The sequence below is a fragment of the Streptomyces sp. NPDC002092 genome, assembly GCF_053593775.1.
Genome location: NZ_JBSFDG010000017.1, coordinates 1 through 55,483 on the forward strand (window position 1 = coordinate 1; position 55,483 = coordinate 55,483).

Annotated in this window: 52 protein-coding genes, 1 rRNA gene, 5 pseudogenes and 1 riboswitch (1 of these 59 cut by a window edge); of the genes and pseudogenes, 35 read left to right on the forward strand and 23 right to left on the reverse strand. The window is 69.8% G+C overall.

The annotated features are described in order from the left end of the window. From rrf to ACWCRD_RS33550, 11 genes are all read left to right on the forward strand, one after another. Positions 1-95, forward strand: a 5S ribosomal RNA gene (gene rrf, locus ACWCRD_RS33500); the annotation flags it as partial. Positions 96-203: 108 nt separating this feature from the next. Further along, complete coding sequence (locus tag ACWCRD_RS33505; protein ID WP_123963785.1) at positions 204-812, forward strand: CDP-alcohol phosphatidyltransferase family protein; 609 nt, start codon at positions 204-206, stop codon at positions 810-812. A 115-nt stretch (positions 813-927) separates the two neighbouring features. Beyond that, entirely contained in the window at positions 928-3,423 is a 2,496-nt protein-coding gene (locus ACWCRD_RS33510; protein WP_390700295.1) for a sugar phosphate nucleotidyltransferase, read from the forward strand. A 106-nt stretch (positions 3,424-3,529) separates the two neighbouring features. Continuing rightward, complete coding sequence (locus ACWCRD_RS33515) at positions 3,530-4,435, forward strand: DUF881 domain-containing protein (RefSeq protein WP_450969507.1); 906 nt, start codon at positions 3,530-3,532, stop codon at positions 4,433-4,435. Further along, positions 4,432-4,764, forward strand: coding sequence for a small basic family protein (locus ACWCRD_RS33520; protein ID WP_003988855.1), 333 nt, complete (start codon positions 4,432-4,434; stop codon positions 4,762-4,764). The genes ACWCRD_RS33515 and ACWCRD_RS33520 overlap by 4 nt, the downstream gene beginning before the upstream one ends. A gap of 5 nt (positions 4,765-4,769) precedes the next feature. Then, complete coding sequence (locus ACWCRD_RS33525; RefSeq protein ID WP_450969508.1) at positions 4,770-5,624, forward strand: DUF881 domain-containing protein; 855 nt, start codon at positions 4,770-4,772, stop codon at positions 5,622-5,624. Between the two features lie 61 nt (positions 5,625-5,685). Further along, on the forward strand, positions 5,686-6,591 hold the full coding sequence (locus ACWCRD_RS33530; RefSeq protein ID WP_123963781.1) for an FHA domain-containing protein: 906 nt from the start codon (positions 5,686-5,688) through the stop codon (positions 6,589-6,591). A 44-nt stretch (positions 6,592-6,635) separates the two neighbouring features. Continuing rightward, complete coding sequence (gene ftsR / locus ACWCRD_RS33535) at positions 6,636-7,373, forward strand: transcriptional regulator FtsR (protein ID WP_450969509.1); 738 nt, start codon at positions 6,636-6,638, stop codon at positions 7,371-7,373. Positions 7,374-7,458: 85 nt separating this feature from the next. Continuing rightward, positions 7,459-7,932: a bifunctional nuclease family protein gene (locus ACWCRD_RS33540; RefSeq protein ID WP_004002801.1), complete on the forward strand. Its 474-nt coding sequence runs from the start codon at positions 7,459-7,461 to the stop codon at positions 7,930-7,932. A 203-nt stretch (positions 7,933-8,135) separates the two neighbouring features. Further along, complete coding sequence (locus ACWCRD_RS33545) at positions 8,136-8,819, forward strand: MerR family transcriptional regulator (protein WP_450969510.1); 684 nt, start codon at positions 8,136-8,138, stop codon at positions 8,817-8,819. A gap of 79 nt (positions 8,820-8,898) precedes the next feature. Beyond that, a complete protein-coding gene (locus ACWCRD_RS33550; protein ID WP_450969511.1) occupies positions 8,899-10,263 on the forward strand; it encodes a DNA polymerase IV in 1,365 nt (454 codons plus the stop codon). Positions 10,264-10,314: 51 nt separating this feature from the next. On the opposite strand, the gene ACWCRD_RS33555 is transcribed toward ACWCRD_RS33550, so the two are convergent. Beyond that, complete coding sequence (locus tag ACWCRD_RS33555; RefSeq protein WP_450969512.1) at positions 10,315-10,692, reverse strand: PRC-barrel domain-containing protein; 378 nt, start codon at positions 10,690-10,692, stop codon at positions 10,315-10,317. 113 nt (positions 10,693-10,805) lie between these two features. Beyond that, positions 10,806-10,901, forward strand: a riboswitch (glycine riboswitch). 176 nt (positions 10,902-11,077) lie between these two features. Here ACWCRD_RS33555 and gcvP point away from each other — a divergent pair. Beyond that, positions 11,078-13,963 (forward strand): aminomethyl-transferring glycine dehydrogenase, encoded by a 2,886-nt coding sequence (gcvP, locus tag ACWCRD_RS33560; protein ID WP_450969513.1) that lies wholly within the window; start codon positions 11,078-11,080, stop codon positions 13,961-13,963. 47 nt (positions 13,964-14,010) lie between these two features. On the opposite strand, the gene ACWCRD_RS33565 is transcribed toward gcvP, so the two are convergent. Both ACWCRD_RS33565 and ACWCRD_RS33570 read right to left on the reverse strand, forming a co-directional pair. Then, positions 14,011-14,430, reverse strand: a complete 420-nt coding sequence (locus tag ACWCRD_RS33565; RefSeq protein WP_450969664.1) for a TOBE domain-containing protein — start codon at positions 14,428-14,430, stop codon at positions 14,011-14,013. 199 nt (positions 14,431-14,629) lie between these two features. Further along, positions 14,630-15,025, reverse strand: a complete 396-nt coding sequence (locus ACWCRD_RS33570) for a TOBE domain-containing protein (RefSeq protein ID WP_123963776.1) — start codon at positions 15,023-15,025, stop codon at positions 14,630-14,632. Between the two features lie 31 nt (positions 15,026-15,056). On the opposite strand from ACWCRD_RS33570, the gene ACWCRD_RS33575 reads away from it, so the two are divergent. Further along, complete coding sequence (locus ACWCRD_RS33575; RefSeq protein ID WP_450969514.1) at positions 15,057-15,518, forward strand: hypothetical protein; 462 nt, start codon at positions 15,057-15,059, stop codon at positions 15,516-15,518. A 163-nt stretch (positions 15,519-15,681) separates the two neighbouring features. Here ACWCRD_RS33575 and ACWCRD_RS33580 read toward each other — a convergent pair whose 3' ends face one another. Beyond that, positions 15,682-17,631, reverse strand: a complete 1,950-nt coding sequence (locus ACWCRD_RS33580; protein WP_450969515.1) for an amino acid transporter — start codon at positions 17,629-17,631, stop codon at positions 15,682-15,684. 297 nt (positions 17,632-17,928) lie between these two features. Further along, entirely contained in the window at positions 17,929-19,539 is a 1,611-nt protein-coding gene (locus ACWCRD_RS33585; RefSeq protein WP_450969516.1) for a Na+/H+ antiporter, read from the reverse strand. Between the two features lie 303 nt (positions 19,540-19,842). Here ACWCRD_RS33585 and ACWCRD_RS33590 point away from each other — a divergent pair, with 303 nt between their 5' ends. Next, positions 19,843-21,924, forward strand: a complete 2,082-nt coding sequence (locus ACWCRD_RS33590) for an NAD-binding protein (RefSeq protein ID WP_450969517.1) — start codon at positions 19,843-19,845, stop codon at positions 21,922-21,924. Here the strand turns inward: ACWCRD_RS33590 and ACWCRD_RS33595 are convergent. Continuing rightward, positions 21,814-22,167, reverse strand: coding sequence for a hypothetical protein (locus ACWCRD_RS33595; RefSeq protein ID WP_450969518.1), 354 nt, complete (start codon positions 22,165-22,167; stop codon positions 21,814-21,816). The genes ACWCRD_RS33590 and ACWCRD_RS33595 overlap by 111 nt on opposite strands. Positions 22,168-22,223: 56 nt before the next feature. Between ACWCRD_RS33595 and ACWCRD_RS33600 the strand changes: the two are divergent. Then, positions 22,224-22,754, forward strand: a pseudogene (locus ACWCRD_RS33600) (potassium-transporting ATPase subunit KdpA); the annotation flags it as partial. A 2-nt stretch (positions 22,755-22,756) separates the two neighbouring features. Then, positions 22,757-23,068 (forward strand): annotated as a pseudogene (locus ACWCRD_RS33605) (potassium-transporting ATPase subunit C); the annotation flags it as partial. 17 nt (positions 23,069-23,085) lie between these two features. Here the strand turns inward: ACWCRD_RS33605 and acs are convergent. Beyond that, the gene (acs, locus tag ACWCRD_RS33610) at positions 23,086-25,077 is read right to left on the reverse strand and encodes an acetate--CoA ligase (RefSeq protein ID WP_450969519.1); all 1,992 of its coding nucleotides are present in this window, start codon (positions 25,075-25,077) and stop codon (positions 23,086-23,088) included. Then, a complete protein-coding gene (locus ACWCRD_RS33615) occupies positions 25,074-25,724 on the reverse strand; it encodes an acetate uptake transporter (RefSeq protein ID WP_450969520.1) in 651 nt (216 codons plus the stop codon). Before ACWCRD_RS33615 ends, acs begins: the two co-directional genes overlap by 4 nt. Before the next feature lie 372 nt (positions 25,725-26,096). Between ACWCRD_RS33615 and ACWCRD_RS33620 the strand changes: the two genes are divergently transcribed. Genes ACWCRD_RS33620 through ACWCRD_RS33635 form a run of 4 tightly spaced genes read left to right on the forward strand, consistent with a single transcriptional unit; the run spans position 26,097 to position 30,338 of the window. Continuing rightward, positions 26,097-27,392: an extracellular solute-binding protein gene (locus tag ACWCRD_RS33620; protein WP_450969521.1), complete on the forward strand. Its 1,296-nt coding sequence runs from the start codon at positions 26,097-26,099 to the stop codon at positions 27,390-27,392. Positions 27,393-27,407: 15 nt separating this feature from the next. After that, positions 27,408-28,415, forward strand: a complete 1,008-nt coding sequence (locus ACWCRD_RS33625) for a carbohydrate ABC transporter permease (protein ID WP_450969522.1) — start codon at positions 27,408-27,410, stop codon at positions 28,413-28,415. 53 nt (positions 28,416-28,468) lie between these two features. Next, entirely contained in the window at positions 28,469-29,233 is a 765-nt protein-coding gene (locus tag ACWCRD_RS33630; RefSeq protein WP_450969665.1) for a carbohydrate ABC transporter permease, read from the forward strand. Positions 29,234-29,285: 52 nt separating this feature from the next. Continuing rightward, a complete protein-coding gene (locus tag ACWCRD_RS33635) occupies positions 29,286-30,338 on the forward strand; it encodes an endo-1,4-beta-xylanase (RefSeq protein ID WP_450969523.1) in 1,053 nt (350 codons plus the stop codon). Between the two features lie 58 nt (positions 30,339-30,396). On the opposite strand, the gene ACWCRD_RS33640 is transcribed toward ACWCRD_RS33635, so the two are convergent. From ACWCRD_RS33640 to ACWCRD_RS33650, 3 genes are all read right to left on the reverse strand, one after another. Next, a complete protein-coding gene (locus tag ACWCRD_RS33640) occupies positions 30,397-31,443 on the reverse strand; it encodes a LacI family DNA-binding transcriptional regulator (RefSeq protein ID WP_450969524.1) in 1,047 nt (348 codons plus the stop codon). A 141-nt stretch (positions 31,444-31,584) separates the two neighbouring features. Continuing rightward, positions 31,585-31,791, reverse strand: a complete 207-nt coding sequence (locus ACWCRD_RS33645; RefSeq protein ID WP_115913979.1) for a DUF5999 family protein — start codon at positions 31,789-31,791, stop codon at positions 31,585-31,587. A gap of 389 nt (positions 31,792-32,180) precedes the next feature. Next, a complete protein-coding gene (locus ACWCRD_RS33650) occupies positions 32,181-32,765 on the reverse strand; it encodes a hypothetical protein (protein ID WP_344399170.1) in 585 nt (194 codons plus the stop codon). Positions 32,766-33,318: 553 nt separating this feature from the next. On the opposite strand from ACWCRD_RS33650, the gene ACWCRD_RS33655 reads away from it, so the two are divergent. Continuing rightward, positions 33,319-34,836, forward strand: coding sequence for a glutamate-cysteine ligase family protein (locus ACWCRD_RS33655; protein WP_450969525.1), 1,518 nt, complete (start codon positions 33,319-33,321; stop codon positions 34,834-34,836). A 380-nt stretch (positions 34,837-35,216) separates the two neighbouring features. On the opposite strand, the gene ACWCRD_RS33660 is transcribed toward ACWCRD_RS33655, so the two are convergent. Continuing rightward, positions 35,217-35,393, reverse strand: a complete 177-nt coding sequence (locus ACWCRD_RS33660) for a hypothetical protein (protein WP_450969526.1) — start codon at positions 35,391-35,393, stop codon at positions 35,217-35,219. A 103-nt stretch (positions 35,394-35,496) separates the two neighbouring features. Here ACWCRD_RS33660 and ACWCRD_RS33665 point away from each other — a divergent pair, with 103 nt between their 5' ends. Further along, positions 35,497-36,297 (forward strand): CPBP family intramembrane glutamic endopeptidase, encoded by an 801-nt coding sequence (locus tag ACWCRD_RS33665; RefSeq protein ID WP_450969527.1) that lies wholly within the window; start codon positions 35,497-35,499, stop codon positions 36,295-36,297. 19 nt (positions 36,298-36,316) lie between these two features. Here the strand turns inward: ACWCRD_RS33665 and ACWCRD_RS33670 are convergent, their stop codons facing one another. Continuing rightward, positions 36,317-37,126, reverse strand: coding sequence for a PhzF family phenazine biosynthesis protein (locus ACWCRD_RS33670; RefSeq protein ID WP_450969528.1), 810 nt, complete (start codon positions 37,124-37,126; stop codon positions 36,317-36,319). Between the two features lie 144 nt (positions 37,127-37,270). Here ACWCRD_RS33670 and ACWCRD_RS33675 point away from each other — a divergent pair, with 144 nt between their 5' ends. Together ACWCRD_RS33675 and ACWCRD_RS33680 are read left to right on the forward strand one after the other, a co-directional pair. Further along, positions 37,271-38,056 (forward strand): cyclase family protein, encoded by a 786-nt coding sequence (locus tag ACWCRD_RS33675; protein ID WP_450969529.1) that lies wholly within the window; start codon positions 37,271-37,273, stop codon positions 38,054-38,056. Continuing rightward, complete coding sequence (locus tag ACWCRD_RS33680; RefSeq protein WP_450969530.1) at positions 38,053-39,693, forward strand: thiamine pyrophosphate-binding protein; 1,641 nt, start codon at positions 38,053-38,055, stop codon at positions 39,691-39,693. Before ACWCRD_RS33675 ends, ACWCRD_RS33680 begins: the two co-directional genes overlap by 4 nt. A gap of 51 nt (positions 39,694-39,744) precedes the next feature. Here ACWCRD_RS33680 and ACWCRD_RS33685 read toward each other — a convergent pair whose 3' ends face one another. Then, complete coding sequence (locus ACWCRD_RS33685) at positions 39,745-40,641, reverse strand: aminoglycoside phosphotransferase family protein (RefSeq protein ID WP_450969531.1); 897 nt, start codon at positions 40,639-40,641, stop codon at positions 39,745-39,747. Between the two features lie 144 nt (positions 40,642-40,785). Here ACWCRD_RS33685 and ACWCRD_RS33690 point away from each other — a divergent pair, with 144 nt between their 5' ends. Further along, positions 40,786-41,421, forward strand: a complete 636-nt coding sequence (locus ACWCRD_RS33690) for a PadR family transcriptional regulator (protein ID WP_344399177.1) — start codon at positions 40,786-40,788, stop codon at positions 41,419-41,421. A gap of 65 nt (positions 41,422-41,486) precedes the next feature. On the opposite strand, the gene ACWCRD_RS33695 is transcribed toward ACWCRD_RS33690, so the two are convergent. Both ACWCRD_RS33695 and ACWCRD_RS33700 read right to left on the reverse strand, forming a co-directional pair. Further along, on the reverse strand, positions 41,487-41,915 hold the full coding sequence (locus ACWCRD_RS33695) for a type II toxin-antitoxin system Rv0910 family toxin (protein ID WP_450969532.1): 429 nt from the start codon (positions 41,913-41,915) through the stop codon (positions 41,487-41,489). Between the two features lie 117 nt (positions 41,916-42,032). Continuing rightward, positions 42,033-42,221: a hypothetical protein gene (locus tag ACWCRD_RS33700; protein ID WP_450969673.1), complete on the reverse strand. Its 189-nt coding sequence runs from the start codon at positions 42,219-42,221 to the stop codon at positions 42,033-42,035. Positions 42,222-42,419: 198 nt separating this feature from the next. Between ACWCRD_RS33700 and ACWCRD_RS33705 the strand changes: the two genes are divergently transcribed. The 3 genes and pseudogenes from ACWCRD_RS33705 (at position 42,420) to ACWCRD_RS33715 (ending at position 45,131) form a co-directional block, all read left to right on the forward strand. Further along, positions 42,420-42,965: a Clp protease N-terminal domain-containing protein gene (locus ACWCRD_RS33705; RefSeq protein ID WP_450969533.1), complete on the forward strand. Its 546-nt coding sequence runs from the start codon at positions 42,420-42,422 to the stop codon at positions 42,963-42,965. 52 nt (positions 42,966-43,017) lie between these two features. After that, positions 43,018-44,017, forward strand: a pseudogene (locus ACWCRD_RS33710) (EamA family transporter). A 169-nt stretch (positions 44,018-44,186) separates the two neighbouring features. After that, positions 44,187-45,131, forward strand: a complete 945-nt coding sequence (locus tag ACWCRD_RS33715) for a DMT family transporter (RefSeq protein WP_450969534.1) — start codon at positions 44,187-44,189, stop codon at positions 45,129-45,131. Between the two features lie 9 nt (positions 45,132-45,140). Here ACWCRD_RS33715 and ACWCRD_RS33720 read toward each other — a convergent pair whose 3' ends face one another. Continuing rightward, positions 45,141-45,839, reverse strand: a complete 699-nt coding sequence (locus tag ACWCRD_RS33720) for a pyridoxamine 5'-phosphate oxidase family protein (protein WP_450969535.1) — start codon at positions 45,837-45,839, stop codon at positions 45,141-45,143. A gap of 23 nt (positions 45,840-45,862) precedes the next feature. Between ACWCRD_RS33720 and ACWCRD_RS33725 the strand changes: the two genes are divergently transcribed. After that, positions 45,863-47,194 (forward strand): aminotransferase class I/II-fold pyridoxal phosphate-dependent enzyme, encoded by a 1,332-nt coding sequence (locus ACWCRD_RS33725; RefSeq protein WP_450969536.1) that lies wholly within the window; start codon positions 45,863-45,865, stop codon positions 47,192-47,194. A gap of 36 nt (positions 47,195-47,230) precedes the next feature. Here the strand turns inward: ACWCRD_RS33725 and ACWCRD_RS33730 are convergent, their stop codons facing one another. Further along, a complete protein-coding gene (locus ACWCRD_RS33730; protein ID WP_450969537.1) occupies positions 47,231-48,220 on the reverse strand; it encodes a DMT family transporter in 990 nt (329 codons plus the stop codon). Between the two features lie 74 nt (positions 48,221-48,294). Here ACWCRD_RS33730 and ACWCRD_RS33735 point away from each other — a divergent pair, with 74 nt between their 5' ends. Next, positions 48,295-49,197: a LysR family transcriptional regulator gene (locus ACWCRD_RS33735; RefSeq protein WP_450969538.1), complete on the forward strand. Its 903-nt coding sequence runs from the start codon at positions 48,295-48,297 to the stop codon at positions 49,195-49,197. On the opposite strand, the gene ACWCRD_RS33740 is transcribed toward ACWCRD_RS33735, so the two are convergent. Continuing rightward, positions 49,194-49,661, reverse strand: a complete 468-nt coding sequence (locus ACWCRD_RS33740) for a pyridoxamine 5'-phosphate oxidase family protein (RefSeq protein WP_450969539.1) — start codon at positions 49,659-49,661, stop codon at positions 49,194-49,196. The genes ACWCRD_RS33735 and ACWCRD_RS33740 overlap by 4 nt on opposite strands. A gap of 157 nt (positions 49,662-49,818) precedes the next feature. Between ACWCRD_RS33740 and ACWCRD_RS33745 the strand changes: the two genes are divergently transcribed. After that, positions 49,819-50,475 (forward strand): cysteine hydrolase, encoded by a 657-nt coding sequence (locus ACWCRD_RS33745; protein ID WP_450969540.1) that lies wholly within the window; start codon positions 49,819-49,821, stop codon positions 50,473-50,475. Here ACWCRD_RS33745 and ACWCRD_RS33750 read toward each other — a convergent pair. Further along, positions 50,462-50,944 carry a Rieske (2Fe-2S) protein gene (locus ACWCRD_RS33750; RefSeq protein ID WP_450969541.1) on the reverse strand — a complete coding sequence of 161 codons (483 nt, stop codon included), beginning with the start codon at positions 50,942-50,944 and terminating at the stop codon, positions 50,462-50,464. The two genes, ACWCRD_RS33745 and ACWCRD_RS33750, sit on opposite strands and share 14 nt — an antisense overlap. Positions 50,945-51,099: 155 nt before the next feature. Here ACWCRD_RS33750 and ACWCRD_RS33755 point away from each other — a divergent pair. Beyond that, positions 51,100-51,202, forward strand: a pseudogene (locus ACWCRD_RS33755) (HipA family kinase); the annotation flags it as partial. Between the two features lie 183 nt (positions 51,203-51,385). Here ACWCRD_RS33755 and ACWCRD_RS33760 read toward each other — a convergent pair. Beyond that, positions 51,386-51,554 (reverse strand): annotated as a pseudogene (locus ACWCRD_RS33760) (transposase family protein); the annotation flags it as partial. A gap of 234 nt (positions 51,555-51,788) precedes the next feature. Here ACWCRD_RS33760 and ACWCRD_RS33765 point away from each other — a divergent pair. Continuing rightward, positions 51,789-51,992 carry a cold-shock protein gene (locus ACWCRD_RS33765; RefSeq protein ID WP_014670069.1) on the forward strand — a complete coding sequence of 68 codons (204 nt, stop codon included), beginning with the start codon at positions 51,789-51,791 and terminating at the stop codon, positions 51,990-51,992. Between the two features lie 238 nt (positions 51,993-52,230). Continuing rightward, on the forward strand, positions 52,231-53,028 hold the full coding sequence (locus tag ACWCRD_RS33770) for a DUF4241 domain-containing protein (protein ID WP_450969666.1): 798 nt from the start codon (positions 52,231-52,233) through the stop codon (positions 53,026-53,028). Positions 53,029-53,172: 144 nt separating this feature from the next. Here the strand turns inward: ACWCRD_RS33770 and ACWCRD_RS33775 are convergent, their stop codons facing one another. Together ACWCRD_RS33775 and ACWCRD_RS33780 are read right to left on the reverse strand one after the other, a co-directional pair. After that, on the reverse strand, positions 53,173-53,913 hold the full coding sequence (locus ACWCRD_RS33775) for a transposase (protein WP_450969542.1): 741 nt from the start codon (positions 53,911-53,913) through the stop codon (positions 53,173-53,175). A gap of 181 nt (positions 53,914-54,094) precedes the next feature. Further along, complete coding sequence (locus ACWCRD_RS33780; protein WP_450969667.1) at positions 54,095-54,664, reverse strand: TetR/AcrR family transcriptional regulator; 570 nt, start codon at positions 54,662-54,664, stop codon at positions 54,095-54,097. 96 nt (positions 54,665-54,760) lie between these two features. Between ACWCRD_RS33780 and ACWCRD_RS33785 the strand changes: the two genes are divergently transcribed. Beyond that, a protein-coding gene (locus ACWCRD_RS33785; RefSeq protein WP_450969543.1) for an MDR family MFS transporter crosses the window boundary here: on the forward strand, positions 54,761-55,483 show its start. Its footprint extends 750 nt past the window's final position; 723 of the gene's 1,473 nt are visible here — the first part of the coding sequence; its start codon is at positions 54,761-54,763; the stop codon falls past the right edge of the window.

The following is a 55,483-nucleotide window of genomic DNA, read 5'->3' on the forward strand; positions in this document are numbered from 1 at the left end:
AAACGCCCGGTTACATTCCGAACCCGGAAGCTAAGCCTTACAGCGCCGATGGTACTGCAGGGGGGACCCTGTGGGAGAGTAGGACGCCGCCGAACTCCTTTTAGAGCTCTGGCTCTTGGGCAACAGCCCAAGAGCCAGAGCTTTTTTGCGTTGAGGTAAGGTCAGGGGGCATCGTTGGCACGTTTCCCACAGGAGGCCCCCGGGTGGAGGTCCAGGAGACCCGCGTCCAGACGGACCGGGTCCTCACCATCCCCAACATCCTCAGCATGGCGCGTCTCGTCGGCGTGCCGGTCTTTCTGTGGCTGATCCTCAGGCCTGAGTTCGGGGGCCCCAAGAGTGACACGTGGGCGCTGCTGGTGCTGGCTCTGAGCGGAGTCAGTGACTACCTCGACGGCAAGCTCGCGCGGCGTTGGAACCAGATCAGCAGCCTCGGCCGGCTGCTCGACCCCGCCGCCGACCGGCTCTACATTCTCTCGACGCTGGTCGGCCTCACCTGGCGCGAGATTCTGCCGTTCTGGTTGACCGCTGTACTTCTGGCGCGCGAGCTCGTCCTGCTGGTGATGGTGGGCATCCTCCGGCGGCATGGCTATCCGCCGCCGCAGGTGAACTTCCTGGGGAAGGCGGCCACCTTCAACCTGATGTACGCCTTCCCCTTGCTCCTGCTCAGTGACGGAACTGGATGGATCTCGTCACTCGCTGCTATTTTCGGATGGGCGTTCGCTGGATGGGGTACAACGCTCTACTGGTGGGCAGGAGTCCTCTACGTGGTACAAGTCCGTCGCCTCGTCCGCGCGGACGCCATGGCCGATTGAACTCGCCGATTGCTGCGGCCGTAGTGCCTGGATGGCCCTCGGCGAAAAAGTGCGGGACAATCTGGGCGGGTGAAGTCGGCTAGACCGTCGTCTTTTTGAGGAGGACGCTTCCGACATGAAGGCCGTCGTGATGGCCGGAGGTGAAGGCACACGCCTTCGCCCCATGACCTCAAGCATGCCCAAGCCGCTCCTGCCCGTGGCCAACCGCCCGATCATGGAGCATGTGCTACGGCTGCTCAAAAGGCATGGGCTGAACGAGACCGTCGTAACTGTCCAGTTCCTGGCCTCATTGGTCAAGAACTACTTCGGTGACGGCGAAGAGCTCGGAATGGAGCTCTCCTATGCCAACGAGGAGAAGCCACTCGGTACCGCAGGAAGCGTCAAGAACGCCGAAGAGGCGTTGAAGGACGATGCCTTCCTCGTCATCTCCGGTGATGCCCTGACCGACTTCGACCTCACCGAGCTGATCAATTTCCACAAGGAAAAGGGTGCGCTCGTCACTGTCTGCCTGACGCGTGTGCCGAACCCGCTGGAATTCGGCATCACGATCGTCGACGAAGAAGGAAAGGTCGAGCGCTTCCTCGAGAAGCCCACCTGGGGCCAGGTCTTCTCCGACACGGTGAACACGGGCATCTACGTGATGGAGCCCGAAGTCTTCGACTATGTCGAGCCCGATGTGCCCGTGGACTGGTCCGGGGATGTCTTCCCGCAGCTGATGAAGGAAGGCAAGCCGATCTACGGCTATGTCGCGGAGGGGTACTGGGAGGACGTCGGTACTCACGAGAGCTATGTGAAGGCGCAGGCCGACGTTCTGGAGGGCAGGGTCGACGTCGAGATCGACGGCTTCGAGATGTCCCCCGGGGTGTGGGTGGCCGAGGGTGCCGAGGTGCATCCCGACGCCGTGCTGCGCGGCCCGCTCTACATCGGCGACTACGCCAAGGTCGAATCAGGCGCCGAAATTCGTGAGCACACCGTCGTCGGCTCGAACGTCGTGGTGAAGAGCGGTGCGTTTCTGCACAAGGCCGTTGTGCACGACAACGTGTACGTGGGGCAGCACAGCAATCTGCGTGGCTGCGTCGTCGGAAAGAACACCGACATCATGCGGGCCGCTCGGATCGAGGACGGTGCGGTCATCGGCGATGAGTGCCTCATCGGTGAAGAATCGATCGTGCAAGGCAATGTGCGGGTCTACCCGTTCAAGACCATCGAGGCCGGCGCCTTCGTCAACACCTCGGTCATCTGGGAGTCCAGGGGCCAGGCGCATCTGTTCGGTGCTCGCGGGGTGTCCGGCATCCTGAACGTGGAGATCACGCCCGAACTCGCCGTGCGCCTGGCCGGCGCCTATGCGACGACGCTCAAGAAGGGCTCCACCGTCACGACCGCCCGTGACCACTCCCGTGGCGCCCGTGCGCTGAAGAGGGCGGTCATCTCCGCCCTGCAGGCCAGCGCCATCGACGTACGGGACCTGGAGAACGTACCGCTGCCCGTCGCCCGGCAGCAGACGGCGCGGGGCAGCGCCGGCGGGATCATGATCCGAACCACGCCCGGGGTGCCGGACTCCGTGGACATCATGTTCTTCGACGGAAACGGCGCCGATCTCTCGCAGGGCAGCCAGCGAAAGCTGGACCGGGTGTTCGCGCGGCAGGAGTACCGGCGTGCGTTCCCCGGGGAGATCGGCGACCTGCACTTCCCCGCCAGCGTCTTCGACTCGTACACCGGCTCGCTGTTGCGCAATGTCGACACGACCGGGATCACCGAGTCCGGACTGAAGGTCGTCGTCGACGCGTCGAACGGCAGCGCCGGGCTTGTCCTGCCCAGCCTGCTGGGCAAGCTCGGTGTGGACTCGCTGACCATCAACCCCGGGCTCGACGAGTCGCGGCCCACGGAGTCCGCCGATGTGCGGCGGTCGGGGCTGGTGCGGCTCGGTGAGATCGTCGCGTCGTCGCGGGCTGCCTTCGGAGTGCGGTTCGACCCGGTTGGCGAGCGGTTGTCGCTGGTTGACGAGAAGGGGCGGATCGTCGAGGACGACCGGGCGCTGCTCGTCATGCTGGATCTGGTGGCCGCGGAGCGGCGCAGTGGGCGGGTGGCGCTGCCGGTGACCACGACGAGGATCGCCGAGCAAGTTGCGGCGTACCACGGGACACAGGTCGAGTGGACGACGACCTCGCCCGACGACCTGACGAGGGTCGGCGGCGACGACTCGACCATCTTCGGCGGTGACGGCAAGGGCGGCTTCATCGTCCCGGAGTTCAGCAGCGTCTTCGACGGTACGGCGGCCTTCGTACGCTTGATCGGGCTGGTGGCGCGGACGCAGCTCACCCTCAGCCAGATCGATGCCCGGATTCCGCGGGCACACGTCCTCAAGCGGGATCTTGCGACTCCCTGGGCCGTCAAGGGCCTTGTGATGCGACGTGTGGTCGAGGCGGCCGGAGACCGCTTCGTGGACACCACCGACGGTGTGCGGGTCGTGGAGACGGACGGGCGCTGGGTCATGGTGCTGCCCGACCCGGCCGAAGCGGTCACCCACCTGTGGGCTGAGGGGCCGGACGACGCCTCCGCGCAGGCCCTGCTCGACGAGTGGTCGGCAGTCGTGGACAGCGCCGGCCGCTGAAAAACGCAGCACACGCGCGTGCCGGACAGGTGTCCCCAAGGGGCCCGTCCGGCACGCCGGTGGGGCCATTCGGAGGTAGTGGCCGCGACATGCGACGATGTGCGGCATGCCGCAGCAGCCCCCCGTTCGGAGCACACCCACGCGACCCTCGCGTCCGGACGCTTCCATGTCGCTGCTCACCAATGTCATGGACCACAGCCTGGACGACGGGTACGCCGAGGCGGCCGCCAGGAAGAAGGCCGCGGGCGACGGCGCTCTGCCGAAGACCCTTCGGGCCAGGCTCGGCCTGGCCGCGGGTCTGGTGCTCGCGGCCCTCGTCGTGACCGTTGGAGCGGCGCAGGCTCGGGTGGCGGCTCCCGTCGTCGCCAAGGAGCGCGAGGAACTGATCAACCGCATCGACCGGGAGACCACGGCGGCGGACAAGCTGGAAGGCTCCGTCGACAAGCTGCGCGACGAGGTGAGTGCGCGCCAGCGGGAGGCTCTCAAGAAGAGCGGCAGTGGAGATCAGTCGGAGCTGGTGGGGATTTTGTCGGGTGCCGTCGAAGTGCACGGTCCCGGCGTGAAACTGGTCGTGAACGACGCCAAGGAAGCAACCAGCGGCGGCAACGGCAATCCGCGCGAGACCACGGACTTCTCCGACACCGGTCGAGTGCGGGACCGCGACATGCAGCGTGTGGTCAACGGGCTGTGGGAGTCGGGGGCCGAGGCCGTTTCGATCAATGGGCAGCGGCTGACGGCGCTTTCGGCGATCAGGGCCGCCGGGGACGCGATACTGGTCGACAACAAGCCGCTGGTTCCTCCCTATACGGTGCTGGCCGTGGGGAACGGCAAGCAGCTGAGCAGCAGGTTCCAGAACAGCGCCGACGGGCTGTATCTGCACGCCCTGCAGGAGACCTACGGCATCCGGACCAGCATCTCCGTGGAAGGCGACCTCCGGCTGCCTGCCGCACCGAGTGTGATCGTACGTACAGCACAGCCGACAACCGAGAAGACTGAGAAGGGCACATCGTGATCGCCGTACTGGGCCTCGTAGTGGGAGTCGTGGCCGGCCTGTTGGTCCGGCCTGAGGTTCCGGCGGTCGTCGAGCCTTACCTGCCGATCGCCGTCGTCGCGGCGCTCGACGCCGTCTTCGGTGGTCTGCGTGCCATGCTCGACGGCATCTTCGACGACAAGGTCTTCGTGGTGTCGTTCCTGTCCAATGTGGTCGTTGCCGCGTTGATCGTGTTCCTGGGCGACAAGTTGGGTGTGGGTGCCCAGCTGTCCACCGGTGTCGTCGTGGTCCTCGGGATCCGCATCTTCTCGAACGCCGCGGCGATCCGCCGGCACGTGTTCCGGGCGTGAGGCCGATGAGCGACAACGAAGAGACGCCGGAGAACAGGCTGCGCAAGGAACTTCCGGAGGAGGTCCCCGCGACGGAGCCCGATGTGACGGCGGCAGCTCCCGAGGAGAAGCAGCCCTCTGAGGAGAAGCAGCCCTCTCTCACCGGGCGGCAGCGGCTGGTGCAGGGCCTCTGGCCGCCGCGCCTCACTCGCGCCCAACTCATCGTCGCCGTCCTGCTGTTCGGCCTCGGCTTCGGCCTGGCCGTCCAGGTGGCCTCGAACAGCAACAGCGACAGCGCGCTGCGCGGCGCGCGTCAGGAAGATCTCGTTCGCATCCTGGATGAACTCGACGACCGTACCCAGCGTCTTGAGGACGAGAAGCAGGGACTGGAGAAACAGCGCGACGAGCTGGAGAACAGCTCCAACCAGGCCGAGGAGGCCCGAAAGCAGACCGTCGAGAAGGAGAAGCAACTCGGCATTCTGGCGGGCACGGTGGCCGCGCAGGGGCCCGGCATCACGATGACCATCGAGGACACGAAGGGGACGGTCCAGGCGGACATGCTGCTCGACGCGATCCAGGAGCTGCGTGCGGCCGGGGCGGAGGCGATCCAGGTGAACGACGTACGTGTCGTCGCCAACACCTACCTCACCGACTCGGGCAAGAGCGTGAGCGTCGACGGGAACAAGATCAACGCTCCCTTTCGTTTCAAGGTCATCGGCAAGCCGGCGGACCTCGAACCGGCGCTCAACATCCCTGGAGGCGTGGTGCAGACTCTTGAGAAGGAGCAGGCCACCGTTGCCGTCGATCGGTCGAACAAGATCATTGTGGACGCGTTGCGAGCTGCGAAGCGGCCTGACTACGCTCGGTCGTCCTCGCCGTGAACGGGCGGTGCATGGCGGACGTCCGGCGGGGGCATGAGGTTGCGGGGGGTCGGCGCACCGAATGGGTGGTGCGTGGTGGAAACTGTCTGGTGGATACGGACGTTGTGAGGATGTCCGGGTCGGCCGGTGTATGCAATCAGGGTTCGTCCTGCCCCACGGGCGGGTCTGTTTCGGTCAAGGGGAATCGCCCGTGAAGTTGTTTGCGAAGTTGTTCGGCAAGAGCGCGCGAGAGGGTAGCGACAACGCGACCGCTCGTCATCGCGCACAGCCCGATGCGGAGGGTCAGCGCCCACTGTTCCGGGACCAGGTCCCTGGGCCGGGTGGTGACATTCCCGGAGGTCAGGGCGCGCCGTCTGTTGACCCTGCGCAGTCCGGCGGCATAGGTTTCGGGCAACCGTCAACCTCAAGTACGGGTGGAGGGTTTTCCCCTATGTCGGCCCTGGTGTGTACGAGGTGCGGTAACCGCAACGCGGAGAACAGCCGCTTCTGCTCCAACTGTGGCGCGCCCCTGCGGGCCGGCGGCGCGGCCGAGCGGCCGTCCGAGACGACGTCGACGATCTCGATTTCCGGCATCGAGGCCTACGACGCCGAGGTCACCGGTCAGACGCAGATGCCGGCGCTCTCTCCCGAGGCACAGGCGGCCGTCGACGCGCTGCCGCTGGGCTCCGCGCTTCTGGTCGTGCGCCGCGGGCCGAACTCGGGCAGCCGCTTCCTGCTGGACGGGGACCTGACCACTGCCGGCCGTCATCCGCAGAGCGACATCTTCCTGGACGACGTGACGGTCTCGCGCCGGCACGTGGAGTTCCGCCGTGGTGCGGACGGCTCGTTCACGGTGGCCGACGTGGGCAGTCTGAACGGCACATACGTCAACCGCGAGCGGATCGACCAGGTCGCTCTGAACAACGGTGACGAGGTGCAGATCGGAAAGTACCGGCTGGTCTTCTACGCAAGCCAGCGGGGCTACTGACCCTTCCCCCAGACCCCGTCCGGGGGGACCCCAAGGGAATGTCCATGCTTCGAACACCGAGCGGCGGTGCCGGACACGGCACCGCCGACACGGACAGCGGTCTGATGAGCATCGGCACGGTGCTGAACGTGCTGCGCGACGAGTTCCCCGAAGTCACCATCTCCAAGATCCGTTTCCTGGAGTCGGAGGGGCTCATCGAGCCGCAGCGCACCCCGTCGGGGTATCGCAAGTTCAGCGCGGACGACGTCGAGCGCCTCGGCCAGGTGCTGAGGATGCAGCGGGACCACTATCTGCCCCTCAAGGTGATCCGGGAGCATCTGGACGCCATGGAGCGCGGTGAGGCGGCCCCGCTGCCCGTGGTGGGACGCCAGCGGGACGGCGAGTCCCTCCTCGAGGCGCCCGAGGGGCCCACCGCGGCTCGGATCGGGCGGGACGAGCTGCTCGCGGCCGCCGGGATCGGCGAGCAGGAACTCGAGGAGTGGGAGTCGTACGGCCTGGTGGCGCCGCTGCCGGACGGGGCGTACGACGCGGAGACGGTTACCGTGGCGTCGCTCGTCGTGGAGCTCGGGCAGTCCGGGATCGAACCGCGGCACCTCAGGGCCATGAAGGCCGCCGCCGAGCGTGAGGCCGGGCTGGTGGACCAGGTGGTGGCCCCGCTGAAGCGCCACCGTAATCCGCAGACCAGGGCGCATGCCGAGGCGCGTACGAAGGAGCTGGCGGCGCTCACGGTGAAGCTGCACGCCGCCCTCGTGCAGATCGCGCTCGGTGTGCGACTGCCCTGAGTCCGGCGGGTTCGGGGAGGCCGGATCGGCCCCCCGTTCTCGGCTCGACTACCCAAACGTCCCGGGCAGGTCCTAGGGTTGCTGTGTGAACGAGCTCGATGTCGTAGGTGTCCGGGTCGAAATGCCCTCCAACCAACCGATCGTGCTCCTGCGTGAAGTGGGAGGCGACCGTTACCTCCCCATCTGGATCGGGCCGGGGGAGGCGACTGCCATTGCCTTCGCCCAGCAGGGCATGGCCCCCGCACGACCGCTGACCCACGACCTGTTCAAGGACGTGCTGGAGGCCGTCGGTCAGGAGCTGACCGAAGTGCGCATCACGGATCTGCGGGAGGGCGTCTTCTACGCGGAGCTGGTCTTCGCCAGCGGGGTCGAAGTCAGCGCCCGTCCGTCCGACGCCATAGCGCTGGCCCTGCGCACCGGAACGCCGATCTACGGCAGCGACGGTGTGCTCGACGACGCAGGCATCGCGATTCCGGATGAGCAGGAGGACGAGGTGGAGAAGTTCCGCGAGTTCCTCGACCAGATCTCGCCGGAGGACTTCGGGACAAGCAGCCAGTGAGTCTCAGACGCCGACAAGTGCCAACGGCGAGTGAGAGCGTCCTGCGGCCCCCTTCGAGCGCATTCGGCTAGCCTTTCCCCGCGGTGGGGTGCGGGAAACCACTCTTAGGGTGATTATCACTCGGCGTGCCGAGTGTGGCGATCGTTGACGCACCCCTGGTGACTGCCTACCGTCGAGATGGCAGGTCAAGGACGGAGGTCGGCGTGAGAAGCAGCGGCGACGGTACGGCTGGGGGTGGCCCCGGACGCAGTCTCGGGGAGAGCGGTCCGTACCCTCCCCCAAGCTCTCAACTTCGTTCGAGTTGGGGGGACCCCCATCCCGGCAGCGCGGCCGATCACGCTCCGCAGCGACCGGCGGCCGTGCCGAGCAGCGGAGGGGCGGCGTCCATGGCGTCCGAGGAGATCGGCTATCGCGGTCCGACGGCCTGTGCGGCCGCCGGCATCACCTATCGGCAACTGGACTACTGGGCCCGTACCGGGCTCGTCGAGCCCAGCGTGCGGCCCGCCTACGGGTCGGGCACGCAGCGTCTGTACAGCTTCCGGGACGTCGTCGTCCTGAAGATCGTCAAGCGGTTCCTGGACACCGGTGTGTCGTTGCAGAACATCCGTACCGCGGTGGTGCACCTGCGGGAGCGGGGCTTCCGGGACCTTGAGCGCATGACGCTGATGAGCGACGGGGCCACGGTCTACGAGTGCACCTCGCCCGACGAGGTCCATGCGCTGCTCCAGGGCGGCCAGGGGATCTTCGGGATCGCCGTCGGTGTGGTGTGGCGGGACGTCGACAGCGCGCTCTCGCAGCTGCACGGCGAGCGGATCGACACCGGTGAGACCCTGGTCGGGCACAATCCGGCGGACGAGCTGGCACGGCGGCGGAACCGGGCGGTCTGACCGCGTTCTCTGCGGCTTCTGAGAGCCCTTCGGCGGTCGTAGGGCGGCATTGTCAGTGGCGTAGGGCAGCATCGGAGATGTGAGAAACGCGCCCACCATCCTGCATCTCGACATGGATGCCTTCTACGCCTCGGCGGAGCAGGCATCCAAGCCGAGTCTGCGAGGGAAGGCCGTGATCGTGGGTGGGCTCGGGCCGCGCGGGGTGGTCGCCACCGCTTCGTACGAGGCACGGGTCTTCGGGGTGCGGTCGGCCATGCCGATGGCGCAGGCGCGGCGGCTGGCACCGAACGCCGCGTATCTGGTGCCGCGCTTCGGGTTCTACCGGTCGATCAGCGAGCAGGTCATGGGCCTGCTGCACTCGCTGTCGCCTCTGGTGGAGCCCCTGAGCCTGGATGAGGCCTTCGTGGACCTGGAGGCCGGGGAGGCGGCCTGGGACGCGGCGTCGGCGCGGCTGGTGGGGGAGAAGCTGCGCGCCGACATACGGGCGGACACGGGGCTCACCGGGTCCGTGGGCCTCGCCGCCTGCAAGATGCTCGCGAAGATCGCCTCCGAGGAGGCCAAGCCGAACGGGCTGGTGCTGGTCGAGCCCGGGACCGAGCGGGCCAAGCTCGGACCGATGTCGGTGCGGATGCTGCCGGGGGTGGGGCCGGCCACGGGGGACCATCTGCGGCGGGCCGGCATCACCACGGTCGACGAGATCGCCGAGGCCGGTGAGGACGAGCTCGTCCGGCTGCTGGGAAAGGCCCATGGACACGCGTTGTACGCCATGGCGCTGGCGCACGACGACCGGCCCGTGGTGGCCGAGCGGGAGGCCAAGTCGGTATCGGTCGAGGACACGTACGACGTGGACATCCACGACCGGGTGAGGGTGGGGCTGGAGGTGCAGCGGCTGGCCGACCGGTGTGTGCGGCGGCTGCGAGGTGCGGGTCTTTCGGGGCGGACCATCGTGCTGAAGGTGCGGCGCTACGACTTCTCGACGCTGACTCGTTCCGAGACGCTGCGCGGGCCCACGGACGATCCGGCGGTGGTGCGGGAGGCTGCCGCCCGGCTGCTGGACTCGGTGGACACGACAGGGGGTGTGCGGTTGCTGGGGGTCGGGGTGAGCGGGCTGGCCGACTACACGCAGGAGGATCTGTTCGCGCAGGCCGCGGGGGACGGCGCGGAACATCTGGCGGACGAAGCGGACGAGGAGCCCGCCGAGGAGCAGAAGGTGGTTGTCGAACGGCGGTGGCCGGCCGGGCACGATGTGCGGCATGCCGAGTTCGGGCACGGGTGGGTGCAGGGAAGCGGGCTCGGGCGGGTGACCGTGCGGTTCGAGACGCCGGATTCGGAGCCCGGGCGGGTGCGGACGTTTCGCACCGATGATCCTGAGCTGGAGCCGGCGGACCCGTTGCCGTTGGTGGCGGCGAGACCCGGAGCCTCCGTGCACGAAGTCGGCGCCTGACGGGGGAGGGCGCTGGTCCGCGCGGGGGCCGGGGCGATCCAGGCGACGGGCCTAGGCGTCCGCGTCCTCCGTGCCCGCGAGCTTGCCGAAGTCATGGTCCGGGAAGGGGGACGGAGCGGGGAGGTCCAGGCCGTAGTGGTGGTAGAGCTGAAGCTCCTGTTCGGGGGAGAGGTGGCGGCCGACGCCGAAGTCGGGGGCGTCCTTGATGAGGGACCGGTCGAAGGGGACGTGGAGGGTGCCTTCGATCAGTTCGCTGGGTTCCAGGGGGACGAATGCGTCCCGGGAGAACAGGCCGGTGCGTATGGCCGCCCACTCCGGCACGCCGGTCGCGTCGTCGAGGTAGACCTCGTCGATGGTGCCGAGCTTGGTGCCGTTGCGGTCGAACGCCTTGCGGCCGATCAGGTTGCGCGGATCGATGTCGGTCTGCACGGGCCCTCCACTTGGTCGCAACTCATCCGTAAGCACTACAAAAGAGCAGATTGGTGATGGCGGCCACTCGAACGATCGGATGGTGTGCTCGCTGGTAGGCTGACAGCGGCTGCTGACCCCGTGCGGGAGAGTCCTCCAGACATCATCGGAGGCGCCGAAGGAGCAAATCCTCCCCGGAATCTCTCAGGCCCACGTACCGCGCGGACGAGGTCACTCTGGAAAGCAGGGCGGGTGTCGATGGCTTCCGCTCTCACCGACGGTGAAAGCCGGGCGCCCTCGGGTGTCCCGGTGAAGCTCTCAGGTTGAGATGACAGAGGGGGAGGCCGTCCGGGTACCCGTGCCGTGGTGCCCCTCGAAGGTCGTGTCAGACCAGGAGGCCTCCGCAATGACCGCCCATCGCATTCCGCTCTCCGAGCTCGAACAGGGAATCCCGTTCGAGCAGCGCCATATCGGGCCTGATCACGAGGCGCGGGCCAAGATGCTCGCACATGTCGGATATGGCTCGCTGGACGAGCTGACCGCCGCCGCGGTGCCGGATGTGATCAAGAACTCGGATGCGCTGGAGCTCCCGGGTGCGCGTACCGAGGCCGAGGTGCTGGCCGAGCTGCGGTCGCTCGCCGACCGGAACCAGGTGCTCGACTCCATGATCGGGCTCGGGTACTACGGGACCTTCACTCCGCCCGTCATCCTGCGCAATGTGATGGAGAACCCGGCCTGGTACACGGCCTACACGCCCTACCAGCCCGAGATCTCCCAGGGGCGGCTCGAGGCCCTGCTCAATTTCCAGACCATGGTCGCCGACCTGACCGGGCTGCCCACCTCCGGTGCCTCGCTGCTCGACGAGGGGACGGCCGCCGCCGAGGCGATGGCGCTGTCCCGGCGCATGGGCAGGAACAAGAAGGGCCTGTTCCTGATCGACGCGGACGTGCTGCCGCAGACCATCGCCGTGATCGAGACCCGTGCCGAGCCGACGGGTGTGGAGGTCGTGGTCGCCGACCTCGGCGACGGCATTCCGGCCGAGGTCGCCGGGCGGGAGATCAACGGCGTACTCGTCCAGTACCCCGGCGCCTCCGGCGTCGTACGCGACATCAAGCCGCTCATCGACCAGGCGCACGAGCTCGGTGCGCTCGTCACTGTCGCCGCCGACCTGCTGGCGCTGACGCTGCTGAAGTCGCCCGGGGAGCTCGGCGCGGACATCGCGGTCGGGACCACCCAGCGCTTCGGTGTGCCGATGGGCTTCGGCGGGCCGCACGCGGGCTACATGGCGGTGCACGAGAAGTTCGCGCGCAGCCTGCCCGGCCGGCTGGTGGGCGTCTCCGTGGATGCCGACGGGCACAAGGCCTACCGGCTCGCGCTGCAGACGCGGGAGCAGCACATCCGGCGGGAGAAGGCCACCAGCAACATCTGCACGGCCCAGGTGCTGCTCGCCGTCATGGCGGGGATGTACGCCGTGTACCACGGCCCTGAGGGGCTCAAGGCGATCGCGCGGCGCACCCACCGGTACGCCACCATCCTTGCCGCGGGCCTTCAGGCCGGTGGGGTCGAGGTCGTGCACGGCTCCTACTTCGACACGCTCACCGTGCGGGTGCCGGGCCGCGCCGCCGAGGTGCTGGCCTCCGCTCGTGAGAACGGAGTCAACCTTCACCTGGTCGACGCCGACCACGTGTCGATCGCCTGCGACGAGACCACCGCACGGGCCCAACTGGGCGCCGTGTGGACCGCGTTCGGGGTCGAGGGCGACATCGAGGCGCTGGACGCGGCGACCGAGGACTGCCTGCCCGCAGGACTGCTGCGCACCGACGACTACCTCACCCACCCGGTCTTCCAGGAGCACCGCTCCGAGACCGCGATGCTGCGCTACCTGCGCAGGCTCGCCGACCGTGACTACGCGCTCGACCGGGGCATGATCCCGCTGGGCTCCTGCACCATGAAGCTCAACGCGACCACCGAGATGGAGCCGGTCACCTGGCCCGAGTTCGGGCAGCTGCACCCCTTCGCGCCGGCCCAGCAGGCGCAGGGCTACCTCACCCTCATCCGTGAGCTGGAGGAGCGGCTCGCCGAGGTCACCGGGTACGACAAGGTGTCCCTGCAGCCCAACGCCGGATCGCAGGGCGAGCTGGCCGGACTGCTCGCCGTACGCGGATATCACCGGGCCAACGGGGACGAACAGCGGACCGTGTGTCTGATTCCGTCGTCCGCGCACGGTACGAACGCCGCCAGCGCAGTGATGGCCGGGATGAAGGTCGTCGTCGTGAAGACCGCCGAGGACGGCGAGATCGACATCGAGGACCTGCGGGCGAAGATCGAGCAGTACCGCGACGAGCTGTCGGTGCTGATGATCACGTACCCCTCCACGCACGGTGTGTTCGAGGAGCATGTCGCCGACATCTGCGCGCAGGTGCACGAGGCCGGCGGGCAGGTGTACGTCGACGGCGCCAACCTCAACGCCCTTGTGGGGCTCGCCAAGCCGGGGCACTTCGGCGGTGACGTCTCGCACCTCAACCTGCACAAGACCTTCTGCATCCCGCACGGCGGCGGCGGGCCGGGCGTCGGACCGGTCGGTGTGCGGGCGCACCTGGCGCCGTATCTGCCGAACCACCCGATGCAGCCGGCCGCAGGACCGGCGACGGGCGTCGGGCCGATCTCCGCGGCTCCCTGGGGCTCCGCGGGCATCCTGCCGATCTCGTGGGCGTACGTCCGGCTCATGGGCGGCGAGGGGCTGAAGCGGGCCACGCAGGTGGCCGTGCTGAGCGCCAACTACATCGCCAAGCGGCTGGAGCCGCACTACCCCGTGCTCTACACCGGCCCGGGCGGGCTGGTCGCGCACGAGTGCATCATCGATCTGCGGCCGCTGACCAAGGCGACCGGTGTGAGCGTCGACGACGTGGCCAAGCGGCTCATCGACTACGGCTTCCACGCGCCGACGATGTCGTTCCCGGTGGCCGGCACGCTGATGATCGAGCCGACCGAGTCCGAGGATCTGATCGAGCTGGACCGGTTCTGCGAGGCGATGATCGCCATCCGTGCGGAGATCGAGAAGGTCGGGGCGGGCGAGTGGCCGGCCGAGGACAACCCGCTGAGGGGTGCGCCGCACACCGCGGCCGCGCTCGGTGGGGACTGGGAGCACGCGTATTCGCGTGAGGAGGCCGTCTTCCCGGCCGGGGTGTCGGCCGCCGACAAGTACTGGCCGCCGGTGCGCCGGATCGACCAGGCCTTCGGTGACCGGAACCTGGTGTGCTCGTGCCCGCCGCTGGACGCGTACGACGACTGAGGCAGTGGTCGTGGAGGAGGGCCCCGCTGCGGCGGGGCCCTTTCCCGTTACGCCGTCGCGAGTGAGATCTCCGTCGACTTGATCAGGGCCACGACGGGTGTGCCGGCGGTCAGGGCGAGGTCCGTGACGGCGTCCTTGGTGATCGCGGAGGTCAGTTCGCCGCCGTCCACGGCGATCTTCACGGAGGCCATCGCTCCGCCGGTGGTCACGTGGGTGACCGTGCCCGGCAGTTGGTTGCGGATGGACAGGCCCTCGACCGGGGCGGTCGCCAGGGAGACCTCCGTCGACTTCACCAGGGCGCGTACGGCGGTGCCCGCGGCGAGGCCGAGTTCCTCGGCGGACTCGAGGGTGATCGCCGCGGTGATGTCCTGACCGCCGGTGAGGCGGACCTTGACGGTGGCCATGACCTCGCCCGGGGTGATGGCGGTGACCGTTCCGGGGATCTGGTTGCGGATGCTCAGGCTCAGGGGGCTCATGGGGAACGCCTCGCAGGGGGTGGGGGATCGAGGGCTTTGTGCCCGGGCCCACCGTAGCCCCAGGGGGGTGTTATGCCGGGTACGCGCGTGTCTGCGTCGCCCTGGCCGTCGCCCTGGCCGTCGCCCGGGCCGTGGCGGCCGGGTGCGGAATCGCATGAGCCGGGGCTCGCCGTAGGGGAGTCGTCCTGGGTCAGGTGCGGTCGATGTGCACGTTGGTCGACTTCACGCGGGCAGTGGCCTCCATACCGACCTCGAGGCCGAGCTCCTCCACGGCCTCGCGGGTCAGTAGTGAGACCAGGCGGTGCGGGCCGGCCTGGATCTCGACCTGGGCCGCCACGTCGCCGAGCTTGATCGCGGTGACGATGCCGGGGAAGGCGTTGCGGACCGAGGTGTAGGAGGTCTCCTCCTCGGCGCTGCCCGCCTTGGCGAGTTCCACGGAGAAGGCGGCCAGGTCCCGGCCGTCGATGAGCCGTCGGCCGCCCTCGTCGCGATGGGTCGCCACCCGGCCGGCGTCGGCCCAGCGGCGTGCGGTGTCCGGACTCACGCCGAGCAGTCGTGCGGCCTGGCCGATGGTGTAGCTCTGCATGCGGTCACGATAGGGCCGGGAACGGGTGCTGGTGGATGGGGGTCTGGGCGAACTCGCCGTTCTGACGGTGGACCTGCCTGGATCGGCCGCGGAGGCCGCCGGCAAGGACGTCGACCGCATCGAGCAACGCGGTGCTTCCGCGCGGCGCGGTGGCGGCTGGGTGGTGCCGCGGTGGCTGGAGATCGACTCGGAGTGGGGCGAGGTGACGCTCGACTTCACGGACGCGGTGATCACGCACGACACCCTGCACATCGAAGTGGACCTGCGCGGAGGTGCACTGAAGCTGCTGACCCGCCCGGGCGTCGTGGTGGACACCGACTCGCTGGTGCTGGAGTACGGGGGCGTCAAGAACCGGTCGGGGGCCGGCCCGGGCGTGCCCGTGGAGTTGCGCGTCGAGATCCATGGCCGTATGAACTTCGGTCAGGTGGTGGTGCGTCGGCAGCGGCGTGGGTTGCTGAGGAGACGCCCGAGGCCCCGAGTACCGGGTCCGTGATCGTGTGCGGCGCCGTCGTGGCTGGTCGCCCCCGCGCGGCGGAGCCGCAGCACATCGACACAGCCCCGCGCCCCTTCAGGGCGCCTCCATGAGGGCACGCAAGGAGCTCGGGCGTCCTTCAGGGCAGCTGGGCCCCGCAGTCGTACAGGGACACAGACCCGTGTCAGCCCGTGTGGACGCGAGGCCTGCGGATGCGGTCCGGTTCTGCTTCGCGCAGTACCTCTCGGGTGACCGGGGCGACCTCGCCCTGGCCGAAGAGGAAGAAGCGCAGGAAGTTGGCGAAGGGGTTGCCCTCGGTCCACTCGAAGTAGATGTGCGGGGTGCACCGGGTGGTGTCGCGGACGTGCAGGAGCAGGGCGGCCAGCGCGTTCGGGATGGAGGAGGACTCCAGGGTCAGCACCCGGTAGCGGTCGTGCAGGACCTCGCCGCGCACCGTCAGACCCGCTTCGAACTCGGAGGGGTCGACGACCGTGACCTCGACGAAGACGAAGTCCTCGCCGGGGATGTCGTTGTCGTTCTGGATCTGCTCGATCTTGTCGCGGTACTCGGCCTTGTCCCGCTGGTCCGGCTCGTTGGCGATGAAGCGGATCTTGCGGCTGGCCATGTCCCGGATGAATCGTTCCGCCATGTCGTCCAGCGTCACGCTGGTCACGCGGAGCTCGAAGGCGCGGGCCAGCCGGGAGAGCAGGGAGACCAGGATGATGCCGGCGATGAAGCAGGCGCCGATCTTGACGCCGTCCGGGCGCTCGATGACGTTGGCGACGGTGACGTAGAGGAGGACCGCCGAGACGACTCCGAAGCCGATGGTCCAGCCCCGTTGCCCGGCACGGTGGGCGGCGATGGTCACCGCGATCGCGGCCGAGGACATCAGCACCAGGACGCCGGTGGCGTAGGCGCCGCCCTGGGCGTCGACGTCGGCGTTGAAGATCCAGGTGACCAGGAAGCCGATCAGGGTGAAGACGATGACCATCGGGCGCACGGCGCGGGCCCAGTGCGGGGCCATGCCGTAGCGGGGCAGATAGCGGGGCATCAGGTTGAGCAGGCCGGCCATGGCGGAGGCGCCGGCGAACCAGAGGATGGCGATGGTCGAGATGTCGTAGACCGTGCCGAAGGCGTTGCCCAGGTACTCGTGCGAGAGATAGGCGAGGGCGCGTCCGTTGGCCTGGCCGCCGGACTTGAACTCCTTCGCCGGGATCAGCACGGTGGTGATGAAGCTCGTCGCGATCAGGAACACGCTCATGATCAGCGCGGCGGCCGTGAGGAGCTTCTTCGTGTCGCGGATGCGGCCCTTCGGGTTCTCCTCGGTGTCGCCCGGGTCGCCCTGGACGTGCGGCATGACCGCGACGCCGGTCTCGAAGCCGGAGAGGCCGAGCGCGAGCTTGGGGAAGACCAGCAGGGAGACGCCGATCATGGCGAAGATGTTGCCGTGTTCCGTGGTCAGGGCGCCGGCCCAGTCGGTGACCAGATGGCCCGCGGTGATCACGTGGTACATACCGACGGCCACGACGACGACGTTGAGGCCCAGGTAGACCACCACCAGCGCGACCGCGACGCCGATCGCCTCCAGGAAGCCCTTGAGGAACACCGCGCCGAGCAGGGCGACCAGGATGAGCGTGATCAGCATCTGCTGGCCGTGCAGGGTGCTGGTCAGGTGGGGGTTCTCGACGAGGTGGGTCGAGGCGTCGGCCGCCGACAGGGTGATGGTGATCAGGAAGTCGGTGGCGGCGAAGCCGAGCAGGGTCAGGACGAACAGCTTGCCCTTCCAGAACGACAGCAGCCGCTCCAGCATCGCGATCGAGCCCTCGCCGCGCGGGCTCTCCTCGGCCACCCGCCGGTAGACCGGCAGCGCACCGGCGAGCGTCACGATCACCAGGACGATGGTCGCCACCGGCGACAGGAGGCCGGCGGCCAGAGCCGCGATGCCGGGCTGGTATCCGAGGGTCGAGAAGTAGTCGACGCCGGTCAGGCACATCACGCGGTACCAGCGTTGCCCCTTGTGCGCGGGCTCCGGCTGGGCGTGCGGCGCCTGCTGGATGCCCTTGCCCATGTCGGACAGGCCCTCCAGCATCCAGGCGCGCAGGCGACTGGGAGGCGGGTGCTCGGTCGTGGCCATCGGCGTGCTCCTGAGGTGCGGCTCAGCGTGTGGATTCCGGCCATCACGCGGACGGCGGCACCAGCGTAAGCGGAGAGTGACGCATGGGCCCACGGATGAGGGGGGCGACGGCGTCAAGCTTCCGTTAAGACTCGCTAGTCGGCTGAAGCGGCGCCCAGGAAGGGAGTCTTTGTAGTGGTTCGCGGGTGTTTGGGCCGTCCGGGGGGATGGGGTTCGGTGATCGGGACCGGATACCCAGCGTCATGGCGCGTGGGTTGACGACGCCGGTGCGCCGGTCGATCGCGGGGCTGCCGTGGCTCAGATGTCCGTCAGACGGGCTTCCTCCAGGTCCAACGACCGCTGCAGCCTCCTGCGCGTCGTGTCGCTGATGGCGTGCTCGTCGTACAGGCGCTGCAGTTCCAGTGCCTCGAAGGCGATGACGTCGCGGCGCAGCTGGCGGTAGACCAGGTCGGCGGATTCGACGGGGGCGCTTTGGCCGATGCGGGTCCCCCCGCTCGAGCGAAGCCGAGAGTGGGGGAGATCGGTGAGGCGGTCGCGGGCGTCGTCGAGGCGGGCGGTGAGGCCGCGGCGGAGGCGGTCGAGAACGACCTCGGGGACGGCCTGCAGCTCGGAGAGTTCCTCCAGGCGGCGGATGCCCGCGTCGGCGAGGCGGCAGCGGGCCGTGGCCTCCTCGCGCTCCGTGTGGTCCGGTTCGAGGGCGATGCCGGAGCGGCGGACCACCGGGGCCAGACTGAAGCCCTGCACGACGAGGGTGACGACCACGACCGAGGTGGTCAGGACCAGCACCAGGGGGCGGTCCGCAAGCGCCGCGCCGCCTTTGGTGGTCTCCGGGATGGAGAGCGCCGCGGCCAGGGGGACGACGCCGCGGGTGCCCGCCCAGGTCAGCACCATCGGGACCCGCCAGTTCATGGGGCGGATGCCGCCCTTGCGCTGTACCACCGCCGACAGCGGGGCCAGCCACAGCAGGCGTACGGCGATCAGGGTGCCGGCGACCGCGAGCGTGTACAGCGGCCACGCCCGGTCGTTGGGGGACAGCGCCTGCACCTGGGCGGGCAGGGCCAGGCCGATGAGCGAGAACACCACGCTCTCCAGGAGGAACACCACGGTGCCGTACACCGCGTGCAACTGGAGCCGGATGTGCGCGTTGGTGAGCTTCTCGCCCCGTCCTCCCAGGACGACTCCGGCGACCACCACCGAGGTGACGCCGGAGGTGTGGGCCGCTTCGGCCAGGACATAGGCGGCGTACGGCGTGACCAGGGCGATCACCGTTTCCAGGACGGGGTCCTCGGTGCGCCGCCGGATGAGTGTGACGACATGGGCCACGGCCGCCCCGATCAGGGTTCCGCCGCCCGCCAGTACGGCGAACTCGCCGCCCGCCGCGCCCCAGTTCGCCGCCGCGGACGCCACGGCCACGCTCACCGCCACGCGGAACAGGACCAGCGAGGTGGCGTCGTTGAACAGGCTCTCCGCCTGCACCAGGACCTGGACCCTGGGCGGCAGCGCGAGGCGTCTGCCGAGTGCCGTGACCGCCACCGGGTCGGTGCTGGCCAGGACCGCGCCCAGCACGAACGCCATCCGCCACGACAGCGGCGTCACCAGCGAGGCCACCGCGCCGACCGCCGCCGCCGACGCCAGGACCAGCCCGATCGCGAGGATCCCGACCGGCTTCCACACCGCGCGCAGCTCGCGCCAGGACAGCTCCTCCGCGCTCGCGTACAGCAGCGGCGGCAGCACGACCAGGCCGATGATCTGGGGGCTGGTCCGGATCTCGGGGGTGCCCGGCAGCAGGGCCACGGCGAGGCCGGCGACGACCAGGAGGGACGGTGCGGGGATGCGCCGGTGGTGGGCGAACGTGGCCACGACGGTGGCCAGTACGACCAGTGCGAGTACCGTCCCTACGCTGCGCATGCCTGCCCCCTGGGGCCTTCACGGGAGCCACCGTGGCTCCCGGCCGACCAGACTTCCCGGCACACCGCTTTCACCCTATCCGTCCCCCGCATGTCAAGACAGTGCCGACGCTCTTGACGTGTTCCGTGGCTGCTGACCGGGCCGGTGCGGTGGGGAGGAGGCGGATGGTGTTGGCATGTTCTTGGCGAAATCTTGGATCCCGGGCGCGACCCTGCCGGAACTGCCCTCGCGAGCTGCGGCGTTCTGCCTGGTGTGACGTCGACTCTCCCTTTCCGCATACCGCCCGGCCAGAGATCGCAGCACATGGTGATCTGCGGCGACGACGCTCTCGCGCACCGGCTCGCCTTCGAACTGGACGCCGTGTGCGGCGAGGTCGTCACCGTCGTGCTGCCGTCCGCGAGTGACGAGCGCGGCGCGGAGATCGCCGCGCTGCACGACGACCCGCACTCGCCGGTCGAGCTGCACCTCTCCGTCCGCCCCGACGAACGGGCCCTGCGGGCGGCGGGTGTCGAGCGGGCCGCCGCACTCGCCCTGACCTACCGGGACGACCAGGTCAACATGACCGCGGCGCTGCTCGCCCGGACCATCAACCCCTCGGTGCGGCTGGTCGTCCGCATGTTCGACCGTGAGCGTGGCCGCCATCTGGAGCGGCTGCTGGACCGGGCCGCGGGGTTGTGCGAGGACGCCGCCCAGGACACCTCCACCACGGTGCTCTCCGACGCCGACACCGCCGTACCGGAACTGGTGGCGGCCGCCGCCGTGGGCCACGGGCACACCCTTCAGGTCGAGGGCAAGGTGTTCCGCGGTGTCGTACGGCCCGCGGGGTCACCGTCCAACGCCACTGACCTGGCCACTCTGGCCGTCCTGTCCGGCGCCCACCAGGACGACCCGGCCAGCCAGGACAGCGCCGAGACGCCCGGCGAGGAGGGCACCCAACTGCTGCCCGACAGCCGGACCGCCCACCAGCGGCAGTCCACGCACGGCCGGCTGATGCTGGAGGAGGTCACCCACCACGCCTCCGAGGCGACCGCCCGGACCCGGCGCGTGCACCCCCGACGGTGGCTTCGGGCACGGCTCGCGCATCTGCCGTGGAAGGTCTTCGTCTCCCACCAATTAGCGGCAGTCTACGGGGCGTTGACGACGGTCGTCCTCGCGCTGGCCACCGCCACCGCGCTCTTCGCCGACGAGCATCCGTGGTGGAAGAACTTCTATCTGCCGCTGCTGGACATCTTCACCATGGGAGACCCGGCCACCGAGGAGTCGGTGGCCCGGCGGGTGCTCCAACTCCTGGCCGGTTTCGTGGGGTTGGCCGTGCTCCCGCTCGTGGTCGCAGCGACCATGAACGCCACCGAGGCCTTTCGCACCGCCTCGGCGAGCCATCCGCCCGACGACGGCGTGAACGGCCATATCGTGCTGGTCGGTCTGGGAATGGTCGGCACCCGGGTGCTGGACCGGCTGCGCGCCACCGACCACCAGGTGGTGGCCATCGAACGCGACCCGCGCGCCCGTGGCGTCGCCCTCGCCCGCCAACTCGGCACACCGCTGATCCTGGACGACGCCACGGCCCCGGGTGTGCTCGAACTGGCCCGCGTCCGGCACAGCGGCTCGCTGCTCGTCCTCACCCGTGACGACGGCCAGAACCTCGACATCGTCATGGCCGTACGAGAGACCAACCCCGCCGTGCGGGTCGTGACGCGCCTGTACGACGACGCCTTCGCGGCGACCGTCCAGCGCACCCTGCGCGCCTCCTACCCGGACGCCCTCACCCGGAGCAGAAGCGTTTCCGCGCTGGCTGCGCCCTCGTTCGCCGCAGCGATGATGGGGCGCCATGTGCTGGGCGTGATGCCGGTGGAGCGGGGCTCGCTGCTGTTCACCTGCGTTGATGTGGCCGGGCACCCGGAGCTGGAAGGACGCTCCGTGCACGAGGCGTTCCGGGAGAACGCATGGCGGGTGCTGGCCGTCGGGACCGCCGCCGGGCCGCTCCCCGCGGCGGAGGCCGCGGACGGCCTCACCGGACTCCATCACGGCCGGACGGGATTCGACTGGCGTCCCGCGCAGGGACGGATCCTGCGGGCGGGTGACCGTGTCGTCCTGGCGACGACGCGGCGCGGCCTGGACATCCTGATGACGGGGGGTGCAGCCGCATTCCGCGGACCGGCGGCAGTAGTCCGGCCAACGCTGTACGGCGATGCGCCGTCGCTCGTCGGCGGCATCGTCGTGGCTGGTAGCGCCCGCGGCGAAGCCGCACTTCGACCCGACCCGCTCAGGGAACCGTCACCTCAGGTCGGAGACCCTGAACACCGTCTCCGCCGTCTCGCGCTCTACCCGCTCCGAGATCCGCTCCAGTGCGGCGGGCCCGCACAGCAGGGTGCCGAGGGCCAGTGACGTGCGGGCGTCCTCGTGGAGCCGGTACCAGAGGTCGGGATTGTCCACCAGGACCTGGAGGTCGAGTTCGACGTGCTCACCGAGGGCGTCCCGGAGCACGAGCCGAGGGGTGATCCCGTCGGGGGAGCGCACCGAGACCAGCAGGTCGGTGCGGATCCTTCGGGTGCGCAGCAGCCGGCGTGAGGTCAGCCAGCCCTCGCCGGCGCGGATGCGGTCGGGGCAGAGCAGGAGGAAGACCAGCACCGCGAGCGCGGACCACAGCGCTGCGCGCCCCGGGGACAGCGTGTCCGCACTCCAGGAACGGCGGCGCGGTCGCCTCTCAGGAGGCCATCAAGGAACTCGGCACCAACGGCGGCGGCTACTTCAACGCCAACTCGGCCCACCCGTTCGAGAATCCGACGCCCTTCACCAACCTCTTCGAGATCTTCCTGCTGCTCGTCATCCCGTTCTCGCTCACCCGGACGTTCGGCGTGATGGTCGGGAGCGTGAGGCAGGGTTACGCGATCCTGGCCACCATGGCCACCGTCTGGGTCGGCTTCGTCGCCCTGATGATGTGGGCCGAGTTCGCCCACCACGGCCCTGCGTTCCAGCTCGCGCACGGTGCGATGGAGGGCAAGGAGGTCCGTTTCGGCGTCGGCTCCTCGTCGATCTTCGCGGTGTCGACCACGCTCACCTCGACCGGCGCGGTGGACTCCTTCCACTCCTCCTTCACCGGCCTCGGCGGCGGCATCACCCTGCTCGGCATGATGCTGGGCGAGATCGCGCCCGGCGGTACCGGCTCCGGCCTCTACGGCATGCTGATCATGGCGGTCATCGCGGTGTTCATCGCCCCGAGCTCGTCAAGTGGGTCAAGGAGGCGAAGGCGAAGGTCGTCAAGGACAACTCCGTCCCCGGTTACACCGTCAGGCCCTCCCAGGTCCCCGCGGACGCGGTGACGTCCTCCGGTTCCGGCCTGGACCCGGACATCTCTCCCCAGTACGCCGAGCTCCAGGTGCACCGGGTCGCCGAGCGCAACGGCCTGTCCGTCGCCCAGGTCGAGAAGCTGGTCAGGGACCACGCCGAGGGCCGTACGCTCGGCTTCATGGGCGAGCCCCGCGTGAACGTCCTGGAGCTCAACCTCGCCCTCAAGTCCCTTGAAGGGTGAAACCCAAGTTCCCTGAACTACACCTCCTCCCCCGAAGACCCCGCCGACGGCAGCCGATCGCGGATGTCGTCCATCACCGAGGAGTCGGTGAGGGTGGTGACGTCGCCGAGCCGACGGTTCTCCGCGACGTCCCGCAGCAGGCGTCGCATGATCTTTCCCGAGCGGGTCTTGGGGAGTTCGGCGACGACCAGGATCTGCCGCGGCCGGGCGATCGGGCCGATCTCCTTGGCGACATGGGCGCGCAGCTCGGCGGCCACCTCGTCCGCGCCGCCGGCCGCACCCTCCTGCTCGGCGTCGCCGCGCAGGATGACGAAGGCCACGACGCCCTGCCCGGTGGTCGGGTCGGTCGCGCCGACCACGGCGGCCTCGGCGACCAGCGGATGCGAGACCAGGGCGGACTCGACCTCCGTGGTCGAGATGCGGTGGCCGGAGACGTTCATGACGTCGTCGACCCTGCCCAGCAGCCAGATGTCGCCGTCCTCGTCCTTCTTCGCCCCGTCCCCCGCGAAGTACATTCCGGGGAAGCGGGACCAGTAGGTGTCGACATACCGTTTCTCGTCGCCCCAGATGGTGCGCAGCATCGCCGGCCATGGATCCGTGAGGACCAGATAGCCGCCCGAGCCGTTCGGCACCGGCTTGCCCGTGTCGTCGACGACCTCCGCCCGCACCCCCGGCAGCGGCCGCAGGGCCGAACCGGGCTTGCAGATGCTCACGCCGGGCAACGGGCTGATCAGCTGGGCGCCGGTCTCCGTCTGCCACCAGGTGTCGACCACGGGGCACCGGTCCCCGCCGATGTTGCGGCGGTACCAGATCCATGCCTCGGGGTTGATGGGTTCGCCGACGGAGCCCAGCAGCCGCAGCGAGGACAGACCGAAGCGTGCCGGGAACTCGTCACCCCACTTCATGAAGGTGCGGATCGCGGTCGGGGCGCAGTACAGGATCGTCACCCGGTACTTCTCGACGATCTCCCACCAGCGGCCCTTGTGCGGGGTGTCCGGTGTGCCCTCGTACATCACCGAGGTCACGCCGTTGGCGAGTGGCCCGTAGACGATGTACGAGTGGCCGGTCACCCAGCCGATGTCCGCCGCCGTCCAGAACACGTCCCGCTCCGGCTTGACGTCGAACACCGCCCAGTGCGTCCACGCCACCTGGGTGAGATAGCCGCCGGTGGTGTGCAGGATGCCCTTCGGACGGGCCGTCGTACCGGAGGTGTACATGATGTACAGCGGGTGCTCGCTGTCGAACGCCTCCGCCTCGTGCTCGGCCGGCTGCCCGGCGACCAGATCGTGCCACCACACGTCCCGGCCGTCGGTCCAGTCGACCTCCTGCCCGGTGCGCCGCACCACCAGCACGCTGCGCACATCGGGACACTCGCGGACCGCCTCGTCGACGGCGGGCTTGAGCGCGGAGGGTTGGCCCCGGCGGTAGCCGCCGTCCGAGGTGATCACCACACGCGCGTCGCAGTCCAGGATCCGGCCGCGCAGCGCCTCCGCGGAGAAGCCGCCGAAGACCACGGTGTGCGGGGCACCGATGCGGGCGCAGGCCAGCATCGCCACCACCGTCTCCGGGATCATCGGCATGTAGATGGCCACCCGGTCGCCGGTGTGCACGCCGAGGGCCTGCAGGGCGTTGGCCGCCCGGCAGACCTCCTCGGTCAGCTCGGCGTAGGTGATGGTGCGGGTGTCGCCCGGCTCACCCTCCCAGTGGAAGGCGACCCGGTCGCCGTGACCGGCCGCAACGTGCCGGTCCAGGCAGTTGTACGCCGCGTTGAGCCGCCCGCCGGTGAACCAACGGGCGAAGGGTGCGCCGCTCCAGTCGAGCACCTGTTCCCAGGGCTGGGCCCAGTCCAGCCGCGCCGCCGCCGTGGCCCAGAAGGTCTGGCTGTCGGCGTCGGCCCGCTCGTAGTCCGCCGCGGTGGCGTTGGCCGCGGCGGCCAGCTCGGGAGGCGGCGGGAACCGCCGCTCCTCCCGCAGCAGGTTGGAGAGTGTCTCGCCGGCCGGCTCAGTCATGTGTGGGCTCCGGCGAACGGGCCGCCGCGGTGGGTCCGGTGCGGCATCAGGTGCTGGCCGATGTTCGGGAAGACCGGCACCACGGGGCGCTGATACGTGGAGTTGGTGACGCCCGCGAACGACGCGTACCAGGCGCACGCGGCGGTGACCAGGCCGAGCCAGCCGCCGGCCTTGGTGGTGTTCGGGGACTGGGCGAATTCGCCGATGCACAGGACGATGAACGTCGCCGACAGGGTCACGAACACGGCCAGCACCGCGCCCGTGGTGCGGGTGGCGGCGATGGTCATGTACACCGTGAAGACGGCCCAGGCCAGCAGGAACAGGCCGGTCGCCTGATGCGCGGTGGAGACCGGCAGGGTGCCCGCGACGAACTTCGCGTAGGCCGCGTATGCCAGCCAGAAGGAGCCGAAGGAGGCGAATGCGGTGGCGGCGAAGGTGTTGCCCTTGCGGAACTCCCACATGCCGGCCAGCAGCTGGGCGAGCCCGCCGTAGAAGAGGGCGAGGGGGAGGACCACGGCGGCCAGTTTCTTGTCTGTGATCAGGTCCGCGTTGAAGACACTGAGGACGAACGTCGTCAGTGCGAAGGCGCCGAGACCGAGCGGGCCGGCGTCGGCGATGGGTTCTGGGTTCGAGGTTGGTGTGCTCATCTCCGCTTCCCTCTGTGATATGGATCACATGGATGCGTGATCAGTGATGAACCACGAGTGCCCCTTTCCTGGCCGGTGGACGCATGTATCTACGAACGGGGTGCACCGTGCACTGAACGCTCCCGGTTGCTTCGTAAGGTTCGCCACGGGCGCCGAATGTTTCGTTCCTCCTGGGTGCGAAGCGTATACGGCGGAGATCAATGCACCGCGATGCCAGCGGCGTTGCCCGCAGATTCACCGCGTACAAGGGGTTGCCACCGTTTAGGAGCTGTCTCTAGGGTGCGGCAACAACGCAGCTTTCTGGATCATCTCCGAAACTTTCGGTCCCAGCGGACGGTCGTGGACGCGCCGTCCCTACCCAAGGAGCGCATGATGGGCGACCGGGCACTGTCCCGCCGCGGCTTCCTGGCGGCCTCCGCCGCGGCCGGTCTGGGCATGACGGCACTGAGCGGATGCGGCGGAGACTCGGACGGAGGGTCGTCGGACGGGACGACCACCATCGAGTGGTGGAACATCTCCACCACTGAGCCGGCGAAGACCGTGTGGGCCGCTCTGGCCAAGAAGTTCGAGGCCCAGAACCCCAAGGTCAAGGTAAAGATCGTCCAGCTGGAGAACGACGCCTACAAGTCGAAGATGACGGCGCTGACCGCCTCCGGGAAGCTCCCCGACATCTTCCACACCTGGGGCGGCGGCGTCCTCAAGCAGCAGGTCGACGCCGGGCTCGTCGAGGATCTCACCGACAAGACCAAGCCCTGGGCCGACGGCATGCTGCCGGTCGCCAAGAAGCCGTACATCCTCGACGACAAGACGTACGCGATCCCGTTCGACATCGGCATGGTCGGCTTCTGGTACAACAAGGCGCTCTTCCAGCAGGCCGGCGTCAGCACGCCCCCGACCACCTGGAGCGGCTTCCTCGACGCCGTGCGCAAGCTGAAGGCCAAGGGCATCACGCCGCTCGCCCTCGCGGGCAAGGAGAAGTGGCCCGGCATGTACTACTGGGCCTATCTCTCGATGCGCACCGCCGGCATCGACGCGCTGCAGAAGGCCAGCGACACCAAGGACTTCACCGGCCCGGGGTTCGTCCAGGCGGGTCAGCACCTCAAGGATCTGGTCCAACTCCAGCCGTTCCAGAGGGGGTTCCTCGGCGCGGCCTACTCCACGCCCACCGGAGAGGCCGCGACCGTCGGCAACGGCAAGGCGGCCATGGAGCTGATGGGCCAGTGGGCGCCGAGCGTGCAGGCGGACCAGGGCAAGGGACTCGGCAAGGACCTCGGCTTCTTCCCGTTCCCCGCGGTCGAGGGCGGAAAGGGCACCATCACCGAGGTGTTCGGCGGCGGCGGCGGACACGCCCTGCGCAAGGGCGCACCGCAGGCGGCCGTCGACTTCCTGAAGTTCTTCGCCTCCAACGCCACCGACATCGAACTGGTCAAGAAGACCAACACCATCCCGGTCGTCCCGGCCGCGGAGAGCGCCCTGTCCGACCCCAACATCAAGGCCGTGGAGGCACAGTTGAAGGCCGCCACCGGCTTCCAGCTCTTCCTCGACCAGGCGTACGCCCCCGCCGTCGGACAGGAGGTCAACGACAGCGTCGCCGCGCTCATCGCCGGCTCCAAGTCCCCCGAGCAGGTCACGCAGTCGATCACGAAGACCGCGAAGGAAGAGCAGTAGCCGGCGATGACCTCCATGTCCTCTGCGTCCTCCAAGGTCCTTCCGGACAAGCGGAGCGGACCGAGCGTCGAACTCCCGCCTCCCGCCGCGGACTTCGCGCGGGGGCGGGCCCGGCGGCGCCTGCTCAACTGGCTCACCGCGGTCGGCTTCCAGGTGCCCGCCCTGGTGCTGTTCATCGGTCTTGTCCTGCTGCCCATGCTGTTCGCCCTGTACACGGCGTTCTTCCGGTGGGGCGGCTTCGGAATGCCCTCCGACTACGCGGGCACGGACAACTTCACCCGGCTCTTCCAGGACGACGTCTTCCTGGGCGACCTGTGGCGCTGCCTGGTCCTGGTCGCGCTGTCGCTCGCGCTGCAGCTGCCGTTCGCGCTCGCCATGGCCGTGGCGCTCAACCAGCGGCTGCGCGGCCGGGCCGTGTACCGGATGCTGTTCTTCGCGCCCTACGTCCTGTCCGAGGCCATCACCGGCGTGCTGTTCAGCATGGTCTTCGCGCCGGGCGACGGGCTCGCCGACCACGTCCTGGGCGCCGTCGGCCTCGACGGACTGGGCGGGGAGTGGTTCGCCGATCCCTCCTACGTCATGGCGACCCTGTTCCTGGTCATGACCTGGAAGTACTTCGGCTTCCACATGATGCTCTACCTGGCCGGACTCCAGTCCATCCCGGCGGAGTTGACGGAGGCGGCGCTGATCGACGGAGCCGGGCCCTGGCAGCGGTTCCGCAACGTCACCCTGCCGCTGCTCGCGCCCACCCTGCGCATCAGCGTCTTCCTCTCCGTCATCGGGGCCATCCAGCTCTTCGACCTGGTGTGGGTGATCACCCAGGGCGGCCCCGACCACCACTCCGAGACGATGGCCGTGACCATGTTCCAGTACGGCTTCAAGCGCTATCAGGTCGGCTACGCCAGCGCGATCAGCGTGGTCATGTTCGGCATCTGCCTCGTCTTCGCCCTCGCCTACCAGCGGTTCGTGCTCCGCCGCGACCTCGAAGGGGCCACCACGAACATGAGGGGAGACGGCGCGTGAAGACCCTGCGCAAACTGCCGCTGCACGTCGTCCTGGTCGCCGTCGGCGCGGTGATGGTCGTACCTCTGCTGTACGCCGTGCTGTCCGGCTTCAAATCGACCGCCGAGCTGTCCCGCAACCCGTTCGGGCTGCCCGAGCACTGGCTGACCGGCAACTACACCGACATCCTCGGTGGCGGCGACTTCTGGCGGCTGCTGGGCAACAGCACCCTGGTCGCGGTGGCGACGACGGTGCTGGTGGTCGCGGTGTCCGCGCTCGCGGCCTTCTCCTTCGCGCGGTTCGCCTTCCGTGGGCGTGAGGTGCTGTTCACCTTCTTCACGATGGGGCTGATGTTCCCCTTCGCGGTGGCCGCCCTGCCGCTGTTTCTCCTCCTGCGCTATCTCGGCCTGCTGGACAACCCGCTCGGCGTGATCCTTCCGCAGGCCGCCTTCGCGCTGCCGATGACGATCATCATCCTGCGCGGCTTCTTCCGGCAGATCCCGGGCGAGCTGGAGGAGGCGGCGACCCTCGACGGGTGCAGCGCCTTCGGGTTCTTCTGGCGGGTGCTGCTGCCGATGGCACGGCCGGCGCTCGGCACCGTCTCGATCCTCGCCGTGGTCGCCAGCTGGAACAACTTCATGCTGCCGCTGCTGGTGTTCACCGACTCCAAGTGGTGGACGCTGCCCCTCGGCGTCGCGCAGTTCCAGGGCCAGTACTCGTCGGAGTACGCGCGCGTCTTCGCCTACCTCGTCCTCGCGATGGTTCCCGCCCTCGCCTTCTACTCGGTCGCCGAGCGGCAGCTCGTCGGCGGCCTCACCGCCGGTGCCACCAAGGGATGAGGCGCACCGGCGTCCGTACGGCCCCGCACCCCACACCGTGAGGAGTCGCACCATGCGCAAGACCACCCGTCTCAGACTCGCCGGAGGCCTCGCCGCCGTCCTGGTCGCCGCCGGGATCGCCTCCGGCCCCGCGGCCCAGGCGAGCCCGAAGCAGCCGACGCTAGCGGAACTGGCCCAGCGCCACGGCCGCTACTTCGGCAGCGCCACCGACAACCCCGAACTCACCGACACCGCCTACACGGCCCTGCTCGGCAGCGAGTTCGACATGATCACGCCCGGCAACGGCATGAAGTGGTACGCCACCGAGCCTCAACAGGGCGTCTTCGACTGGACGAACGGCGACCAGATCGTCGACCTGGCCCGCAAGAACCACCAGCGGGTCCGCGCCCACACCCTGGTCTGGCACAGCCAGCTGCCCGACTGGCTCACCGGCCGCGCATGGACCGCGGACGAGCTCAGGGCCGTACTGAGGAAGCACATCCAGACCGAAGTACGGCACTACCGCGGCAAGGTCTACTCCTGGGACGTCGTCAACGAGGCGTTCAACGAGGACGGCACTTACCGCGAGACCATCTGGTACAAGACGCTCGGCCCCGGCTACATCGCCGACGCGCTGCGCTGGGCCCACCAGGCCGACCCGCACGCCAAGCTCTACCTCAACGACTACAACATCGAGGCGGTCGGCCCGAAGAGCGACGCCTACTACCGGCTGGCGAAGGACCTCAAGGCCCGCAAGGTCCCGCTCGACGGCATCGGACTCCAGGCCCATCTGGCCCTCCAGTACGGCTATCCGACGACCCTGGAGGACAACCTGCGCCGCTTCACCCGGCTCGGCCTCGACACCGCGCTCACCGAGGTCGACGTACGGATGATCCTGCCCGCGACCGACGAGAAGCTGGCGCAGCAGGCCCAGTGGTACCGGGACCTGACCGGGGCATGTCTCGCGGTGCGGCGGTGTGTGGGCATCACCGTGTGGGACTACACCGACAAGTACTCGTGGATCCCGGCGGTCTTCCCCGGCGAGGGCGCCGCGCTGCCGTGGGACGAGCAACTGCAGCCCAAGCCCGCCTACTTCGCGATCAGGGCGGCGCTGGGCGGCAAGTAGAGAACGCCCCGGCGGTGCAGTGGGGAGCACCGCCGGGGTCCGGTCCGGCACCCCCGGCTCAGGGCGCCGGGGGTGCCGTGCTCGACCGCACCACCAGCTCCGTGCCCAGCTCCACCCGGGGGGAGTCGGGTTGTTCACCGCGGGCCAGGCGCAGCACCGTGCCGACGGCCAGCTTGCCCATGGCGGCCAGCGGCTGGCGCACCGTCGTCAGCGGCGGGGCCGACCAGCGCACCTCCGGAAGGTCGTCGAATCCGACCACGCTCATGTCCTGTGGCACCCTGAGGCCCCGTCGGCGCAGTGCCTCGATCGCGCCGAGTGCCATCTGGTCGCTGGCCGCGAACACCGCCGTCGGCGGTTCGGGCAGGTCGAGGAGGGTGTTGCAGCCCTTGAAGCCGGACTCGGGGCGGAAGTCGCCGGGGACGACCAGGTTTTCGTCGACCGGGAGCCCCGCGCCCTCCAGCGCTGCGCGGTGGCCGTCGAAGCGGGCCCTTGAGCACAGCAGCCTGGGCGGGCCCGCGATGAGGCCGATCCTGCGGTGGCCCAGGGACAGCAGATGCTGGGTGGCCGCCATGCCGCCCGACCAGTTGGCGGCGCCGATGGTGGGGACGTCCAGGACGGGGGAGCCCGCCGGGTCGACGACCACCAGCGGGACGCCGAGGGCGCGCAACTCCTCGTGCAGCACCGGTTCCAGCGCCGAGGTGACCAGGATGACGCCGTCACAGGCGCGGGCCCGCAGATTGCGCATCCACTCGCGGGCGTCACCGGAGCGGCCGTGGATCGCCGACACCACGGTGCCGACCCCGGCCGCGTGCGCAGCCTCCTCGACGCCGCGGATGATCTCCACCGCCCATGGGCTGTCGAGGTCGTTGAAGACCAGGTCGAGCAGGGCGGCACCGGTCGCGGGGGCGGCGGCGCGTCTGCGGTGGCCGTGCCGCAGCAGCAGGTCCTCGATTCGGGCACGGGTCTGCGGTGAGACGTCGGAGCGACCGTTGACGACCCGGGACACGGTCGGCACCGAGACTCCCGCCTGCCGGGCGATCTCCGTGATCGTGACCTTGCCGCGGACCTCGGACGGCGCCTCTGCGGCGGCTTCGTCTGTCGTCAATTCCCCACCTCCGTCGACGTGACCGACACACGTCACTACGCGCAGTGATCGCCCCCGCACATGCGTCGGGGCCGGTTCGCAGGTGTCCTTGCGACCGGCCCCTCAAGTCTCCGGGCGGTGTGGCGCACCGCCCGGTGCCGCTCAGGCGGCCGTCATCACCTGGCCGGCGCCCAGCGGGCGGTGCGGCGCGATGATCTGGCCGTCCGGCAGGAGCTCACCGGTGTCCTCGAAGAGCAGAACGCCGTTGCACAGCAGGCTCCACCCCTGCTCCGGGTGGTGCGCCACGAGTCGGGCGGATTCCCGGTCGGCGGAGTGGGCTGTCGGACACGGTGGCTGGTGCTGGCACATTGATGGGATCTTTCGCTCTGTCGTGATGGGTGAGATGGCTGTCTTGTCTGTCCCGCGGCTTGAAGCTCCGTTCATGGCCGCCCCCCGTAGTGATAAGTCGGTCCAGTCCCAGTGTTGCCCCACGGACGTCAATCCGCAGGGATTTCGCAGCACCGCTTCTCACAGGTTGAGGACGCATCCCCCGCACGGACGGTTCAGTCCAACTGCACTGTCACTTCGGGTGGTTCTCCGTGGCCGGATGGGGCTAGTCCTTCCAGGTCAAGGACCTTTTGAGGCTCGTACGAGCAATTGGCTGCTCGTACGAGCGAATTGCCGGGCGGAAAAGCGTCGTACCCCGCTTCGGGGAATTCCGGGAAGCGGGGTACGAAAGGTGTGGCGACGGGAGGCGGTCAGGCGGGCGAGCCCAAGAGCGGGACGGGAGTCACCCGATGGGTCAGCACCGGGAGCAGTTCGGCGACGCGGTGCGGGCGGTGGGCGGCGATGCCGGGCGGCGCCGGCGCCAGCGGCACCAGCAGGTCCGTGGCGGCGGGGTGGCCGGTGGCGCCGTCCGCGGTGCAGTCGCCGTGCAGCCACAGTGTGAGCATGTACAGGCTGGGTACCGAGAGGAGGCGTGGCTGGTAGGGCTGGCTCATCGTCTCGGCCTGGCGCAGGGCGCGCTCGGTGGAGGCGATGTAGGGGCCCTCGAAGAAGTGCGAGAAGGCCCAGCCGTCGGGGGTCAACATGGTGTCGGCGGCGGCCACCGAGCGCTCGCCGCAGCGGATCAGGAAGCGCCACCCGGCCAGCCTGGTGGCGGACACGCCCGCGGGGCTGAGTTCGTCCAGTACGTGTACGGGCAGCGGGAGTTCGGGGGTTGCGGGGCCCTGGGAGCGCAGCAGCGAGGGAGTTCGGGCCTCGCGGACCGCGGTGGGGGAACCGAGCGCGGTCAGGACGGTACGAAGGGCGGGCGCGGGAGCCGGGGGGACATGCAGCGGCATGGTGGGTCGCCTCTCATTCGACAGGCACAGTGGCGCGAGGGCGGGGGCGGACGGCGCTGTCTGCTCACGGGGCCAGAGGGGCGGGGGCCGGGGCCTGGGAACGAGGAGTGTGGCTGAGGCCTGCCGCACGTCACCTCGACGGCAGGTTCCATGACCGCGGGCGCCGACCCTCTGTCTTGTTCGCGGAGTTTATACGACATGTGTTCAGACCGTGTTTCGTCTAGCCGTTTCCGGTGCACTCGGCAAGGGCGTATCCGGTCGGCGATACGCAGGAATCATCCCGATTCCGCTCCCGCCTTACGCCGGTGACCTCGGGGAATAGTCAGGGAGCGGTCGGCTAATTCTCGTCGGCGTTTTTCACGAGTTCGTCGCCGGCCCGAAACTGCACCGTGCTCCATGCCCGGTGAATGTGCCAACGGTCACGCGCATCAGAGTAGCGGGCGCCGTGGGTGCGCGGGGACGTTATCGATCGCCGCGGCTGGGCATCATCCCACGTGACCCCGACACCGGGCGGCCGGATCTTCGGGCCGCCCACGCGAGGAGGGACGCTTCGATGGGGGAGAAGGTCGTGGCAGGCCGGTTCGACCTGTCCGATCGGCAGCACTACCGCGACAAGCTCCGCAAGTGCCTGACGGGACTGGAGCGGCTCCTGGACGAGAAGCGGTTCGATCGCCCGAAGAACCTCATGGGGCTGGAGATCGAGCTGAATCTGGCCGGTGGCGACGGCATGCCGAAAATGCTCAATGCACAGGTTCTCGAGCGGATCGCAAGCCGTGATTTCCAAACAGAACTCGCCATGTTCAATCTGGAAGTCAACATTGCCCCACATCGATTGGGTGGCCGGGTATTCGACCGGCTCGCCGAGGAACTCACGACCTCGCTGGCATATGCCCATCGAAAAGCGCAGGAGCTCGACGCGGGAATCGTGATGATCGGCATTCTGCCGACCCTCGACCGGGACGACCTGGTCTCCTCCAACCTCTCCGACGTCGACCGCTACGCCCTGCTCAACGAGCAGATCGTGGCCGCCCGCGGCGAGGACTTCGTCCTCGACATCGACGGCGTGGAGCGCCTCACCTGTACCTCGAAGTCGATAGCACCGGAGGCCGCCTGCACCTCCGTACAGCTGCACCTCCAGGTGACCCCGGGCCGCTTCGCAGACGTCTGGAACGCCGCGCAGGCCGTCGCCGCCGCCCAGATCGCCGTCGGCGCCAACTCGCCTTTCCTGTTCGGCCGTGAACTGTGGCGCGAGTCCAGGCCCCCGCTCTTCCAGCAGTCCACCGACACCCGTCCGCCGGAGCTGCAGGCCCAGGGCGTTCGCCCGCGCACCTGGTTCGGGGAGCGCTGGATCTCCTCGGCGTACGACCTGTTCGAGGAGAACGTGCGGTTCTTCCCTGCCCTGCTGCCGATCTCGGACGAGGAGGACCCGCTGCGGGTCCTCGACGAGGGCGGCGTCCCCAAGCTCGCCGAACTCGTCCTGCACAACGGCACGGTGTACCGCTGGAACCGCCCGGTCTACGGCATCGCCGACGGCGTCCCGCATCTGCGCGTCGAGAACCGCGTCCTGCCTGCCGGGCCCACCGTCACCGACGTCATCGCCAACGCGGCCTTCTACTACGGACTCGTCCGCGCCCTCGCCGAGGAGTCGCGGCCCGTGTGGACCCGGCTGCCCTTCGAGGCGGCCGCCGCGAACTTCGACGCCGCCTGCAAGCACGGCATCGACGCCCGCCTGGAGTGGCCGCGGCGGGGCCGGTACGGCGGCACCGCGCAGGTCGACGCGGTGAGCCTCGTACGCGACGAACTGCTGCCGCTCGCCGAGGCGGGGCTGGACGCCTGGGGAGTCGAACGCGCCGACCGGGACCTCTACCTGGGCGTCATCGACGAGCGCTGCCGGCGCCGGGTGAACGGCGCGACGTGGCAGGCGGCGACGTTCCATCGGGCCCTGGAGACCGGGCTGTCGCGGGATGCCGCGCTGGCGGCGACGACTCGCAGGTACAGCGAGCTGATGCGGGTGGGGGAGCCGGTGCACACCTGGCCCGTGGGGCTGCCGGAGCCTGTGCCCGTACGCTAGCCGCGCTCTGCTGGGTGAGCAATGGGTCGTCTTTAGTCTGCGGCGCCGTCGTGGCCGGTCGCGCCCCGCGACGGAGCCGCAAATCGATACAGCCCCGCGCCCCTGAAGGGGCGCTGCCGGACCATAGCGGGATTTCGACGGTCACCGACTGGATCTGTGACGGGTCGCTGACCGACTGGCCCGGGCCGCACGTCGCCTCGGCTGTCTGCTCGGCCTCCTGGCGGTCGGCGCCGGAGCCCACCGCGATCATGATGCTTCGGCCACCCCAGCGACTCGGCGGTCGCGGGCGCCATGGCCATGCCGATCGGCGTGGAGGCGACCGCGCCCACCGGAGTCACATCGATCGGGCCGTTGTCCGCCGTGATCTGATCGATCCGAAGCTACGAGTCCCGCACCCACAGCTGCGCGTCCGGCTTCTTGCCCGCGGTCACCGTGACCACGACACAGCGCCCGTCGGAGGTGATGTTGCTGCGCCGAGCCTGCTTCGCCGCGGCCACCGTGCGGAGCCGCGCCCGTGAGCGGGGGTCGCTGCCGCCCGCCTCATACTGATCGGGCAAGCTGTGACGTCCCATGACGGTGGTGCCCCTCCCTGTTGAACCTCGTGCCGGACCGCGGCCGTATGGCATGCAAGGGGGATGGATTACTCAACTGGAGGCAGGTGTGCAGGCAGAGGCGGGCCCGGTGGCCGATTCTTTTCCGCCGGAACGGCCCTCGCGACGGATTCTCCGTGACGAGACACTGCTCGTTCTGGGGCTTTCGCTCGGTGCGAGTGGTGTGTCCGCCCTGATCAGCTTTGTCGGATCGGTCACGAAACCAGGGGGGCTCAAGGAGCAGGCGGCCACCCTCAACGCCTCGGCCGCGCCGGGCCGCCCCTGGCTGGATCTGGCCTGGCAGCTGTTCGGGATCACCACGGCCCTGGTGCCCGTCGCACTGGTCGCGCACCTCCTGCTGCGCGAGGGCAAGGGCCTGCGCACCCTCGGCTTCGACCGCACCCGGCCATGGCCCGACCTCGGGCGGGGCGCCGGGATCGCGGCGGTGATCGGCAGCACCGGAATCGCCTTCTACCTGGCCGCACGCGGGCTCGGCTTCAACCTCACGGTGGTGCCGGAGGCGCTGCCCGACGTGTGGTGGAAGTACCCCGTGCTGGTCCTGTCGGCGATGCAGAACGCGATCCTCGAAGAGGTCATCGTCGTCGGCTATCTGCTGCGCCGGCTCGGGCAGTTGGGCTGGACACCGGGGACCGCACTGGTGGCCAGCTCCGTACTGCGCGGCTCGTACCACCTCTACCAGGGCATCGGCGGCTTCGTCGGCAACATGGTGATGGGTGTGGTGTTCGTGTACCTGTACCGGCGCTGGGGCCGGGTGGGCCCCCTGGTGGTGGCGCATTCCCTGCTCGACATCGGGGCGTTCGTGGGGTACGCGCTGCTGGCCGGGAAAGTGGGCTGGCTGCCGACGGCGTGAGCGCCGGCAGCCCGGCCTGCTAGGCGAGCAGCGCGCCCTCGATCACCGTGACCGCGCGTCCGCTCAGCAGCGTGCGGTCGCCGCGCAGCTGCGTGCGGACACGGCCGGAGCGGGGCGAGGCCTGCAGGCCGGTGAGATCGGTGCGGCCGAGCCGGTCGGACCAGAACGGCGCGAGAGCGGTGTGGGCGCTGCCGGTGACCGGGTCCTCGTCGATGCCGGCGTTCGGGAAGAAGCAGCGGGAGACGAAGTCGTAGCCCCGGGTGGGGTCCTCGGCGCGGGCGGTGGCGATGATGCCGCGCTCCGAGTAGGCGCCGAGCGCCTTGTGGTCGGGGGTGAGGGCGTGAACCGTCTTCTCGTCGGCGAGTTCGAGCAGCAGGTCACCGACGTTCGGGCCGGTGTCGAAGGCGGCGCGCGGCTCCGCGCTCAGCGCTTGGGCGACACCGTCCGGGACCTCGACCGGTGTGAGCGGCGCCGTCGGGAAGTCCAGGGTGATCGAGCCGTCCTCCTGGGGTGTGGCGATGAGGACGCCGCTGCGGGTGGCGAACCGCACCGCGCCCTCGTGGGCGCCGGTCGTGTGCAGCACATGGGCGGTGGCCAGCGTCGCGTGACCGCACATGTTGACCTCGGTCGCGGGCGTGAACCAGCGCAGCGCCCAGTCGGCGTCCCCGCCCGCGGGCAGCCGGTGTGCGAACGCGGTCTCGGCGTGGTTGACCTCCAGGGCGATCTTCTGGAGCCGGTCGTCGTCGGGGAAGTCGTCGAGAAGCAGGACGCCGGCGGGGTTGCCGGCGAAGGGGCGGTCGGTGAAGGCGTCGACGATTCGGATTCGCATGGCTTCGACGCTAGGGCGGAGTGGAGTCTTCCACCAAGGCCAATCCGGGGCGGGTGGACCGATTTCGGGGCCGAGTGCCTTAGCGAAGCGGCCCTCGGCTGACACCCTGTTGTCGACCGTTCAGCCTTTGCCCAGGAGGCCGTCATGTCACAGCCGTCCGTGCTCTCCGCCCTGCTCGCCGGGCTGCGGGGGGGATCGATCGAAGTCGTCGACCTCACCTCGCCGCTGTCGTCGACCACACCGGTGATCCAGCTGCCGCCCCAGTTCGGCCAGACCCAGGTCTTCGAGCTGGAGGAGATCAGCCGGTACGACGACCGGGGGCCGGCCTGGTACTGGAACAACTTCCGCAGCGGTGAGCACACCGGCACCCACTTCGACGCACCCGTCCACTGGGTCACCGGGAAGGACCTCGCCGATGTCGCCTCGGTACCGGCGGGCCGGCTGATCGCCCCCGCTGTCGTACTCGACTTCTCCGAGCACGCCGCCAAGGATCCCGACTTCCTGGTCGAGGTGGACCACATCAAGGCCTGGGAGGCCGACAACGGGCCCTTGCCCGAAGGGGGTTGGCTGCTGCTGCGCACCGGCTGGGACGCCCGCTCGCAGTCGCAGGAGGCCTTCCTCAACGCCGACGAGAACGGCCCGCACACCCCCGGCCTGTCACCGGAGTGCGCCCGCTGGGTCGCCGAGGAGTCCCCGGTGCTCGGCCTCGGCACGGAGACGGTCGGCACGGACGCGGGACGGGCGCACTCCTTCGACCCGGCCTTCCCCTGCCACTCCTACTTCCTGGGCGCCGACAAGTACGGGCTGACCCAACTGCAGAACCTCGGCTCCCTGCCCCCGACCGGTGCCGTCGTCATCGCGGGACCGCTGCCCATCGTCTCGGGCTCCGGATCCCCCGCACGCGTACTCGCCCTGGTGGAGCGGTCGTGAAGGTCGCCGAAGCCGTCGGGCGGGCCCTGGTCGCGTCGGGGATCGACCATGTCTTCGGGGTGGTCGGCTCCGGAAACTTCCATCTGACCAACGCCATGGTGGCGGCCGGCGCGCGGTTCGTCGCCGCACGGCACGAAGGCGGCGCGGCGACCATGGCCGACGCGTACGCCCGCACGAGCGGGACGGTCGCCGCGCTCAGTGTCCACCAGGGCCCCGGCCTGACAAACGCCCTGACCGGCATCACCGAGGCCGCCAAGAGCCGTACCCCGCTGCTGGTGCTGGCCGCCGAGGCGACCGCGCAGCGCTCCAACTTCCGTATCGACCAAGCCGTGTTGGCGCACTCCGTCGGTGCCGTCACCGCGCGTGTGACGACCGCGCACGACGCCGTCGAACAGGCCCGCGCGGCCCTCCAGCGGGCCCGGCACGAGCGGCGCACGGTCCTGCTGAACCTGCCGCTGGAGGTGCAGGCCCTCGACGTGCCAGACGCGGCCCTCCTGGACGCCCACCCCATGCCCGCACGAGAACCGGCCGAGCCGTCCGGGACCGGGGTGGCGGAGTTGGTACGGGCCCTCGAAGAAGCCCGGCGTCCGGTCTTCGTCGCCGGCCGGGGCGCGCGCACCACCGGCAGCCGCGACGCGCTCCTCGCCCTGGCCGGCCGGTACGGCGCGCTCCTGGCGACCTCGGCCGTGGCCCGCGGCCTGTTCCACGCGAGCCCCTACTCGCTCGACGTGTCCGGCGGCTTCGCCTCGCCCCTCGCGGTCGAACTGGTCCGGGGCGCCGACCTGATCGTCGGCTGGGGCTGCGCGCTGAACATGTGGACCATGCGGCACGGCAGCCTGATCGGTGCCGGCGCCACCGTCGTCCAGGTCGACGACGACCCGGAGGCGCTCGGGGCGCACCGAGGGGTCACGCTGGGCGTCACCGGCGACGTGGAACGCACGGCGCGGCGGGCACTGGAGGCCGGCGGCGAGAGCCGCACCGGCTACCGCACGCCCCACGTCACCGAGGCCCTCGCCGCACGGGTCCGGTGGCGGGACGTGCCGTACGAGGACGAGGGCACCCGGGAGCGGATCGACCCGCGGACGCTGAGCATCGCGCTCGACGACATCCTCCCCGCCGAGCGGGTCGTCGGCGTCGACTCCGGCAACTTCATGGGCTACCCGAGCGCGTATCTCTCGGTGCCGGACCACAACGGGTTCTGCTTCACCCAGGCCTTCCAGTCGATCGGCCTGGGCCTCGCGACCACCATCGGCGCGGCCCTCGCCCAGCCGGACCGGCTCCCCGTGGCCGCCCTCGGCGACGGCGGTGCGCTGATGAGCGCCGTGGAACTCGACACCGTGCGCCGGCTGGGGCTGCCGATGGTGGTGGTCGTCTACAACGACGAGGCCTACGGAGCGGAGGTGCACCATTTCGGCCCCGACGGCTTCCCGCTGGACACGGTCACCTTCCCGGAGACGGACATCGCCGCCGTGGCCCGCGGCTACGGCTTCGAGGCGGTCACCGTGCGCACGCCCGCCGACCTCAAGGCTGTACAGGACTGGGTCGCCGGACCGCGCTCGGCACCCCTGCTGATCGACGCCAAGGTGACCCGCGAGCACGGTTCCTGGTGGCTGGAGGAGGCGTTCCGCGGCCACTGAGCGCCGGATGGTCCGGCCCTTACCCGGGGCCGGGCCTACGACTGGGAGTCATCACTCCATCGACTCCAGAATGCGGTCGAGTGTCCGGCGCCCCAGTCCGCTCATCGCCGGATTGCTCTCGGCGTAGTACCAGACCAGACCCATCGACTGCTCGAACGCCCATGCCTTGCCGCGCTCCCACTCCAGGTCGTCACAGCCCAGTGTCCGCCGCAGCACTTCCCGCGGGCCCGGCTGCAGCAGATGCCAGGCACTGATCAGGTCCAGTGCAGGGTCGGCGGGGCCGAAGCCGCCGGTGTCGAGTACGCCGCTGAGCCGGCCTCCCGAGACCAGTACGTTGCCGGGGATCAGGTCACCATGGCTCATCACGTCCGCACCCGTGCGTGGCAACTCCCGAAAGCGGCTCCACACCTTGCGCAGCGGGGGCACGTCGAGCAGCCCCTCACTCTCCTCGAAGCAGGTCGCCATCCACTCGTCGTGATGAGCGAGAACGCCGCCGCGATGGTCGCCGTTGAAGAGCCGCCCCCGGGTGTCGACCCCCCGCAGGGCTGCGATGAAGGCCGCGAGATCCTCGGCAAAAGCGTCCGACCCGCTCGGGTCGGCATCGGAGGCGACCGTTCCCGGCAGCCAGGTCTGGACCGACCACGGCATGGGGTAGCCCGCTCCGGGCTTTCCCAGGGCGACGGGCTCCGGGGCGGGGAACCGGGACACCCGAGCCAGCTCGGCGCTCGCCCGGGTTTCCTGTTCCAGAACCGCCAGCGCCTCCGCGGCATCGGCCACCCGCAGGGGGAAACGCGCAGAGAGGTCGTTCCCGATACGGAAGACGGCGTTGACCGTCCCGGTCGACGACAGGGGCTGGACCGCCTTGCCGCTCCACTGAGGGAACTGTTCGTGGATCAAGGTCGCGACGGTCTCGGCGGTCACGTCCACTTGGTCGTCATGCATGGCCATGACAGCCAGTCTCCGTGTGTCAGGGTCCGGAGATCAACTGGGATTTGCGTCCCTCCAGGCGTTCCGGTGAGTGTTGCCATGCGAAGAGTTCCGATATATCGTTGACGCATCGCGACAGATCAACGATGGAATGGAGTGATTGCGATGCGTTCCCATGGATTCGAGCGTGGACACGGTGGACCCGGCCCTCGCGGCCGGGGTGGTTTCGAGGGTCGGCGCGGTGCCTTCGGCCCCTTCGGGCCGGGTGGACCCGGCGGCGGTCCGGGTGGCTTCGGCTTCGGCGGACCCGGCTTCGGCCCGGGCCCCTGGGGGCCACGAGGGCGCGGCGGACCGAGGGGCAGGGCGCGGCGAGGTGACGTACGGGCATCGATCCTGGCCCTGCTGAAGGACCGGCCCATGCACGGTTACGAGATGATCCAGGAGATCGCCGAGCGCAGCGGCGGGGCGTGGAAGCCCAGCCCCGGCTCGGTGTACCCCACCCTCCAGCTGCTGGAGGACGAGGGCCTGATCACCAGCGCGAGCGAGGGCGGCAAGAAGCTCTTCTCGCTCACCGAGTCCGGCCGCGCCGCGGCCGACGAGGGCCCGGACGCGCCCTGGGAGGAAGCCTCCCGCGGCATCGACTTCGAGGCGCTCGGTGAGATCCGCCAGGCCGGCTTCGGTCTGATGGAGGCCTTCGGCCAGGTCTGGAAGACCGGCAACAAGGAGCAGCGCGAGAAGGCGCTGACGGTCATCAACGAGGCCCGCAAGAAGCTGTACCTGATCCTCGCCGACGAGGACTGACAGTTCTCACGGCGACGAAGACGCCCCGCGGAGTGGTCCGCGGGGCGCCTTCCCGTGTCCGGCGGTCAGGACACCAGCCCGGCGAGCTTGCGCAGCGACTCGTTCAACGCGGCGGTCCCCGAGTCCTTCAGCCTGCCCGCCATCAAAGTGACGGCGGCGCCCGTGAACTCGCCGTCGATGCGGACCTTCGTGGCCTCGCCCTCGGGCGTCAGGGTGTAGCGCGTGGCCACGTTCACCGCCATCGGGCCCTTGCCCTTGATGGCGAAGACCCGGGCCGGTTCCAGTTCCGCGATGGTCCACTCGACCTCGGCCGGGAACCCCATCAGCTTCATGTTTTCCTGGAAGGTCCCGCCCACTTCGAGCGCCGCCGGACCGCCCTGCGGGAAGCTGGTGTGGGTGGCGTTCCACTCGCCGTACGCGGGCCAGTCCATCAGCTGTGCCCACACCTTCTCGGCCGGCGCCTCGATCCGTGCCTCCGCGTTGATTTCGGGCATGCGACCACCTCTTCGTGTCGGGCTGTGGTGTCGCGGAACGTAGCCGCAGGGCCTGGAACATTCAATACTGATGAACCGTCAGGAAGTGTGGGCCTTTCTCCGTGCGCCCCCGAGCGGTCAGCCGACCCGGCGGATCACCGCGGCGTCGAAGAGATCCCAGGCGCGCGGGAGGGTGCTCTCGTCGTGGCAGTGCCAGGCGTCCCAGAACAGGTCGGCGGGCAGCGCGTCCTCCGGGGCGTCCACCCGGTACACGTACTGCTTGCCGTCGACGGCCGGCAGGGACACCAGCCGGCACCCGCTCTCCACGCACTTCCTGGACGTGCGACGGGGCGCTGTGGTTGCACGCCGGGCGCATGGCAAGGCGGCGCGCGCCTCTGCGGGCAGAACGGCCAGATCTCATCCGTAAGGAGGAGATTCCGGCCCGCCGAGTCCACTCCCTGTGGGACGCGAAAATGCTCCCCCTCGGGGATGACCGGAGGCGAGGAGATTGATGGGGTAGGGGTCGTGCAACCCCGAATCCCCCCGCAGTCGGTCGGCGAACAGGCCGTCGGCCCCCGCGTGGACAACGATGCCAGGCTCAGTGCCGAACTGGCAGCGGTGGTCTCCGGTGCCCGCCGCCGGGCGGTGCGCGACGGGGACCGGCAGATCGACACGGCTCATCTGCTGCACTCGCTCCTGGAGCAGGACCCCGAGGTGCGGGCCGTCTTCGACGACGGGCCCGAGATCGCCCGACTGCTCGGCTACCTGGTGCAGCGCAGCATCGGTTACGGCCTGCGCTGGCAGGGCTCCGTCGAGGACTCCGGCGCCGTACCCGTGGTCGCGGAGGCCGAGGGCTTCTCGCCGCTCGCCGCGGGCGCGATGGACCACGCCTGTGAGTGCGCCGCCGCCCGCGGCGCCGAGACGGCCCGCGGCCTCGACCTCCTCGCGGCGATCACCGTCGACCCGCAGGCACGGGCCGTCGAGGTCCTCGACCGGGCCGGCATCGAGGCGAACGCCGTGCTCGCACGCATCGAGAACCGGTGGGCGCAGGCGAGGTGGTCCAGCCGCTGAGACAGGTGTCATCTGGCGTGACGCTCATGTCCTCGCCTGTCATCATGGGTCCGTGCACACGTCTGAAAGCAGCCAGGGCGGCCCCGGCAAGCGGGTCGGACTCGGCCTGGCCCTCGGGTCCGCGGTCGCCTTCGGTGGATCCGGGGTCGCGGCGAAACCGCTGATCGAGGCGGGACTCGACCCGCTTCACGTGGTGTGGCTGCGGGTGGCGGGCGCCGCCTTGGTGATGCTGCCGGTCGCCGTGCGCCACCGACCACTGCTGCGCCGCCGCCCTGCGCTGCTCGCCGGCTTCGGACTGCTCGCGGTTGCCGGTGTGCAGGCCTGCTACTTCGGCGCGCTCTCCCGCATACCCGTCGGCGTTGCACTGCTCATCGAGTACCTCGCGCCCGCCCTGATCCTGGGCTGGGTGCGGTTCGTGCAGCGCCGGCCGGTGACCCGTGCCGCCGTGTTCGGCGTGGCCCTCGCGGTCGGCGGGCTCGCCTGTGTGGTCGAGGTCTGGTCGGGGCTGAGCTTCGACGCCGTCGGCCTGCTGCTCGCATTCGGCGCCGCCTGCTGTCAGGTCGGCTACTTCGTCCTGTCCGACCAGGGCAGCGACGCCGGCGACGACGCACCCGACCCGCTCGGCGTCATCGCGTACGGCCTGCTGATCGGCGCGCTCGTCCTGAGCGTCGTGGCCCGCCCCTGGACCATGCACTGGTCCGCGCTGACCGGCACCGCGCGGATGAACGGCACCCCGGTCGCCGCCCTCGCCCTGCTGATCTGGATCGTTCTGATCTCCACCGTCCTCGCCTACGTCACCGGCGTGGTGTCGGTGCGCCTGCTCTCCCCGCAGGTCGCGGGCGTCGTGGCCTGTCTCGAAGCGGTCGTCGCCACGGTCCTGGCCTGGGTGCTGCTGGGCGAGCACCTGTCGGCACCGCAGATCGTCGGCGGTGCGGTCGTCCTGGTGGGTGCGTTCATCGCCCAGTCGTCGACGCCTGCCAGGAGGTCCCCGGCAGCCGGTGGCGAGCGGCGGCCCGAAAAGGCAGTTGTCCTCTCGCGAAAGCGCCCCCTAGGGTAATGATCATGCATTCGAACGCACTCGTTCTTCCGCCTCCGGCCGCCTGAGGCGGGCCCTCCGGAAACCACGCCCGACCTGGTGCCGGGCGCAACGGTGCTGCCCGCAGAAGAAGTCCACGGCCCGGTCGATGCCGGGTACCTTCCGAAACTTCTGCGGAGACCTTCGTGTCGTCGAATGCTGCTTTCGGCCTGCCCGTGGGGCGAGGCCTGTTCTATCTGATCGTCGCCGGTGCCGCCTGGGGCACCGCGGGTGCGGCCGCCTCCCTGGTCTACCGGGCCAGTGACATGGGCTACGCCGCGCTGTCCTTCTGGCGCTGCGCGGCCGGCCTCGTCCTGCTGCTCGCAGCCCGCCTGCTGCGTCCGCGCGGACGGGCCGCCGTGTGCGAACCGCTCCGTCGCAGGGCGCTTCGGGTCGGTGTCTCCGGCGTCGGGCTCGCCGTGTTCCAGACCGCCTACTTCGCGGCCGTGTCCGCCACAGGACTCGCCGTCGCCACCGTCGTCACCCTCGGTGCCGGCCCTGTGCTCATCGCGCTGGGCGCCCGGCTGACGATGGGGGAGCGGCTGGGGCGCGGCGGCCTGACCGCCGTCGCCGGGGCGCTCGCGGGGCTGGGCGTGCTCGTCCTCGGCGGCGGTGGAGCGACCGTACGCCTGTCGGGTGTGCTGTTCGCCCTGTTGTCCGCGGTCGGGTACAGCGTGCTGACCCTGTTCACACGCTGGTGGGGCAGGGGCGGTGAGGTCGACGCCTCCGGTACGTCGGTGGGGGCGTTCGCGGTCACCAGCCTCTGCCTGCTGCCGTTCGCCCTGGCCGAGGGCATCGTCCCGCACACCGCACATCCGGCCCGGACCGTGTGGCTGCTGGCCTACCTCGCCACCGTCCCCACAGCCCTCGCCTACGGCCTCTACTTCGCGGGCGCGGCCGCCGTCCGGTCGGCCACCGTGTCCGTGATCATGCTCCTGGAACCGGTCGGCGCGGCGGTCCTGGCGGTCGCGCTGCTCGGCGAACGGCTCACTCAGGCCACCCTGGTGGGCACACTGCTGATGCTGGGCTCGGTGGCGGGCCTGGCGCTGGCGGAGGCACGCGGCACGGTGGAGGATCCGGCGCCGGCGTGAGGCAACCCTTCACGGAACGGCCAGGTAGTCCGGAAGCGCGGTGCCGGGCGCCAGGTCCCCGTCCGGCACGGGTGCTTCGTACCCCTTCCTCAGCGGGACGACGCCGGCCCAGTGCGGCAGGGCCAGGTCCTCGGGCTCGTCGTTCACACCGCCCGTGCGGAGCTTGGCGGAGACCTCGTTCAGGTCGAGGCGGATCACGGCGGTGGCGGCCAGCTCCTTCTTGTTCGCGGGCCGGGAGTCGGCCGCCCGGCCCGGTACGACGTGGTCGACCAGCGCGTCCAGGGCGGCCCGCTTCTCCTCGGGGTCGGTCACGTCGTGTGCGATGCCGTGCACCACCACGGACCGGTAGTTGATCGAGTGATGGAAGGCCGAGCGGGCCAGGATCAGCGCGTCCACATGCGTGACGGTCAGGCACACGGCCAGCCCGGGCTCCGCCTTGCCGGTCATCCGCAGCGGGCGCGAGCCCGTCGAGCCGTGCACGTAGAGCCGGTCGCCGGCCCGCGCGTAGAGCGTGGGCAGCACCACCGGCGCCCCGTCCCGCACGAAGCCCAGATGGCAGACGTAACCCTCGTCGAGTATCGCGTGCACCAGTTCCTTGTCGTACGACGCCCGGTCAGCGGAGCGGGTGGGGACGGTGCGGTCGGTCGGCGTGTAGGCGGTGGGCTGCGACGTCGGCTGCTGCTGGGGCCCCTGCATTGCGATCTCCATTGCACTAGTGCATAATAGTCTTTGTGCTAGAAGGATATCGGATCGAAGGGCGACGCGCAGCAGAGATCGCGGCGAGCGTCGAGCGTGCGGTGGGGTCCGGCGAGCTGGAGCCGGGTCAACTGCTGCCTCCCATGCGGGAGTTGGCGGTCGAGCTGGGCGTGAATGCGAACACGGTCGCGTCCGCGTACCGGATCCTGCGGGAGCGCGGGGTCATCGAGACGTCCGGGCGGCGCGGCAGCAGGGTGCGGTCCAAGCCGGCCACCACGGGGCGCGACCACGTCCGGATGGATGTGCCCGCGGGCGTGCGGGACGTGGCGAACGGCAACCCCGACCCGGCGCTGCTGCCCTCGCTGGCGAAGGTGTTCGCGGCCGCGGGCGAGCTGGGTGACCGGGAGCCCGTGCTGTACGGAGACGCCCTGGTCGAACCGGAGCTGGAGCGGATCGCGCGCGCGGCCCTGGACGCCGACGGCGTGCCGGACGGACCGTTGACGGTGGCCTCCGGCTCACTGGACGCCATCGAGCGCGTGCTCGCGGCGCACCTCAAACCGGGGGACACCGTCGCCGTGGAGGACCCCGGCTGGGGCAGTCTGCTCGACCTCGTCCCGGCGCTCGGCCTGCGCACGGCCCCGGTGGGAGTCGACGACGAGGGCCCCGTCCCGGACGACGTACGGCGGGCCCTGACGGCCGGCGCCCGCGCCCTGATCGTCACGGACCGCGCCCAGAACCCGACCGGCGCCGCGGTGACCGCCACGCGCGCGCGTGCCCTGCGCGCCGTGCTCCGCGACCACCCGGAGATCCTCCTCGTCGAGGACGACCACGGCCACGGGATCGTCGACCTCCCGCTGCACCCCCTGGCCGGCATTACTCGGCACTGGGCTTTTGTGCGCTCGGTCGCCAAGGCGTACGGCCCCGACCTGCGCCTCGCCGTTCTCACCGGCGACACGACCACGGTCGACCGGGTGAGCGGCCGGCACCGACTCGGCCCCGGCTGGGTCAGCCGCCTCATCCAGCGGGCGGTGGTACGGCTGTGGGCCGACGCAGCGCTGGACACCGGCGCGGTCGCGGCGGCCTACCGCACCCGCCGCGACCTCCTGATCGACGCCCTCGCGCAACGCGGCGTCGAGGCCCACGGCCGCACCGGCCTGAACGTCTGGATCCCCGTCCCCGACGAAACCACCGCGGTAGCCGCCCTCCTCCACGCCGGCTGGGCGGTCGCCCCGGGCGCCCGTTTCCGCATGAGCGCCCCACCGGGCATCCGCATCACGGTGGCGACCCTGGCGCCGGAGGAGGTCAGCCACCTGGCGGAGGCAGTCGCCAAGGCTTTGGGCCCCTCACCGACCCGAAGCTACGTCTAGGCGGAAGCGTCACCCCCCTAGGGGCGCGGGGCTGTATCAATTTGCGGCTCCGCCGCGTGGGCGCGACAAGCCACTACCGACCCGCACCCGCACACGTTCCTCAACCCCCACCCTCTTGGGCGCACTTGAACGAGCCCGAACTTGCGTAAGCGCAGCCCCCGCCAGAACAATCACCGCCCCCACAGGCGTGGACCACCGCAGCGACTCCCCGAGAACGGCAACGCCCGCCCCCGTAGCGATCACCGGAATGAAGTACGTGACCATTTGGGCCGTGGTCGGCCCGACCTCGGCGACCAGCCCGTACTGGACGAGAATCGCCAGCCCCGTACCGAGCACCCCCAACGCGGCGACGGCAACCAGCGGCACCACCGGAAACCGGGCCGGAAACGTGGTGAACAGCGGGGTGACGACACCCAGTTGCACCACGGCCAGCAGCAACTGCGCCCCCGTCATGGACAGATGGGAGTGCCCTGCCCCGGCCAGCGTACGACGGACGTAGATCCAGCCGACGGGGTAGCTCAGCGAGGCCAGCAGCGCCATCACCGTGCCGGAGGCGTCCAGCCCGTGAAAGCCCTGCCATGCGCCGAGGACCGTGAGAACGCCCAGGAAGCCCAGGCCGAGCCCCGCCACGCGCACGCGGGTCGGGCGGTCCTCGGAGAGCGCGACCAGGGAGAGCGCCATGCCCCACAGCGGTGAGGTCGCGTTGCAGATGCCGGCCAGGGTGGACGGGATGGTCAGCTCCGAGTACGCGAACAGGGAGAACGGCAGCGCGTTGAGCAGGAACGCCGCCACCGCCAGATGCCCCCAGGTGCGCGCCCCGCGGGGAAGCCGCTCCCGCTTCACCGCCATGGCCGCCGCGAGCACCGCCGTACCGAACACCAGCCGTCCGAGGGTGACCTGGAAGGGGGCGTACCCCTCGGTGCCCACCTTGATGAGCAGAAAGCTGAATCCCCAGATCAGCGAGAGGGCGCCGAAGCGCAGACGCCAGTCGAGGGCCGGGCGGGTGCGGGGTGCGGTGATGCTCATGGGCGCAACGATGATGCACACCACCTCGTAGCACAATCGAGAATTTGCGTGCGGTACCTCGTAGTCTTGCTTACATGTTGAATCTGGAGCGTCTGCGCACCCTTGACGCCCTCGCCCGGCACGGCTCCGTCAGCGGTGCCGCCCAGGGGCTGCATGTCACGACGTCGGCCGTCTCCCAGCAGCTGGCCAAGCTGGAGCGGGAGGTCGGCCAGCAGCTGCTGGCCAAGAACGGGCGGGGCGTGCGGCTCACGGACGCCGGCCGGCTGCTCGCCGAGCACGCGGCCCGCATCCTGTCGCAGGTCGAGCTCGCCCAGTCCGACCTGGAGGCGCACCGCGGGGAGGTGGTCGGGGAGCTGCGGCTGGCGGCGTTCCCGACGGCTGCACGGGGCCTGTTCCCGGCCGCGCTGTCCCAGCTGCGCAAGGCACATCCGGGGCTGCGCGTCACCTCGCGGGAGACGGAGCCCGAGCCCGCCGTCCTCGCCGTGATGCGCGGCGACTTCGACCTCGCCGTCGTCCTGGACTGGTACAACAGACCGCTGCCCATGCCCGACGGGCTGGTGAAGGCCGTCATCCTCGACGACACCGCGGACATCGCGATGCCGGTCGATCACCGGCACGCGGAGCGCGCCGAGGTCGACCTGGAGGACTTCGCCGACGACGAGTGGATCACCTGGGGCGAGAACGAGTTCTGCCACGAGTGGCTGATCCACACCCTGCGCTCCAAGGGCATCGAGCCGCGCGTCGCCCACCGCGCCGAGGAACACCCCACCCAACTCGCCCTGGTCGGTGCGGGGTTGGGGGTGTGCGTGGCGCCGAGGCTGGGGCGCGGACCGCTCCCGGAGGGGGTGCGGGCCGTCCCCGTGCGGCAGTCGGTGCGGCGCCAGATCTACGCCGTCTGGCGTGCGGACGCCGACCGCCGCCCGTCGATCCGGGCGGCGGTGGAGGCGCTTCAGGGCGCGGGGCGCGAGATGGCCTAGGCCGGACCCAGCTTGCGGAAGTCCCAGGACACGATCTTCTCCGGGGTCAGCCGCACCCACGCGTGCCGGCCGTCGTGCGGCATCTCCTCCAGGTTGAAGTTCTTGCGGGCGAACAGCGTCTCCGGGACGTCGAGTTCGGCGCACAGTTCCCCGGTGCGGGGGGACTCGCCCACGAATTCCACCGTTCCGGACAGCTCGACGCCGCGCAGCTCGTCGTACTCCTCGCCGGTGTCGACCACGATCGCCACCCGCGGATCGCGCCGCAGATCGGTCCAGCGCTTGCTGCGCACGACGGAGTACAGCCACATCGAGTTGCCGTCCCAGGCGAACCACAGCGTGCTGACGTGCGGCGCTCCACCCGCGGACACCGTGGCGACCCGGCAGGTGCGCTGCGTGGCGAGGAACTCGTCCAGCTCACCGGGCGTCATCATGATCTTCCGGCCCCGACGCTGAGTGACGGTCATACGGCCCCCTCTTCTCTCACGTCGTGTCAGAGGAACTCCAGTGATCCTCTGACATCACGTCAGAAAAGGACGGTCTGAAAAGGATGGGACGTCTTCCGTCCGTACGCAATGGCCGTTACGCTCGCCCGCTCCGGACCGCCGCCGACGAGGGGGAACCGTGCCGTCGTACGAACAGCTCAGCGAACTCCTCGACCCGGCGACCACCGTGCTGCTGACCGTCGAGTGCCAGCAGGGGGTCGTCGGCCCGGACGGCGCGCTGCCCGAACTCGCCCGCGAGGCACGCTCCTCGGGAGCCCTCGCCAACGTCGCCCGACTGGTGGCGGCCGCGCACGAGAACGGCATCCAGGTCGTCCACGCCATCGCCGAGCGCCGCCCCGACGGCCGCGGCGCGAGCCGCAACGCCCGGCTCTTCCGCGCCGCCGAACGCCTGCCCGTGCAGCAGCTGTCCGGTACGGCGGCGGTGCGCGTCGCCGCCCCGATCGAGGTCACCGAGGCGGACCTCGTCGTACGACGGCTGCACGGGCTGTCCCCGGTCCAGGGCACCGATGTCGACGCGCTGCTGCGCAACCTGGGCTGCCGCACCCTGGTCGTGACCGGGGTCTCGGCCAACGTGGCGATCCCGAACGCCGTGTTCGACGCCGTGAACCGCGGCTACACCGCAGTCGTGCCGTCCGACGCCATCGCGGGAGTGCCCTCCGACTACACCCCCGCGATGATCCGCCACACTCTCGCACTGGTCGCCACGGTCGCGACCACGGACGAGGTGCTGGGCTGCTTCAAGCGGCCCCGGCGCAGGCGGATCACGCCAGCGTGATCGAGTCCCCGCTCACGGTAATCTTCTCGGCGGGCAGCGGCTGGGTCGCGGGACCCTTCTTCACACTGCCGTCGGTCACGGAGAACTCGCTCTTGTGGCACGGACAGATGATCACGCCGTTGGAGATCTCGGACACCGCGCAGCCCTGGTGCGTGCACTTCGACGAGAACGCCTTGTACGTGCCGGCCGTCGGCTGGGTGACCACCACGCCCTGGTCCTTGAAGATCTTGCCGCCGCCCGCCGGGATGTCGGCCGTCTTGGCCAGCGCGGTGCCGCCGCGGGTGCCGGACGAGGCGCTGGAGCCGCCGCTCGCGTCGGCGCCTGCCTGAGTGCCGGAGGACGAGGTGTCGGAGGACCCGTTGTCCGATCCGCACGCGGTCAGCGCGACGGCGAGCCCCGTCACGCCCACCGCCGCCACGACAGTACGGCGGCCGGGAGCCGGAACGGGATGGAGCGGTTCGCTGGTCATGCTGACGTTCCCTTCCATGCAAGCTTCGAAGATCTGTCCAGGGGTACGGTCGCCGGGCAAGGGTTGTTCAGACGACGTCGAGAGCTTGACGGGTTCGGGATCAGGCGGAGGTAAGCCAGAGCTGTCGTTTTGCTGTCGGCCGGTAACCTGGGGCGATGCTCAAGGAAGTCGTCGCGACCCGCTACATCACGCCCCTGCGGGAGGGCGGATCGCTGCCCGCGCTCGTCGAGGCCGACGACTTCGGGGCCTACATTCTCCCCGGAGTTGGCCGTGCTGCGGGGCAGCGGCGACTGGGAGGCCAGTCGATCTCAGGCGCCGCCGTAGGCACGGCGGCAATGCAGTGCTGACCTGCGCACATTGCGGATGGCGGTAGACCGTCAGAGACGTTGGTCCGGAAATGGTGCGGCTCTCGGTTCCCATTGCTCCGCCACCTTGGCCATGGTCTCGAAGGATCTTCCAGGTCTTCATACGGGCGAAGGTGTGCTCGACCCGTGCGCGGACCTTGCGGTGGTAGGAGTTGTGTTCCTCTTTCCAGGCCGGGAGGTCGCTCTGACCTGGTTCCCGGCGATGCGGGATGATCAGGCCGGTGCCTCGAGCCACCGTCGGCTACGCGACATGATCCTGGATCCTGTCTCCGACGGGCTGAGCGACAGTGCGACCGTGTTGCCGATAGCGAGTGCCGCCGCGACGGTATAGCGTTGTGACTCAGCAGTCGTGGTTCCGAAGTTCCGTTCGCCCGTGATCGCCATCACGGGCGTTCTTGCTGTCAGCGCCTCTCCGGACCAGGGCGATCACCTCCCGGGCGCGCAGGGTGCGGGCCCGGTTTCCCGCGAAGGAGAAGGCCATGGCCAAGGGCACTGTGAAGTGGTTCAACAGCGAGAAGGGCTTCGGCTTCATCGAGCAGGAGGGCGGCGGTCCCGACGTCTTCGCCCACTACTCCAACATCGCCAGCCAGGGTTACCGCGAGCTGCAGGAGGGCCAGAAGGTCGAGTTCGACGTCACCCAGGGTCAGAAGGGCCCGCAGGCAGAGAACATCCGCCCCGCCTGATCCGCCGCCCGGCAAGGGGCCCGGCATCCCGACGTCGGGATGCCGGGCCCCTTGCCGCACGGAGTTCGCAGACGACGCGGGGCGCGTCCTTGTCGACCTCTACCCGGACGGCAGGAGCCGGAAGGTCTCCGGACCCAAGGGAATCCGGGGCGGATCGCTGCACACCCTGGCCGATGTTCCGGACAAGCAGCGCTGGGCGCCAGCTCCCGTGTTCGGCGACTGGGAGTGGGCGGTGACCATGGCGACCGGCGGGCGCGTACCAGAGGTGTCCCTGCAGGACGCACTGGAGGAGAGTTCTCCGCAGGGCGGTCCGGCGGAAAACCGGGAGCACGGTCATGCCACCGCCCGCGGGTGGTCTCCGCCCAGCCCCCTGAGCCCGCGTCACCTCGACGAGATGTTCACGCCAGGCACCCGCTTCTTCCCGCCGGACGCCCAGGCCACGGGCCCGTACGTGGTCGAGCGCGTGATCGAGGCCGGATCGCTACGGCTGCCGACCGGCCGGATCGTCGCCTGCGATCCGGGCTGGATGCATCCCGGCGAGCCGTTCACGGTGGGCGTACCGCCCGGCAGCTACCGCATGCAGATCGCGGCCGCGGCCTACCGGACTGAGCACTGGGGCAAGCCGCTGCACGTCGAGGACTTCACCGGAGCGCGCATCCTCATTTCCGATGAACCCACAGCGACTTGGGAGCTGGCGCTGCGTCCCGGTGAAGACCCTCGCACGCTGCGGGAGGGCGAGTTCTACGGCTTCGGCGTGGACACCGGCACCGGCTGCTTCGTCGGCGCCGCGGCGGCCGGCAGGCTCGCCGGCGGAGAGAACACCGTCCCGGACGAGGACAGCGGCGACGGCATCCTCGTCCTCGCCGACCCGGAGTCCGGGGGCGACCTCATCGTCTACCCGAGCGGCATGGGAGACGGCTCCTACCCGGTATGGATCGGCCGGGACGCCGACGGCGAGGTCACGTGCCTCGTCGCCGACATGCTGATCCTGCGTCATCAGGAGTTGCTGCCGAACCGATCTCAACAGGACTCGTAGCAGACGCTGCAGCACTCATCGAGCTGACCAGGCGCGCCGACCGTGGCTCGCTGCACAAACAATCGTTGCGCGTCGACTTCTGGACGTCGTGTCGAGCACGGCGAGGATCTCGGCCTTGGCCGGGAGGCTGCGTGGATGCAGGGCTTACGACCTCTCTGGCTCTTGATCTTTGAGCGCAATGCGCAGCAGATCATCGATTAGTTGAGCGGTGAGCTCGCGCATGCGGCCTCGAGGGGCGGCGTTGGCCGGCAGCCGGGTGGTGAGCGTGATCTGCTCGTGCAGGTGGCGCAGGGCCTTCCCGTGATACGCGGCATCGGCCACCACGTGCAGCGGCCGGTCCAGGCACACCGCCAGTAGCCGCACCATCGACGCGGCCAGCTCGACTTTCGACGCCCCAGCCTTTGGCCGCCACAGCCGGGCCATCACCGGCAGACACACCGGCCGGGTCAGGAACGGCAGCTCGGTAATGATCCCGACCACCACGAAGCAGGTGCCGCGCCCGACCGGCTTGTCGCCGATCGCCGCGCCGTCGTGCTGCCAGGCAGCGCCGAACACCTTCTTCCCGTGCCGTTTGAAGAGTGTGTCGTCCACGGCGACGGTCACCGCACCGCCGGGCAACAGCGTTCTGGCGATCAGGTGCGCCAGCACGATCCCCAGGATCTCGGGGTTCCAGCTCGCGCGAGAGAAGAAGGAGTGCGCCCGGTCGTGCGGCCAGGCGCGGGCCAGCCCGGCGCCGGTGAGCATCCCGGTCACCGTTCCGGCCCTGGTCTCCGCGACCAAGCCCGTGACCGTCGCGGTGAACGTAGCGAAGCTCGATGCGGTGAAGACGTTCAGGTTCTTCGGCACGGCCAGCAGCGATGCCGGTACCGCCGGACTCGCAAGCATCGGTGGATCTCCTCCCCACAGGCGGTATCGACACCGTCGATGCTTGTCTGCGGCTCGGGCCTGCCGGCTCGCAACCGCATCAAGCCGTCCCATCGGGTGACCGGCACACCCGTTGCCAGAGTTGGCGATCCTCGGCAAGCCGTCAGGCGTGGGACCGTCGCGGGACGACGTTCTGGCGCGGTCAACGCAGCAGAGGCAGGAAGATCGCGTCGACGATCTCTTCGAGGACCCGGTCGGGCGCGGGGGCGTAGGTCGTCAGGATCTCCTGGCGCAGCAGGTCGAACGGCAGGGCTTTGATGCGGTCGGTGAGGCGCTCGGGCTTTGCCTCGCCGCGGGCGACGGCGCGGTCGAATATCGCGTCGACGGCCTGTTTGCGGCCGGTGTCGGCGGGGTCGAGCAGTTCGGCAGGGCTGGTCCCGGTCTCCAGGTGGTAGCTGGCCAGGTAGACGCTCATCACGGTGACGAGCTGGACCCGCGTGGCGTTGATCTCCCGCATGAGGGTCAGCACGTCTTCGCGCAGGCTGCCGGTGTCCGGGACCTTGAGAACGTTCTTCCGCAAGACGTGGACCAGGGTGGCCCGGACGAGGTCGTCGCGGTCCGACCAGCGGCGGTAGAGGACCGGGGGGCTGGTGCCGGCACGTTTGACGACGCCGTCCATGGTGAACCTGGCGTAGCCGCCGGCGACGAGTTCGTCCCAGGCTGCGTCGAGCAGCGCCTGCTCCAAGGCCGCTCCGCGGCGTCGCTCCGGCATCGTCATCCCCTCTACGTTAGAAAGACTTGCGTATCTAACAATAGCGGCTTAGTCTGACCCCCGAAAGATAGAGCTATGTATCTTAAGGAGACACCCATGGCCGCCGTCGGCAACCCCGCCACATCCAGCCCGCCGGACACAGTCGACCCGACCGTGCGGCGCCTGGTGTTCACCCTCATCGTCGGTGCGCTCGCCGTCATCTTCGACACCACGATCATGAGCGTCGCCATCGACAGCCTCGCCGGACAACTCCACACCACACTGGCCACCGTCCAGTGGGTCACCACCGCCTACCTGCTGGCCCTGTCCGCCACCATGCCCGCCGTCGGCTGGGCCCAGGCCGCCCTCGGCGGCAAACGCTTGTGGATCCTCGCCCTGGCGCTGTTCTTCGCCGGGTCGATGCTGTGCGCCGCGGCCTGGAACGCACCGGCCCTGATCGCCTCCCGCGTCGTCCAGGGCATCGGCGGCGGCATCATGATGGTCCTGATGGCCACCTTGGTCATGCAGGCCGCCGACGGCCGCAACATCGGCAAGGTCATGGCACTGATCACCGTGCCCACCGCCCTGGGACCGGTCATGGGCCCGGTCATCGGGGGTGTCATCCTGCACTTCGGCGACTGGCGGTGGATCTTCCTGTTCAACATCCCGTTCTGCCTCGTCGGCGGCTGGCTGGCCTGGCGCAACCTGCCTGCCGACCGGCCCAGCGCCGGAACCCGCCCCCGCCTGGACACCGTGGGCATGCTGCTCCTGGCACCCGGCATCGCCGCCGTCATCTACGGCCTGACCCAACTCGGCGGAACCGACGCGATCACCTCCACC

Excerpts from the sequence above, each read along its gene's own strand:
- ACWCRD_RS33775 (WP_450969542.1), bottom strand. The coding sequence starts at position 53,913 with ATGCTTGCGAGTCCGGCGGTACCGGCATCGCTGCTGGCCGTGCCGAAG.
- ACWCRD_RS33530 (WP_123963781.1), top strand. The coding sequence starts at position 5,686 with ATGGGTGGTGCGTGGTGGAAACTGTCTGGTGGATACGGACGTTGTGAG.
- ACWCRD_RS33670 (WP_450969528.1), bottom strand. The coding sequence starts at position 37,126 with ATGCGAATCCGAATCGTCGACGCCTTCACCGACCGCCCCTTCGCCGGC.
- ACWCRD_RS33695 (WP_450969532.1), bottom strand. The coding sequence starts at position 41,915 with ATGCCCGAAATCAACGCGGAGGCACGGATCGAGGCGCCGGCCGAGAAG.
- ACWCRD_RS33770 (WP_450969666.1), top strand. The coding sequence starts at position 52,231 with ATGGCGACCGGCGGGCGCGTACCAGAGGTGTCCCTGCAGGACGCACTG.
- ACWCRD_RS33570 (WP_123963776.1), bottom strand. The coding sequence starts at position 15,025 with ATGCAGAGCTACACCATCGGCCAGGCCGCACGACTGCTCGGCGTGAGT.
- ACWCRD_RS33590 (WP_450969517.1), top strand. The coding sequence starts at position 19,843 with ATGGTGATCTGCGGCGACGACGCTCTCGCGCACCGGCTCGCCTTCGAA.
- ACWCRD_RS33585 (WP_450969516.1), bottom strand. The coding sequence starts at position 19,539 with ATGCGCAGCGTAGGGACGGTACTCGCACTGGTCGTACTGGCCACCGTC.
- ACWCRD_RS33780 (WP_450969667.1), bottom strand. The coding sequence starts at position 54,664 with ATGCCGGAGCGACGCCGCGGAGCGGCCTTGGAGCAGGCGCTGCTCGAC.
- ACWCRD_RS33685 (WP_450969531.1), bottom strand. The coding sequence starts at position 40,641 with ATGGCCATGCATGACGACCAAGTGGACGTGACCGCCGAGACCGTCGCG.
- ACWCRD_RS33650 (WP_344399170.1), bottom strand. The coding sequence starts at position 32,765 with ATGCCGCTGCATGTCCCCCCGGCTCCCGCGCCCGCCCTTCGTACCGTC.
- ACWCRD_RS33765 (WP_014670069.1), top strand. The coding sequence starts at position 51,789 with ATGGCCAAGGGCACTGTGAAGTGGTTCAACAGCGAGAAGGGCTTCGGC.
- ACWCRD_RS33675 (WP_450969529.1), top strand. The coding sequence starts at position 37,271 with ATGTCACAGCCGTCCGTGCTCTCCGCCCTGCTCGCCGGGCTGCGGGGG.
- ACWCRD_RS33615 (WP_450969520.1), bottom strand. The coding sequence starts at position 25,724 with ATGAGCACACCAACCTCGAACCCAGAACCCATCGCCGACGCCGGCCCG.
- ACWCRD_RS33655 (WP_450969525.1), top strand. The coding sequence starts at position 33,319 with ATGGGGGAGAAGGTCGTGGCAGGCCGGTTCGACCTGTCCGATCGGCAG.
- ACWCRD_RS33510 (WP_390700295.1), top strand. The coding sequence starts at position 928 with ATGAAGGCCGTCGTGATGGCCGGAGGTGAAGGCACACGCCTTCGCCCC.
- acs (WP_450969519.1), bottom strand. The coding sequence starts at position 25,077 with ATGACTGAGCCGGCCGGCGAGACACTCTCCAACCTGCTGCGGGAGGAG.
- ACWCRD_RS33515 (WP_450969507.1), top strand. The coding sequence starts at position 3,530 with ATGCCGCAGCAGCCCCCCGTTCGGAGCACACCCACGCGACCCTCGCGT.
- ACWCRD_RS33620 (WP_450969521.1), top strand. The coding sequence starts at position 26,097 with ATGGGCGACCGGGCACTGTCCCGCCGCGGCTTCCTGGCGGCCTCCGCC.
- ACWCRD_RS33730 (WP_450969537.1), bottom strand. The coding sequence starts at position 48,220 with ATGAGCATCACCGCACCCCGCACCCGCCCGGCCCTCGACTGGCGTCTG.
- ACWCRD_RS33720 (WP_450969535.1), bottom strand. The coding sequence starts at position 45,839 with ATGGAGATCGCAATGCAGGGGCCCCAGCAGCAGCCGACGTCGCAGCCC.
- ACWCRD_RS33740 (WP_450969539.1), bottom strand. The coding sequence starts at position 49,661 with ATGACCGTCACTCAGCGTCGGGGCCGGAAGATCATGATGACGCCCGGT.
- ACWCRD_RS33525 (WP_450969508.1), top strand. The coding sequence starts at position 4,770 with ATGAGCGACAACGAAGAGACGCCGGAGAACAGGCTGCGCAAGGAACTT.
- ACWCRD_RS33625 (WP_450969522.1), top strand. The coding sequence starts at position 27,408 with ATGTCCTCTGCGTCCTCCAAGGTCCTTCCGGACAAGCGGAGCGGACCG.
- ftsR (WP_450969509.1), top strand. The coding sequence starts at position 6,636 with ATGCTTCGAACACCGAGCGGCGGTGCCGGACACGGCACCGCCGACACG.
- ACWCRD_RS33630 (WP_450969665.1), top strand. The coding sequence starts at position 28,469 with ATGGTCGTACCTCTGCTGTACGCCGTGCTGTCCGGCTTCAAATCGACC.
- ACWCRD_RS33645 (WP_115913979.1), bottom strand. The coding sequence starts at position 31,791 with ATGTGCCAGCACCAGCCACCGTGTCCGACAGCCCACTCCGCCGACCGG.
- ACWCRD_RS33635 (WP_450969523.1), top strand. The coding sequence starts at position 29,286 with ATGCGCAAGACCACCCGTCTCAGACTCGCCGGAGGCCTCGCCGCCGTC.
- gcvP (WP_450969513.1), top strand. The coding sequence starts at position 11,078 with ATGACCGCCCATCGCATTCCGCTCTCCGAGCTCGAACAGGGAATCCCG.
- ACWCRD_RS33750 (WP_450969541.1), bottom strand. The coding sequence starts at position 50,944 with ATGACCAGCGAACCGCTCCATCCCGTTCCGGCTCCCGGCCGCCGTACT.
- ACWCRD_RS33735 (WP_450969538.1), top strand. The coding sequence starts at position 48,295 with ATGTTGAATCTGGAGCGTCTGCGCACCCTTGACGCCCTCGCCCGGCAC.
- ACWCRD_RS33580 (WP_450969515.1), bottom strand. The coding sequence starts at position 17,631 with ATGGCCACGACCGAGCACCCGCCTCCCAGTCGCCTGCGCGCCTGGATG.
- ACWCRD_RS33690 (WP_344399177.1), top strand. The coding sequence starts at position 40,786 with ATGCGTTCCCATGGATTCGAGCGTGGACACGGTGGACCCGGCCCTCGC.